At 60.7% G+C, this 56,887-nt stretch carries 53 protein-coding genes and 1 pseudogene (2 of these 54 only partly in view); 29 read left to right on the top strand and 25 right to left on the bottom strand.

Going from position 1 to position 56,887, the window contains the following annotated elements; all coding sequences use genetic code 11:
* The 6 genes from FHT79_RS25095 to FHT79_RS25070 all read left to right on the top strand — a co-directional run.
* Positions 1-478 carry the final stretch of an aspartate transaminase gene (locus tag FHT79_RS25095; RefSeq protein WP_183904379.1) on the top strand. Its footprint begins 731 nt before the window's first position, so only the last 478 of its 1,209 coding nucleotides appear in the window; its start codon lies beyond the left edge, outside the window; its stop codon occupies positions 476-478.
* An 89-nt stretch (positions 479-567) separates the two neighbouring features.
* A complete protein-coding gene (gene nac / locus FHT79_RS25090) occupies positions 568-1,506 on the top strand; it encodes a nitrogen assimilation transcriptional regulator NAC (protein ID WP_047616805.1) in 939 nt (312 codons plus the stop codon).
* 191 nt (positions 1,507-1,697) lie between these two features.
* The gene (locus FHT79_RS25085; protein ID WP_183904378.1) at positions 1,698-3,761 is read left to right on the top strand and encodes a hydantoinase/oxoprolinase family protein; all 2,064 of its coding nucleotides are present in this window, start codon (positions 1,698-1,700) and stop codon (positions 3,759-3,761) included.
* An 11-nt stretch (positions 3,762-3,772) separates the two neighbouring features.
* A complete protein-coding gene (locus FHT79_RS25080) occupies positions 3,773-5,449 on the top strand; it encodes a hydantoinase B/oxoprolinase family protein (protein ID WP_183904377.1) in 1,677 nt (558 codons plus the stop codon).
* Positions 5,450-5,458: 9 nt separating this feature from the next.
* A complete protein-coding gene (locus FHT79_RS25075; protein ID WP_183904376.1) occupies positions 5,459-6,262 on the top strand; it encodes an SDR family oxidoreductase in 804 nt (267 codons plus the stop codon).
* A gap of 15 nt (positions 6,263-6,277) precedes the next feature.
* Complete coding sequence (locus FHT79_RS25070; protein ID WP_063474093.1) at positions 6,278-6,979, top strand: aldolase/citrate lyase family protein; 702 nt, start codon at positions 6,278-6,280, stop codon at positions 6,977-6,979.
* 68 nt (positions 6,980-7,047) lie between these two features.
* Here the strand turns inward: FHT79_RS25070 and FHT79_RS25065 are convergent, their stop codons facing one another.
* The 10 genes from FHT79_RS25065 to FHT79_RS25020 all read right to left on the bottom strand — a co-directional run bounded on the left by FHT79_RS25065 (position 7,048) and on the right by FHT79_RS25020 (position 18,442).
* Positions 7,048-7,728, bottom strand: coding sequence for a redoxin domain-containing protein (locus FHT79_RS25065; protein ID WP_183904375.1), 681 nt, complete (start codon positions 7,726-7,728; stop codon positions 7,048-7,050).
* Positions 7,729-7,889: 161 nt separating this feature from the next.
* A complete protein-coding gene (locus FHT79_RS25060) occupies positions 7,890-9,545 on the bottom strand; it encodes a thiamine pyrophosphate-dependent enzyme (RefSeq protein ID WP_183904374.1) in 1,656 nt (551 codons plus the stop codon).
* Positions 9,546-9,657: 112 nt separating this feature from the next.
* Positions 9,658-10,482, bottom strand: coding sequence for an MBL fold metallo-hydrolase (locus FHT79_RS25055; RefSeq protein WP_028757363.1), 825 nt, complete (start codon positions 10,480-10,482; stop codon positions 9,658-9,660).
* Between the two features lie 88 nt (positions 10,483-10,570).
* Positions 10,571-11,587, bottom strand: a complete 1,017-nt coding sequence (locus tag FHT79_RS25050; protein WP_183904373.1) for a TIM barrel protein — start codon at positions 11,585-11,587, stop codon at positions 10,571-10,573.
* Between the two features lie 128 nt (positions 11,588-11,715).
* Entirely contained in the window at positions 11,716-12,654 is a 939-nt protein-coding gene (iolE, locus tag FHT79_RS25045) for a myo-inosose-2 dehydratase (RefSeq protein WP_063474096.1), read from the bottom strand.
* Between the two features lie 38 nt (positions 12,655-12,692).
* Complete coding sequence (locus FHT79_RS25040) at positions 12,693-13,181, bottom strand: hypothetical protein (RefSeq protein WP_097543363.1); 489 nt, start codon at positions 13,179-13,181, stop codon at positions 12,693-12,695.
* Positions 13,178-14,296, bottom strand: coding sequence for a ferritin-like protein (locus FHT79_RS25035; protein WP_097543364.1), 1,119 nt, complete (start codon positions 14,294-14,296; stop codon positions 13,178-13,180). The genes FHT79_RS25040 and FHT79_RS25035 overlap by 4 nt, the downstream gene beginning before the upstream one ends.
* A 96-nt stretch (positions 14,297-14,392) precedes the next feature.
* Positions 14,393-16,264, bottom strand: coding sequence for a GMC family oxidoreductase (locus tag FHT79_RS25030; RefSeq protein WP_183904372.1), 1,872 nt, complete (start codon positions 16,262-16,264; stop codon positions 14,393-14,395).
* A 96-nt stretch (positions 16,265-16,360) separates the two neighbouring features.
* On the bottom strand, positions 16,361-17,791 hold the full coding sequence (locus tag FHT79_RS25025) for a glycoside hydrolase family 15 protein (RefSeq protein ID WP_183904371.1): 1,431 nt from the start codon (positions 17,789-17,791) through the stop codon (positions 16,361-16,363).
* A gap of 306 nt (positions 17,792-18,097) precedes the next feature.
* Complete coding sequence (locus FHT79_RS25020) at positions 18,098-18,442, bottom strand: helix-turn-helix domain-containing protein (protein WP_018245423.1); 345 nt, start codon at positions 18,440-18,442, stop codon at positions 18,098-18,100.
* 181 nt (positions 18,443-18,623) lie between these two features.
* On the opposite strand from FHT79_RS25020, the gene FHT79_RS25015 reads away from it, so the two are divergent.
* Both FHT79_RS25015 and FHT79_RS25010 read left to right on the top strand, forming a co-directional pair.
* The gene (locus FHT79_RS25015) at positions 18,624-19,262 is read left to right on the top strand and encodes an acyl-homoserine-lactone synthase (RefSeq protein ID WP_183904370.1); all 639 of its coding nucleotides are present in this window, start codon (positions 18,624-18,626) and stop codon (positions 19,260-19,262) included.
* A gap of 148 nt (positions 19,263-19,410) precedes the next feature.
* Positions 19,411-20,136 carry a LuxR family transcriptional regulator gene (locus FHT79_RS25010; RefSeq protein WP_047616826.1) on the top strand — a complete coding sequence of 242 codons (726 nt, stop codon included), beginning with the start codon at positions 19,411-19,413 and terminating at the stop codon, positions 20,134-20,136.
* A 73-nt stretch (positions 20,137-20,209) separates the two neighbouring features.
* Here the strand turns inward: FHT79_RS25010 and FHT79_RS25005 are convergent, their stop codons facing one another.
* Complete coding sequence (locus tag FHT79_RS25005; RefSeq protein WP_047616828.1) at positions 20,210-20,674, bottom strand: Lrp/AsnC family transcriptional regulator; 465 nt, start codon at positions 20,672-20,674, stop codon at positions 20,210-20,212.
* Between the two features lie 126 nt (positions 20,675-20,800).
* Between FHT79_RS25005 and alr the strand changes: the two genes are divergently transcribed.
* From alr to FHT79_RS24990, 3 genes are all read left to right on the top strand, one after another.
* Positions 20,801-21,934, top strand: a complete 1,134-nt coding sequence (gene alr / locus FHT79_RS25000; protein WP_183904369.1) for an alanine racemase — start codon at positions 20,801-20,803, stop codon at positions 21,932-21,934.
* A 29-nt stretch (positions 21,935-21,963) separates the two neighbouring features.
* A complete protein-coding gene (locus tag FHT79_RS24995; protein WP_097543368.1) occupies positions 21,964-23,214 on the top strand; it encodes a D-amino acid dehydrogenase in 1,251 nt (416 codons plus the stop codon).
* Between the two features lie 87 nt (positions 23,215-23,301).
* Positions 23,302-24,324 carry an AraC family transcriptional regulator gene (locus FHT79_RS24990; RefSeq protein ID WP_047616834.1) on the top strand — a complete coding sequence of 341 codons (1,023 nt, stop codon included), beginning with the start codon at positions 23,302-23,304 and terminating at the stop codon, positions 24,322-24,324.
* A gap of 21 nt (positions 24,325-24,345) precedes the next feature.
* On the opposite strand, the gene FHT79_RS24985 is transcribed toward FHT79_RS24990, so the two are convergent.
* The 3 genes from FHT79_RS24985 to FHT79_RS24975 are packed head-to-tail and all read right to left on the bottom strand — an operon-like array spanning position 24,346 to position 27,958.
* Positions 24,346-25,506, bottom strand: coding sequence for a M20 aminoacylase family protein (locus FHT79_RS24985; RefSeq protein WP_183904368.1), 1,161 nt, complete (start codon positions 25,504-25,506; stop codon positions 24,346-24,348).
* Positions 25,503-26,750 carry a Zn-dependent hydrolase gene (locus tag FHT79_RS24980; protein ID WP_047616835.1) on the bottom strand — a complete coding sequence of 416 codons (1,248 nt, stop codon included), beginning with the start codon at positions 26,748-26,750 and terminating at the stop codon, positions 25,503-25,505. The genes FHT79_RS24985 and FHT79_RS24980 overlap by 4 nt, the downstream gene beginning before the upstream one ends.
* Positions 26,747-27,958: a diaminopropionate ammonia-lyase gene (locus FHT79_RS24975; protein WP_047616837.1), complete on the bottom strand. Its 1,212-nt coding sequence runs from the start codon at positions 27,956-27,958 to the stop codon at positions 26,747-26,749. Before FHT79_RS24975 ends, FHT79_RS24980 begins: the two co-directional genes overlap by 4 nt.
* 104 nt (positions 27,959-28,062) lie before the next feature.
* Here FHT79_RS24975 and FHT79_RS24970 point away from each other — a divergent pair, with 104 nt between their 5' ends.
* Positions 28,063-28,545: an Lrp/AsnC family transcriptional regulator gene (locus tag FHT79_RS24970; protein ID WP_047616969.1), complete on the top strand. Its 483-nt coding sequence runs from the start codon at positions 28,063-28,065 to the stop codon at positions 28,543-28,545.
* A 40-nt stretch (positions 28,546-28,585) separates the two neighbouring features.
* Here the strand turns inward: FHT79_RS24970 and FHT79_RS24965 are convergent, their stop codons facing one another.
* Positions 28,586-29,920: an aspartate aminotransferase family protein gene (locus FHT79_RS24965; protein ID WP_183904367.1), complete on the bottom strand. Its 1,335-nt coding sequence runs from the start codon at positions 29,918-29,920 to the stop codon at positions 28,586-28,588.
* Positions 29,921-30,059: 139 nt separating this feature from the next.
* Here FHT79_RS24965 and FHT79_RS24960 point away from each other — a divergent pair, with 139 nt between their 5' ends.
* Entirely contained in the window at positions 30,060-30,608 is a 549-nt protein-coding gene (locus FHT79_RS24960) for a cupin domain-containing protein (RefSeq protein ID WP_047616967.1), read from the top strand.
* Here FHT79_RS24960 and FHT79_RS24955 read toward each other — a convergent pair.
* Together FHT79_RS24955 and FHT79_RS24950 are read right to left on the bottom strand one after the other, a co-directional pair.
* Positions 30,605-31,387 (bottom strand): pyrroline-5-carboxylate reductase, encoded by a 783-nt coding sequence (locus FHT79_RS24955; protein WP_183904366.1) that lies wholly within the window; start codon positions 31,385-31,387, stop codon positions 30,605-30,607. The two genes, FHT79_RS24960 and FHT79_RS24955, sit on opposite strands and share 4 nt — an antisense overlap.
* Before the next feature lie 4 nt (positions 31,388-31,391).
* Positions 31,392-32,111, bottom strand: coding sequence for a GntR family transcriptional regulator (locus tag FHT79_RS24950; protein ID WP_047616841.1), 720 nt, complete (start codon positions 32,109-32,111; stop codon positions 31,392-31,394).
* A gap of 199 nt (positions 32,112-32,310) precedes the next feature.
* On the opposite strand from FHT79_RS24950, the gene FHT79_RS24945 reads away from it, so the two are divergent.
* From FHT79_RS24945 to FHT79_RS24900, 10 genes and pseudogenes are all read left to right on the top strand, one after another.
* Complete coding sequence (locus FHT79_RS24945) at positions 32,311-33,144, top strand: transporter substrate-binding domain-containing protein (protein ID WP_183904365.1); 834 nt, start codon at positions 32,311-32,313, stop codon at positions 33,142-33,144.
* A gap of 62 nt (positions 33,145-33,206) precedes the next feature.
* Positions 33,207-33,984: pseudogene (locus FHT79_RS24940) on the top strand (amino acid ABC transporter ATP-binding protein).
* 12 nt (positions 33,985-33,996) lie between these two features.
* Positions 33,997-34,659, top strand: coding sequence for an amino acid ABC transporter permease (locus FHT79_RS24935; protein ID WP_047616844.1), 663 nt, complete (start codon positions 33,997-33,999; stop codon positions 34,657-34,659).
* 9 nt (positions 34,660-34,668) lie between these two features.
* Complete coding sequence (locus FHT79_RS24930) at positions 34,669-35,334, top strand: amino acid ABC transporter permease (RefSeq protein WP_047616847.1); 666 nt, start codon at positions 34,669-34,671, stop codon at positions 35,332-35,334.
* A 29-nt stretch (positions 35,335-35,363) separates the two neighbouring features.
* Positions 35,364-36,242 carry a dihydrodipicolinate synthase family protein gene (locus tag FHT79_RS24925; RefSeq protein WP_183904364.1) on the top strand — a complete coding sequence of 293 codons (879 nt, stop codon included), beginning with the start codon at positions 35,364-35,366 and terminating at the stop codon, positions 36,240-36,242.
* 54 nt (positions 36,243-36,296) lie between these two features.
* Positions 36,297-37,535, top strand: coding sequence for an FAD-dependent oxidoreductase (locus tag FHT79_RS24920; protein ID WP_047616851.1), 1,239 nt, complete (start codon positions 36,297-36,299; stop codon positions 37,533-37,535).
* Between the two features lie 34 nt (positions 37,536-37,569).
* Positions 37,570-39,060 (top strand): aldehyde dehydrogenase family protein, encoded by a 1,491-nt coding sequence (locus tag FHT79_RS24915; protein ID WP_183904447.1) that lies wholly within the window; start codon positions 37,570-37,572, stop codon positions 39,058-39,060.
* Positions 39,057-40,091: a proline racemase family protein gene (locus FHT79_RS24910; RefSeq protein WP_183904363.1), complete on the top strand. Its 1,035-nt coding sequence runs from the start codon at positions 39,057-39,059 to the stop codon at positions 40,089-40,091. The genes FHT79_RS24915 and FHT79_RS24910 overlap by 4 nt, the downstream gene beginning before the upstream one ends.
* A 9-nt stretch (positions 40,092-40,100) precedes the next feature.
* Complete coding sequence (locus tag FHT79_RS24905; RefSeq protein WP_183904362.1) at positions 40,101-40,865, top strand: SDR family oxidoreductase; 765 nt, start codon at positions 40,101-40,103, stop codon at positions 40,863-40,865.
* Positions 40,866-40,876: 11 nt separating this feature from the next.
* A complete protein-coding gene (locus tag FHT79_RS24900) occupies positions 40,877-41,632 on the top strand; it encodes an SDR family NAD(P)-dependent oxidoreductase (RefSeq protein WP_183904361.1) in 756 nt (251 codons plus the stop codon).
* A gap of 23 nt (positions 41,633-41,655) precedes the next feature.
* Here the strand turns inward: FHT79_RS24900 and FHT79_RS24895 are convergent, their stop codons facing one another.
* The 4 genes from FHT79_RS24895 to FHT79_RS24880 all read right to left on the bottom strand — a co-directional run bounded on the left by FHT79_RS24895 (position 41,656) and on the right by FHT79_RS24880 (position 44,946).
* On the bottom strand, positions 41,656-42,234 hold the full coding sequence (locus tag FHT79_RS24895) for a TadE/TadG family type IV pilus assembly protein (protein WP_183904360.1): 579 nt from the start codon (positions 42,232-42,234) through the stop codon (positions 41,656-41,658).
* A 2-nt stretch (positions 42,235-42,236) separates the two neighbouring features.
* Positions 42,237-42,767 carry a TadE/TadG family type IV pilus assembly protein gene (locus tag FHT79_RS24890; protein ID WP_183904359.1) on the bottom strand — a complete coding sequence of 177 codons (531 nt, stop codon included), beginning with the start codon at positions 42,765-42,767 and terminating at the stop codon, positions 42,237-42,239.
* Positions 42,764-44,125, bottom strand: a complete 1,362-nt coding sequence (locus FHT79_RS24885) for a TadE/TadG family type IV pilus assembly protein (RefSeq protein WP_183904358.1) — start codon at positions 44,123-44,125, stop codon at positions 42,764-42,766. The genes FHT79_RS24890 and FHT79_RS24885 overlap by 4 nt, the downstream gene beginning before the upstream one ends.
* A 209-nt stretch (positions 44,126-44,334) precedes the next feature.
* Positions 44,335-44,946 (bottom strand): TetR/AcrR family transcriptional regulator, encoded by a 612-nt coding sequence (locus FHT79_RS24880; protein ID WP_210304837.1) that lies wholly within the window; start codon positions 44,944-44,946, stop codon positions 44,335-44,337.
* 131 nt (positions 44,947-45,077) lie between these two features.
* Here FHT79_RS24880 and FHT79_RS24875 point away from each other — a divergent pair, with 131 nt between their 5' ends.
* Positions 45,078-45,980 carry an NADP-dependent oxidoreductase gene (locus FHT79_RS24875; protein WP_183904356.1) on the top strand — a complete coding sequence of 301 codons (903 nt, stop codon included), beginning with the start codon at positions 45,078-45,080 and terminating at the stop codon, positions 45,978-45,980.
* Positions 45,981-46,081: 101 nt separating this feature from the next.
* On the opposite strand, the gene FHT79_RS24870 is transcribed toward FHT79_RS24875, so the two are convergent.
* The gene (locus tag FHT79_RS24870; RefSeq protein ID WP_183904355.1) at positions 46,082-47,332 is read right to left on the bottom strand and encodes an ABC transporter substrate-binding protein; all 1,251 of its coding nucleotides are present in this window, start codon (positions 47,330-47,332) and stop codon (positions 46,082-46,084) included.
* 56 nt (positions 47,333-47,388) lie between these two features.
* On the bottom strand, positions 47,389-49,500 hold the full coding sequence (locus FHT79_RS24865; protein WP_047616876.1) for an EAL domain-containing protein: 2,112 nt from the start codon (positions 49,498-49,500) through the stop codon (positions 47,389-47,391).
* A gap of 454 nt (positions 49,501-49,954) precedes the next feature.
* Between FHT79_RS24865 and FHT79_RS24860 the strand changes: the two genes are divergently transcribed.
* Both FHT79_RS24860 and FHT79_RS24855 read left to right on the top strand, forming a co-directional pair.
* Complete coding sequence (locus FHT79_RS24860; protein ID WP_155295736.1) at positions 49,955-50,431, top strand: hypothetical protein; 477 nt, start codon at positions 49,955-49,957, stop codon at positions 50,429-50,431.
* A 9-nt stretch (positions 50,432-50,440) separates the two neighbouring features.
* The gene (locus FHT79_RS24855; protein WP_183904354.1) at positions 50,441-52,996 is read left to right on the top strand and encodes an EAL domain-containing protein; all 2,556 of its coding nucleotides are present in this window, start codon (positions 50,441-50,443) and stop codon (positions 52,994-52,996) included.
* Between the two features lie 99 nt (positions 52,997-53,095).
* Here the strand turns inward: FHT79_RS24855 and FHT79_RS24850 are convergent, their stop codons facing one another.
* On the bottom strand, positions 53,096-54,055 hold the full coding sequence (locus tag FHT79_RS24850) for a LysR family transcriptional regulator (protein ID WP_183904353.1): 960 nt from the start codon (positions 54,053-54,055) through the stop codon (positions 53,096-53,098).
* 110 nt (positions 54,056-54,165) lie between these two features.
* On the opposite strand from FHT79_RS24850, the gene FHT79_RS24845 reads away from it, so the two are divergent.
* From FHT79_RS24845 to FHT79_RS24835, 3 genes are all read left to right on the top strand, one after another.
* Positions 54,166-54,594: a DoxX family protein gene (locus tag FHT79_RS24845; RefSeq protein ID WP_183904352.1), complete on the top strand. Its 429-nt coding sequence runs from the start codon at positions 54,166-54,168 to the stop codon at positions 54,592-54,594.
* 76 nt (positions 54,595-54,670) lie between these two features.
* Entirely contained in the window at positions 54,671-55,714 is a 1,044-nt protein-coding gene (locus FHT79_RS24840; protein WP_183904351.1) for an AraC family transcriptional regulator, read from the top strand.
* 373 nt (positions 55,715-56,087) lie between these two features.
* Complete coding sequence (locus tag FHT79_RS24835; RefSeq protein ID WP_246714052.1) at positions 56,088-56,294, top strand: hypothetical protein; 207 nt, start codon at positions 56,088-56,090, stop codon at positions 56,292-56,294.
* A 284-nt stretch (positions 56,295-56,578) separates the two neighbouring features.
* Here FHT79_RS24835 and FHT79_RS24830 read toward each other — a convergent pair whose 3' ends face one another.
* Positions 56,579-56,887 carry the 3' end of an RNA polymerase sigma factor gene (locus tag FHT79_RS24830; protein ID WP_183904349.1) on the bottom strand. 402 nt of this gene lie beyond the right edge of the window, so the window shows 309 of its 711 coding nt (coding positions 403-711); its start codon lies off the right edge, out of view; its stop codon occupies positions 56,579-56,581.

Raw genomic sequence — 56,887 nt, 5'->3', positions numbered from 1 at the left:
CATGACCGGATGGCGTATCGGCTACGGGGCGGGTCCGGCCGCATTGATCGCCGCCATCAACAAGCTGCAGTCGCAGATGTCGTCCTGCCCGTCGTCGGTCAGTCAGGCGGCCGCCGCCTATGCGCTGTCTTCGGACCAGGCATTCGTCGCCGAAAGCGTCAAGGTCTATAAGGAACGCCGGGATTATGCGTGCGCACGGCTGAATGCCGTGCCGGGCCTCTCCTGCCTCGTGCCGGATGGGGCCTTTTATTTGTTTCCGAACTGCGCCGGCGTCATCGGCAAGAAGACTCCTGAAGGCAAGACGATCGAGACGGATCTCGATTTTGTGCTCTATCTGCTCGACGGCGTCGGGGTCGCGGCGCTGCAGGGGGCTGCCTACGGCGTATCGCCGCATTTCCGCCTGTCGATTGCGACGTCGATCGAGACGATCACCCAAGCATGCGACCGCATCGAACGGGCTGTTGCCGAGCTGCGTTAACCGCGAATGGCCAGTGGGACTTGCGACTGGGACTTGCGTCCCTCCGGCTGCAGGCTTTACGTTTTGCATGAAACAACAAGCCGGTGACCATGAGCGTCGATTTCCGCAAACTGAAGAGCTTCGTAAAGATCGTCGATACGGGCAGCGTATCGCGCGCGGCAAGCCTTCTGAGGACGGCCCAGCCGGCGTTGTCGCAGCAGATCGCCGCTCTGGAGGCGCACTTCAAGCACAAGCTTCTCATCCGCAGCAATGTCGGCATTGCGCCGACGGAGGCAGGGCTCATCCTCTATCGGCATGCGCAACTGATGTTGAAGCAGATCGAGCAGGCTCAGGTCGACATCGATCAGTCCGCCAAATCGGTGGCGGGCCGCGTCTCGATCGGCCTTGCGACCTATTCCTCGTCAAGCGCCTTGTCGCTGCCGATCCTCAAGGAGATGAAGGCGAGGCATCCCCATATCGTCGTCCACATCAATGACAGTTTCGGCCAGATCCTCAGCGAACTGATCATGACGGGCAAGATGGATATGGCGCTGATCTATGCTGCTGCGCCGATCAAAGGCGTTACCCTGCAGCCATTGTTCCGCGAGGAAATGTTCCTCGTCTCGCCGCCGGGCATCGAACTCCCCGGGGATAGCAGCGCGCCGCTTCCGCTTGCCGCCCTTCAGGAGATCCCGCTGCTTCTTCCCAGCAAGGCCCATCTGCTCCGCCGGCTGATCGACGACGCGCTGGCGAGAGCCAGAGCGACACCTGAGGTCGTCTCGGAAATCGAGTCCGTTCCGGCCCTCAGCGCGGCTGTGCTCGAAGGGCTTGGATCGACCATTCTCCCGGCTTCGGTGGTGACGGAGACGGCGATCTTCTCAGGCGCGCAGGTGCGGGCACTGACCAAGCCGGTGATCGACGCGACCGTGTCGCTCTGCGTCGCAGATCATCTTCCCCTGTCGGAACCTGCCATCGCCGCACGGTCGGTTCTGCTTGATGTCGTCGGCAAACTGATGAGCAGTCATCACCAGGGAATCAAGCCCGCCTAGCCCGAGCTGCTCCTCGCAGCGGCAGTCCGACGGCTGACCGCCGCCCGCCATAAGCAAACCCTATAGCGGCAGACTGTAGTTGTGTTAGCCAACGCGCCGGGCATTCCCCTAACCTTCAAGCAGACATCGGGTCCGGGCATCGGATCCGCATAGCGGCGCCTGCCGCGCCGAACAGTCGCTTCGAGGACAACATGGCAAAACTGGCTTTCGACACGGGTGGTACCTTTACCGACTTCGCGCTCCTGGATGACAGGGGCGACCTCCACCTTCACAAGGTCCTGAGCACGCCGAAGAACCCGGCCGAAGCCGTCGTGCAGGGTGTGTCCGAATTGCTGGAAAAATTCGCCGGCACCATCGCCATCGACCAACTGCAGGTGCTGGGCGCCACCACCGTCGTCACCAACGCCGTGCTCGAGCGCAAGGGCGTCGAGACCGGCTTCGTCACCACCGACGGTTTCCAGGACATGCTGCGAATCCGTAACGAAGGGCGCTACGACCTCTACGACCTGAACATCAAATATCCCGACCCGCTGGTCACCCGCGCAAACAGCTTCGGCGCCAAGGAGCGGATCGCCGCCGACGGTTCCGTCATGACCGAACTCAAGGAAGAGACGGTGCGCGAGATTGCCGGTCGCCTGAAGGAGAAGGGCATTCGCTCCGTCGCCGTCTGCCTTCTCCATGCCTATAAATATCCGCAGCACGAGCAGCGCGTCGCAGCGCTGCTGCGCGAAGAAGACCCCGATATCTTCGTCTCGCTCTCCTCCGAAGTCTGCCCTGAAATGCGCGAGTTCGACCGCGCGTCGACGACTGTCGTCAATGCCTATACCAGGCCGCAAATGGCCGGCCACGTCGCCCATCTGCAGCGTGAATTCGCAGCGAAGGGCATCGACCGCCAGGTCCTGTGGATGACATCCTCGGGCGGACTGGTGCCGAGCCGGCGTGCCGCGGAACTGCCGGTGCGCCTGATCGAGTCGGGCCCGGCGGCGGGTGCGGTGGCTGCCGCAGAGTTCGGCCGCACGGCAGGCGAGGCGAGCGTCCTGTCCTTCGACATGGGCGGCACGACCGCAAAGCTCTGCCTGATCCCGGACGGTGAGCCAAATGTCGGGACCGATCTCGAGGTCGCCCATTATCAGCGTTTCCGCAAGGGATCCGGTTTCCCGCTGAAGATCCAGTCAATCCAGATGATAGAGATCGGCGCGGGTGGCGGCTCGATCGCGGCCAAGAACCCTCTCGGCCTGCTCGATGTCGGCCCGCACTCCGCAGGCGCCATGCCCGGACCGGCCGCCTACCAGCGCGGCGGCACCCAGCCGACCGTCACGGATGCCGACATCCTGCTTGGATATATGGGCACCGAATCCTTCGTCGGCGGGTCGTTCAAGGTTTCCAGAGAAGCAGCTCACGAGGCGATGGCCAAACTTGCCGCCTCGCTCGAGGTCTCGGTCGAGCGCTGCGCATGGGGCATCCATGACCTCGTCAACGAATCCATGAGCAAGGCGGCCGCCATGCATGCGACCGATCTCGGCGTCGATCCCCGTTCGCTGCCGATGGTCGCCTTCGGTGGCGCCGGCCCGGTGCACGCCTATGGCATCGCCCGCAAGCTTGGCATTTCCCGCATCATCTGCCCGACCGGTGCTGGCGTCAGTTCGGCGATCGGCCTGTTGATCGCGCCCGTGGCCGTCGATCTTTCCGCAAGCCATCCGATGGTGCTCGACGCCTGGGATGTCGGCGCCATGAACCGCCTGCTGGACGAGCTATCGGCCCAGGGCGCCGAAGTCGTGTCGGCAGCGGGCGTCCCGAAGGATACGATCAGCAACCGCTACACCGTCGACATGCGCCATGTCGGCCAGGGCCATGAAATCACCGTGGCTCTGCCCGACCGGACCCTGCCGAAGGAGGAATTCCTTAGCGAGCTTCGCGGCAACTTCTTCAAGCTCTACCGCGAACTGTTCGGCCGTACCGTTGCCGCTCCGCTGGAGGTCATCACCTGGCGGCTGCGCGCCGGCGGCGAAAAGGATCAGGTCACGCGCCCGCACGAGACCGTCGTTGCCGACGCGAAGAAGGGCAGCCGAAAGGTCTATTTTCAGGAGATCGGCGGCTTTGCCGAGACTGCGGTCTACGACCATTACAAGCTTCCCGTCGGCGAAGAGGTCAAGGGTCCGGCAATCGTCGAGCAGCGTGAATCGACCGCGGTCGTCGGCCCGAGCGGCGTCTTCCATGTGGATGCCCATGGCAACCTCGTGATCAACATTCACTAAGGGGTACTCTGATGTCGAAACCCGCCACCGATTTCAACGACCCGATCAATCTTCAGGTCATGTGGAACCGCCTGATCTTCATCGCGGACCAGGCCGACAACGTTCTCGGCAAGACGGCATTCTCGCCGATCGTCCGCGAGAACCACGATTACGTGACTGTACTCCTCGACAGCAAGGGACGGGCGCTGGCGCAATGCACCTGGTCGATCCCGGTCTTCATCACCTCGCTCCCGGCTGCCGCCCAGAACTATTTCCTGCCGAAGTTTCCGGCCGACAGGCTCGAAGAGGGCGACGTGCTGGCGACCAACGATCCGGAGATCGGCACCGGCCATCTTCCCGATGTCACGATGATCACGCCGATCTTCAAGAACGGCAAGGTCGTCGCCTATGCCGGCTCCATCGCCCATCTTCCCGATATCGGCGGGGCGCCTCTGCATTCCGAAGCAAGCGACATCTACGAGGAAGGCATCCGCTTCCCGATCGTCAAGCTGCTGAAATCAGGCGTTCCGAACCAGGACGTCTTCGATATCATCGAAGCCTCGGTGCGCCTTCCGACAGAGGTGCGGGGCGATCTCGAATCGATGATCGCCGCCAACAACGTCATGGGCCGCGAACTCGTCAAATTCCTGGACGAGTACGGTCTCGACGATGTCGAAGGCCTGGCCGCTGCCATTCATTCCCGCTCCGAAGCGCAGACCCGCAAGGCGATCCGGGAATGGCCGAACGGCAGCTACGCGGCCGAGGTTCTGCTCGACGGTTACGATGTCGACGTGACGCTGAAGGCTTCGGTCATCATCAAGGACGACTCTGTTCATGTCGACTACACCGGCACGTCAGACCAGGTTCTGCACTCGATCAACTGCCGGACGAACTATCGCTACGCCCATTCGGTCTATGCTCTGAAGTGCCTGCTCGATCCCGAGACGCCGAACAACGAGGGCTGCATCGTCCCGATCACTGACGAGGCGCCGCTCGGCTGCATTCTCAATCCGCAGCAATGGACGGCGGGCAATTCGCGAAACCTGATCGGGCACGTCATTCCCTCGCTGATCTTCAAGGCGCTCGAAGGCGTCGTGCCCGATAAGGTGATGGGCGACAGCGGCGGCGCTCCGATCTGGGCCGCTAATTGCGTCGGTCAGCGCAATGACGGTACACAATATGGGTCCGTTCAGAATTTCCACGGCGGGCAGGGCGCGCGCGCTGAGCTCGACGGCCTGGACACGCTGAGTTTCCCCTCGAACTGCAAGGTAACGGCCATCGAGATGTTCGAGGTTGCCGTGCCCGTGCTGACCGAGCGGAAGGAACTGATCGCCGACTCCGGCGGCGCAGGCAAACATCGCGGCGGCCTCGGCCAGCGTGTCGTGCTCCGCAACCTCGGCAGGAGCCCGATGAACATCTATCTCGCCTCCGAGCGTGTCCGACATCCCTGCTTCGGCGTCGTCGAAGGGCAGAGCGGATCGGCCGGAAAGGTCACGAAGGACGGCAAGCCTCAGTTCCCAAAGGGCAAGGTGGTCCTGAAGACCGGCCAGCGCCTCGAGGTAGAGACGCCTGGCGGCGGCGGTTGGGGATTGGCGAGTGATCGTTCGCGGGCGCTCATCGAGCAGGATCTTGCCGAGAACCTGATCACAGCGAAGGCCGCGCGGGAAATTTACGGCTATTCTGGCCCGATCGCTGCTGCGGCCGAATAGGGGAAAGATATGGGACGTCTTCAAGGAAAAATCGCTCTGGTGACGGGAGCCGGCTCCGGGATCGGTCGCGAGACCGCCCTGCTGCTGGCCAAGGACGGCGCCACCGTCGTGCTGACCGGGCGGCGGATCGAACCGCTGCGCGAGGTGGCGGCCTTGATCGAAGAGGCGGGTGGCAAGGCCGTCACGCGAGCACTCGATATCGAGACGCGTGAAGAGGTCTTTGCGGCCGTGAAGTGGATCAAGGGTAGCGTCGGCCCCGTCGACATACTGGTGAACAATGCCGGCAGCGCAAGCAAGGTGCTGAACGCGCGGTTCTTGAGCGAGGCCGAGTGGACCTCCACCATCAACGTCAATCTGACGGCCGTCTTCAACCTGACCCAGGCGGTCCTTCCGGACATGATCGCCAACGGCGAGGGGACGATCATCACGGTCTCGTCGCTTGCCGTGATCAACCCCAACCTGCTCGGCGGCGCGGCCTATGGTGCGGCCAAGGCCGGCGTGAAGAACTTCATGACCTTCCTGCACAACACCTATCGCAATCAGGGGATCCGGGCGACGACGATCCTGCCCGGCGAGACGAATACGCCGATCATGGACAATCGCGCGCGCCCACCTCTGCAGGAGGAACGTGCCGTCATGATGGATCCTCATGACGTCGCCCGTGCGATCGTCCTCTGCGCCAGCCTGAACAAGAGCGCTGTGATCCCCGAGCTTCACATCTGCCCGACATTCATGCGGGACACGTCAGCGGATATCGAAATTGCGCGTTGGGTCGGAGCGCCGGCCGACACGCCGGATATGCCGAAAAAGTAGAATTGGGAGACATCGATGAACGGAGCGAAGTTGCGCGCGCGACTGTTGGCAGGCGAGGCAGTCACCATGTATACGCCGCATCACGTATCGTCGGGCCTGGCAGCCCGGCTGGTGGAGCTCGGCGCCGATTCCGTCTTCGTCGACTGCGAGCACGGAAGCTGGAGTTTCGAGGATGTGCGCATGACCGCGCAGATCGTCCGCTCCGTCGGCGGGGCGGCGATCATTCGGCCGCATTCGCACGAGCGCCCGATCATTATCCGCTACCTGAATGCGGGCGCCGATGGGATCATGGTCCCGATGGTGGACACGGCCGAACAGGCGCGCGCCATCGTCGATACCGTTCGTTACGCTCTTCCGTCCGACTTCGACAAGCGCCTGGTGGTGGCGATGATCGAGACGGTGGATGCCATCGACAATCTCGACGAAATGCTGAAGGTCGATGGCATTGACGTCTTCTTCATCGGCCCCGGCGATCTCTCGCAGAATATGGGTTATCCGCCGGCTCCGCCCTTCGGCGAGCCGCGTCCCGAAGCAGTGATGGATAAGGTCGCGGTCGCCGTCGACAAGATTCGTGCAGCAGGCAAGATTGCAGGCACGCTCGCCACCGCTGACGAATTGCCTCATTGGCTGCAGAAGGGGGTCCAGTTGTTCTACGTCCACACCGATCCCTTCCTGCGCCGCGGGATTGCCGGCATCAGGCAGACACTCACGCGATAGCGGGCGGAATTGGGCTTCCACCATTCGATCTTTTGCTACTGAGATGCTATCGGACGGTTCACCGCAGGTCAGCGTCCAAGGCTGCCAGCGGCCGCGATGATCTCTGCCGCGGTCGGGAAGATGGAGAGGCTGTTCGGTCCGTCGAGCGCCTCGATTTGTGCCCAGCCGATGGTGCCGTTCGCATTGACCAGGAAGTGCCCGACGAGTTGGGTCGCGTGGTTCGCGAAGATCTCATTGTCGGCTTCGTCAAGCTCAAACCGATCCTTGGCGTTGAGTATCGTGTTGGCCTCCATCGGGTGCAGCGGTTCCGGCAATTCGTCCGTGGGGTTGATGCGTGCCGCCAGGAACTGTTCCATCGTTGTACGATAGGGCCATTCGGGCTGCTCGCAACTCCCATCGGGCAGGAACTCGGCATGCGGCACACCGTAGGCCCGATGCGTGCGGCAGTCGGGGTCGCATAGAAGTGTTATTGGCGTCGGCCGGTGGCGGAAATACAGGCGGGCACGTTCCACCGGCGTGTTGATAACGGCGACGGTCTCCACCCCGGCTGCGTGCAGGGTCGGCTGTACGCCGGCAAGCTGTTCCAACTGACGCCGGCAGAAGGGGCAGTGCAGCCCGCGAAAGAACCCGATCACGAACGGGCGACCGCTCAAGTCGGCGAAAGAGACCGTTCCGTCGAAGTTGGCCGTGGCGAGCGCGAATGCGGGGGCGGTTTCTCCAGGTTGCAGCGGGCGTTTCTGGTCTCCCATGGAACAGTTCCTTTGTCGTATCGTCTAGGTCGGACGACCGAAATTGAACTATACCACTTGTGGCCAGAAGGCCCAGCGCTCGATGTTGAGGTCACCGAAGGTGGTTAGGCATGCCATCTGCCGTTCCGCCCACTAAAGCGCTGAACTCTCCTATGCCCATTCTAATTTGCTTTCCAGTTCGCATTGTCGGGGATCGATCGCTGCGGCACGACGACCTGGATGATGGACGGACTGTTCAGGTTTTCTTTGGCGCCGTTTATGGCCTCCCTCAGTTCGCCATAGGTGCCCACTTTCCAGCCTTGGCAGCCAAAGACCTCTGCCAGCTTGCTGTAATTCCACTGGTGCAGGATGCAGGAATTGTAGAACGGTTTGTCGCCATGGAAAACCGATGCGTCGGCAAGCCATTGCTCCACGCCATAAATGCCGTTGTCCATCACAAAGATGATCGGGTTGAGATTGAAACGGGTTTGTGTCGAGAGGCATTGAGCGGTCATCTGAAACCCGCCATCCCCCGCAAAGACCAATAGCCTTTGTTGATTTTGCTTCGCCAGCGAAACCCCGGTTGCGGCCGGACCGATATAACCGATCGCCGAATAGGATGATTGCACGATGAAACCGCGGCGAGCACCCACTTCAAGAAGCAGGCTCCCGAAATAATTCAAACTCGCGTCGGCACCAACGATGGTATTTCCGTCGATCTGCGGCTGAATGAAATCGTAGAAGCCCTGATAGGTAATTTCGCCTGCCGGATTGACGACCGGCAGTTGCCGGGCCGGTTTCACCGGAAGACTTTGGCCTTTGCACGTCAGCCTTTTGTCAATCAAGCCGTTGACGAGATCCGCCAGCGAAACCTGTGCGTTGAAGATCGTGCCATATTTCACGGTCTCCCAGGAGGCGAATGCGGTTTTATCGAGATCGATAGGCCAGCCCAAATCATTGATATCAGTCAACCAGACGCCCAGTGCCAATACGAAGTCGGAGTCTTTGACCAAAGTCTGGACATAGGGTGATGACGATTTGCCATCGAACACCCCGGCAAATTGTACATTGTCTTCCGATAGAATGGCCTTGCTCAAAAGCTCGGTCACGTAGGGAATTTTGAGGTCCCGGATGAGCCGCTCCGCCTGGTCGTGAAGGCCAAACCGGTCGATCTCGACACCGACCCAGATCAGCGGTCGGATGGCGTTTTGCAATCTTTCGCTGATTTGCGCGATCGACTGATTGAGACTGTCCTCGTCGGATATAACAGGCGCCGCTTTTAATGCATTCGACGGGCGCGTGCATTCCAGGTCCACCATATCCTCCAGCAACTCGATATAGACCGGACGTCTTTCCGTGATGCACTGCGTCAGCGCATAATCTATGAGCATTGACGCAAGATGAGGGCTGTCGATGCGGACGGCAGCGGCGGTGATGTATTCGAACACCTGAAGATCCGTTTCCCGGCCACTGATGAAGTGATGCGAACTGTAGCCGGTTTGTTCGAATGTCAGCGTTTTCTTGATGCTGGGCGCGCCGTTGATCAGAACGACCGGTACTTTCTCGACGTAGGATCCGGCGATCGCGTTTGTTGCGCAAAGCGAGCCTGCGGAATAGGTGACGCACAGCGCACCAATTCCTTTCAGTCTGGCATAGCCGTCAGCCGCATAACCGGCATTCAGTTCATTCACCTCTTCGATGACCTTTATATCGCTTTTCTCGACATAACTGTTCACCCATTCGATCGAATAATCGCCCGCTACGGAAAACAGGTGCCCCAGGCCCAGTTCGCGAAGTCTGTCGACCAGATATTGTCCAACCGTGTATGTGTCGCCCATGTTCCAACGGCTCCCCTGTTGACGACGCTTGACGGATATTAGAGCGCCGTGGGTCCTTTCGGACGCACAAAGGACGCTCTAACACTTTGAATCTACACATCGTGCGGATGCGCTAGAACTCGCTCGCATTATCGAATAAGCGCGGTACGTATATGTCGAATATGCCGGGGCATTTCCGCTCGGGAAATCTTTCCAGCAGGAAGCGCTTGAAAGCGTCATTGGTGAGTCCGTTGCCGGCGGCCTCCAGGGCGACGGACAAATACTCTATATTTTTGGCAACCTCGTTTTTGTCAGCCGGAAAGCCGTGACCGGGAAGGAACAGGTCATAGTCGGACAGCAGCATACCCTGCAAAATCCCAATCCAATGCTCCATGTATTTCGTCAGATAAAGGTGCGTTCCGCTGTAGATCAGGTCTTGCGCAATAAAAACGCCCACGTCCGGAAGACCTATGGTGAGAAGAAAATCGATTTCCGTATCGACGACTTCATCAAATAGGTATTTGACTCCGTCGATGATTTCCTCGCCGGCGCGGACAGCTCTTTCGGGAATGATCAGGCTCTTCGGAGCGAGATTGCCCAATTTCCAGTGGTCATTCAGGGAATCCTCCCCATGCTGCTGCAGGAACTCTATCGTTTTCGGCAATGCATAAATCGGAATATCGCTGAATGCGGCTCCCAGGCCGAACCAATGGTCGGGGTGTCTGTGCGACAGATAGATCCGGTCGATCTTCTTGCCGATACTGTTGGCATATTCCCTGAATTGGAGCGCATAGGGAACGAGGAATTGCCCATCGACGAGAACAAGCTTGTTCCTGCTTTCGATGATGTGCGTTGCATTGGCGATATTGTCAGCCGTGAAAGCTGAAATGAAAGTATGAATACGGACATCGCCTGCTCGCCTGACGATTTTAATGGGATCCGGCAATTGCGTGACCATCGGTATCTCCCTGATTGAAAGGTCGTTTGCTGAGATTTGAAGTTCACTCGGGCACAACATCTGCGCCCGAGCGCCATCACGGATGAGATCAACGGCCGCGGGACGCGAGTTTCTCCTCCAATGTCTTCAGGGCCGCGCGCGCAACGTCGTAGGCGCTGTCGACGTCTGCCTCCGGCGCGTCCTCACCGGGCCGCCAGAAGCGTCTGCGCGTCATTCGCATCGAACTCTCGAAGGGTGGAATCGCGTTGAAGACTTCAACGAGATAGGGGCCGGAATAGACCGGCTCGATTTCGTCCAGCATGATCTCCCAGGGAATCCAGCTATCTCTGACAACGCCCCGGTCCGGCGCCGAGATATGAACGTAATTCAGCCGACTCTGCTGTACGGCACGGGCGACATTTTTCCTGAAGATGGCCGGTCCCTGGCTTTCCATCACGACCTGGGCTGTGTCGATCGTGACGCCCCCGACTGGAATGTCGGCGCTTTCGAGAAAATCCAGCGCTTCCGAGACCATGGTCGGCCCGGGCGTTTCCCAATTCTTGACGGGTTCGATGGCGAGCTTCACTCTTTTTTGGGCAGAATATTGCGCCAACTCCCGGAAGATCGAGGCCGCCGCGGCGTATCGTGGCTTCATCCAGTCCTGAAGCGCGTCGCTCCAGATCCCGTCACCGTCATCCGTCAGCGGAAAGATACCATAAGGGTACAGGAACGGCCCCGACATGATCGTATTCTCCCCGCCCAGCACCGAGGTGATGTCGACGCGGGATTTGAGATAGGACAGAGCCTGCTTGCGCTGTTCCTCGTAGGGCGAGGTCGGATCGAAGGTTCGCGTGGTCCCCACATTGGTTGTGAACTTCACATCCTGGAAGCCGGCCCGATCGAACGCCCTCTTGAGGCCGATATAGCTTTCGACCTCAGCGTGATGATCGACATCAGCCGGTCCCGGGGCGATATGCACATCGAAGCCGGTGTAACCGATCTCGGTAAGAGCTTTCAGATGCCTGACGAGAACCTGGGTGTAGCCCGCGTCATTCGGCCTCAAGTCGGCTGTAAACATAAAGAAGCTGAAATATATCTCTCTCCTGCGTGCCTCTTCCATCTTCATCGCTCCAGCTGTCGCTATCCTATGATGCGTGGTTCAGATGATTTTTCGCCCGACATTGTCACGAGGCGAGGTCCGTCTCCGCCTCCGTCACACCGCCATCGGGCTGAAACAAACAGTCCGCGCCGGGGCTACCATCCAAGCAGCTTGCGCAGATATTCGCGGCCCATTTTCGCGTATTGCAGCGGATTGGCCTTGGCCGGGTCCTGCTCTGCCTCGACGCAGATCCAACCGGCGAAATCCGCCTCGGCCAACGCATCGAGGATTTCCGGAAAGGTCCCTATGGAGCCGTCACCCGGGACGGTGAAGATCCCCGCCTCGATCCCTTGCTGGAAGGACAATCCTTCTTTGTGAATCTTCGTAACCACCTCGGCGCGAATGTCCTTCAGATGAACATGCTTGATGCGGTGGGCATATTTTCTGGCCAGCGCCAGCGGATCGACACCGGCAGCCGCCTGGTGCGCAGTATCGAGAAGCATGTTGACCAGGCGAGGATCCGTCTCGTCCATGAGCCGGTGGATTGCTTCCGTATTCATCACCCCGGTCCCTAGATGCGGGTGATAGCAGAGCCGGCGGTTACGCGCCCTGGCTTTCTCTCCGGCCTCATGCAGGCCTTCGATCAGCCGTTTCCACTGGTCATCGGAGAAATCGGGGCAATTCGGAAACAGGGCGACAGGAAGCGGATTGACCGCTCCGCCAAACTCGGAAACGACCAGGTCGGCCCTGCGCGGATCGTCGCTGCCTCCTTCCATGGCTTCGAGGAAGTCGAGCTGAGCATCGACATTATCAAGCGTATGACGCTTCATCGCATTGATGGTGAAGTAGGTGCTCACCCAGGGCTCGGAAATCCGCAATCCCCTGAGTTCGAGGACAGGCCGCAATATTTTCGGGTCCGTCGGATATTTGTGGCCGACGCCGCATCCGACATAGCCGGCGAGCGCCATTTCACTCAGAGCCTGCTCGTAGGGGATGCCGATGTCGATATTGATGAAATCGTCATTCCACCAGAGCGTGGGGATGACACCGAGCCAGACTTTAGCAGGCGTCAGTCGATGCAGATGTGTCGTCATGGCAATGATCCAGTTCTTGAAGACAAACGGAAGTGGCGTCAGGTCAGGTTTTGGAATCGAGAGCCGGAAAAAGCCGGAATTTTCGGCGGAAAGGCCCAGGAGCCGAAACCCGGCCCCTTGGCGCCTGCAGGGTGGGCTCCGATCGCCTTCCAGAGCAGACCCTCGACATAGGCATCGGGAGAAACGACGAAGGTGATATTCGCAGGCCTGGGGCCAAAGCGCTCGGTCCAGGCGGAGGACAGCTCGAACCAGGTGCCGGAATACCAGAGCTTGATCAGCGCACGGGCCACGTCTCCGAGCAATTCATTGCCCAGAATGGTCGTGCGCACCGCCTGGATGCGGACCTCACCTTCCGGGGATGGCAGGGCGGCGAAGGCGGCCAGCAGCGCGTCGACGATCTCGCCGCCGACCACCTTGTCGAGCGTGGCGAGATAGCGGTCCGCCAGGCCCGTTCCCAGGAGATCAAAGTGGGAGAAGGCCGTCAATTCGCCGGAAAGACCCAGAAATGCCTCGAAACGGTTGCTCATGCGTTTACCTCCGCCTGCCGGGTGGCGGCTGGCTGTTTGATGGCGCCGGGGATCTCATAGGTGGGGCTGCCGTTCTTACCGGGATGTTGCGGCAGGGGATTGCGGATGAGTTCGAGGATCATGTTGCGGAATTCGAACATCATCGGAACGGCTTCCAGCAGCAGGGTCGGCTGGCCGTTATAGGCACGCGTCAAAAGCTGGAGAAATTCGCCGTAGCGCGTGTTGAAGGCGATCGCCGCCCCACGCAGTTCCGAGCCTTCGAGTATGTCCTCCACTTTCAGGTTCTTTTTTATGGGATACGCGCCTTCCCAATCGACCTGCAACTCAGGACCTGTGGGGTGGCCGGGCTGGTCGCCCTTCTGGTAGTAGCGGCCTTTGACCAGTTCCTCGAAACGATAGTAATGGGCCAGTTCGTGGTCGTCATCGTCGTAGATACCGCCTCCGTCGCCCTCGCCCTGTTCGATGATGAGATCGATGGCTTCCAACGCGCTTTTCAGATCGGTCACCGGAAACAGCTCGCCGCCGCCGGAGTAATAATATTCCGAGGTGATCTGGCGCGATCTGTCGCCTGTAAAGATGGTTGTGCCCGCCCCATGCGCTTCGGCCTCCAGGTATTTGATGCCTTCCGCGATGGCTGAGTAGAACTCGCCGATACTGAAGAAGTGGAGGTCCTCATGGCTCGGATGGCTGGCAAGCGCGGTGATATCAGGGGGAGTTTTGCGATATATCAGGCCCTTGCCGACGAGATGTTCAGGACGCTGGGCCGGCCGCTCGATTTTCAGGAAAGTCGCCAGCGCCTCACGGCCGAAAGCCTGGATGCCGACCTTGAAATCCGTCTCGCCGTCCGGCAGGGCGGCGGGATAGCGGGCTACGAAGTCCGGCCTGACAAGATCCGGCGTGCCGCCGATGGCGTTGAGAATATTGGCCGCGATGGTCAGATGCAGCATTTCTTCCACGACGATCACGCGCAGAACCTGGGTCGCATCCTGATTGACGCCGGGCTTGATCGAGTAAAGCGCCGTCAGATAAGGCGGAATCGTCGCATGTTCGAGCTGCATCGCCCGGTAGAGAAACTCTTTCAGCTCATCGAGCGTCTTAATACTGGAGGAATACATCTCAAGCTCCATGAAAGATAAGTTGGGTTCACAGGCCGGCTTCGTGTCGCTTGCGAGGCCATCTGTTCGTTCCGCACAGCGGATGCCGGTCTTCGTTCAATGCAGAGACTTCAGAATGTCGCGGCCGCTTCGGAAGCACATGGCGGCCAGCGTCAAGGTGACATTGGCCGTGCCGATCGTCGGCATGCTGCCGCCGCCCACGAGATAGAGGTTTTCGTGGTCCCAGCTGCGCTGGTTCTTGTCCACGACGGAATTGGTCTTCGTCGTTCCCATGATATGGGTCCCGGCCAGATGATTGCCGCCGCGGATCGCATAGCCTTGCCCCTCATAGGCCACATAGCCGAAATCGCTGGGGTCGTATTGGGTATGATCCTGCGCGCCCAGACGCGTGAAGACGGTGCGCGCAAACTGGCGGCCATAGGCGGCACCCTTCATGGTATATTCCGGAACCGTGAAGGACAGGATGGGCCGCATATTGCCCAGAGCATCGGTATATTGCGGATCCACCGCGATGCGGTTGCTTTCGACGGGCATGACCTCGATCATGAATGCCAGCAGCAACTGCCGCGAAACCTGGTCGATCATGCCGCGCCGAAGATCCGCCCCGTAGAGGTTGCGATCATCCACCAGTTTGAGAAGGTCGGAAGTCGGCGCACCCGTGGCCCAGCCCCAGCCGTCATTATGGATATCGATGGCGAAGGCGGCTTGCCTTTCCCGGAAAGGGCCGTCGCGCAGGTCCACGATACCGCCCGTCGAACTGGTTCCGCGCATCGTGCCGCAGATTTCCGGCATCAGCGCCCAGTTCAGCAGATAGGCGTGGTCCATCAGATTGCGTCCGACAAGACCGCTGGTGCTGCGCAGGCCGGAGGCAAGCATGAGACGCGCCGTTTCGATGGCGCCTGCCGCAAGCACGAAAACCTTGCCCTTCACGGTGATGGTCTCGTGAGCAGGTGAGGCCGGATCCTTGTAAATCTTGACCTCGAGAGAGTGGACTTTCCCGCTATCCGGATCGATGTTGACCTTCGATGCGACCGCCTGCGGCAATAGTTCGACAAGCCGCTCGCCGCTTTTCCCGTTTACTGCGAACGCCTTGGCAAGCGTTTTGCCGGAGTGGTAACGCGCTTGCACGGGACAGAGCGGTACGCAGTTGGTGTTGCCCTGGCAGCGACCGCCCTCTTCGACCTGATGCGTATCGACGGCGCCGATGGGACGGTAGCCTTTCCCGCCGTCATAGGCCGGGTTTGGTATGCTGTTACGCCCCTGCGGATAGGGCCTGACCTTCAGGGGATAGGTCTTGTCGTAAAGTTCGACACTGGTGCCTTCGATGCCCTTGTTGACCTGTTGATCCAGATAGGAAAGCGGCAGGCCGCGCATGGGAAAGACATAGTCGTCCGGGAAGGTCTGCCCCAGATATTGCTGATCTTCGACATCTGCCGATACACCGATTTCCCGCTCGGCCAGGCGGTAATCATCTTCGACTTCCTCAAAGCTCAGCGGCCAGTCCAACCCTTGGCCGAAAATGGTGCGCGTCTTGAAGTCCGAGCGAAGCAGGCGAGGCGTTTTCGCCTCCCAGTGCATGGTCGTTCCGCCGAAAATACGGGTATATGTCGTATCGCTGACATAAGGGCCGGATTGAACGATATAGGTCGAGCTATCGGTTTCCCCCGCCCGCAGCTTGCGAAGCTGCGGGCTGCGGGGCATGGCCGCGTTCGCATTCAGCGGAAAGGGCGACTGGTTGTCCTTGGAGGCTGCCGAATAGAAAGTCGTCAGCAGATTGTCATAGCCTGACAGTGTGCTGTTGGCACCGGTTCCGGCTTCAAGGATAAGGACACGCTTGCCCGCTTCGGCAGCCTGCTTGGCAATGATTGCTCCGGAAATGCCACTGCCGACAATCACGATATCGTAGTCGCCAGACGCTGCGACGATCTTGGCATCGGCTTTTATCGCGGATTCAAGGGGAAAAAGCACTTTGGTCCTCCATTATTCCCGGAAAGCCGCATCAGGCTTTGCGGATCATGCGGTTCTGCACTCAATCGAGATTTCAGACCGGACGGCCTGACGTCGTCATGATCTCGGGCCGCGGGAGTTTCGGGGTTTGGACTTGGCGGCGGGGGCGGCGGCGGAGCGGGCTCTGACCGCCGAGAGAAAGGAGGCGTAGCTCCAGGTCAGGTTCCGGACGCTTTTCTCGTAGCCAACGGTTCCATCGAACTGTTCGCTCAGTTCATAGTGATCGCTGTGGTAGACGATGGCGCGCAGCATGACGTCAGACGAAGCCCGCAAGGCAGCTGAGGCGTCGGCGGCGCTGCTGGATGCGCCAAGTCCCAGTTCCGCGAAGAAGGGTTCGGAGAACTGATCGAGGGGGATGGCGCCGCTGGCCTCGATGGCATTGGCAAGCCGATATTGAAACTCGGCGAAGTTGGCGGTGCACAGAGCCCAGGGATGCCCGCCGACCACCGGGGCCGCCACATCGCCATCGTAATGATCGCCTGGATAGCGCCCGAAGAGTGGTCCGAGCCCTTTGGCCGCGTCGGCGCCATTGATCGGGTAATAGTTCGAACACGAAGGATCGGCCCACTGGCGCCGCAGGATGGCCGCCGTTGCCAGAAGCTTGGTATCGGTCGGCTCGATCCCGCCATAGCAGACCGCAGAGACGATATCGATGTTCGCGTCGTAACCGGCTTGCTCCGCGGCATCCAGAATGCTCACATAGAGCTGCCCGTTCCAGTGGGTGGCCAGCTGGCTTTCCAGCCAGGAGATGGCATCGGCCACCCCGGCAGGCACGGCAATAGAGATCGTGTTTGCGGAAATTTCCCGGAAAAAGCGCAGCTGTACGGCCCTTGCGAAAAAGGAATAGCCCTCATATTCCTCCCAGAGATTGGTGGTCTTGTTCTGGTAAACTTCGAGAAGATAAGAGAGGTTGGTCTCGACCAATTGTTTGGCGATCGTCTGCGTGGCGCCATCCAGCTGATTGAACAAGGTCAGGATCGCAATCGACTGAATGGCCGGTCCGTCATTCTGCTCCGACCACGGACGAACCTCGCCGGTAATGGTGAAGCAGGCGTGACCAAGTGTGACGGTCGCGGAATTCTGCGCATTCGCCTGGCAGAGCGCGGCGAAATTCACGTAGTCGACCAGGCTCGGCAAAACCCCGCCCGGAACGGGCAGCAAGCCAGCAAGCGCGATTTCGATGGCCGTAATGGCCCCGTCGCGGACCCAATTGAAAACATAGTCCTGGTCGACACCCGGCGTGTTCGCGGGATAGGAGGGTGCGGCGATGACGCAGCCCGGGGCCGAAAAGACGCCCGGCGATGCCGGATCCTCGATGACATAGCCATCGCTTGTGATGTTGCGCATCATCAGCAGAGAAAAATAGCGCGACAATGCGACCAGATCGGTCTGCGCGAAGGCAGGCCGCGGTTTGACCGTAGGCGCATTGGCCCCGATATGGGCCGGGTTGGCACCTGTCATTGACTGACTCCAAAGCGCAACTGTCATTGACTGACTCCAAAATCGGGTGAGACTGCCGGGACCAGATCCAAAAATGTTCCGGACCGGTGGCGATGCGGTTTTTCGATAATTTTCGGGCTGCGTATTTACGGTTTCACGTCAAAAGCCGACGCCAACGACCCTTCTGCATTGAGAGTTAAAACAAGGTCTCTGCGGCGGCGAGGGCAGGGCGGGCTGGGCGCCCTGTTGTGTCGCCGTTGAAGCTTTAACTAGAAAGATCGTCGACGATCTGCTTTTTATCAACCTAAACGTGTTGATCTCAGGTCAAAAATTCGCGCAGAATTGCGCTTGGCGTTACGGGTGCTCCGGAGGGATGGATTCGACCAGCCCAGCGAGATTGGACCGTGTTGCCGCAGACCGGTTGCGCAACGCCAGAACCATTTGCAATTCGGTGGCGGAGATCGCGCTGTTCCTATGCCAGTCCATGGTGCCTCGCCCGAGCAGCAGCCAGTCGAGGGAGACATCCAGCAGGTCGGCGAGCGCGCAGGCGCTTTCCAGCGAGGTATGGCCGCCATTCTGCCAGCGTGAGACGGCGGCGACAGACACGTCCAGTTCGGCGGCCAGGGCGTGAACTTTCCGGAACTTGCCCCGGGATATCGCCTCTCGAATACGTTTGCCGCGGGCCATGTCGTGGGTCATCAGAATCCTCCCGTTGGTTGCGTTACAATTGGCAATTACCAAGAGCTTTCGATCGACGAACATCAGAAACTTCTTATGAAAGGGGAAGGCAAAGCGAAGCACCGGTCAACCTGGTGAAATATCCAGATTGCTCCCGGTCGGCCTCCTGTTGTGAAACGTCAGAACATCAGGAGGGACGGATATGTTGCGGATACTCACCAAAGACATGCTCGATACCGATCGACGTGCTTTCGATGAAATGTTTCGGGCTCGCGCCGCCGTTTTTCGCGATCGGCTGGGATGGCAGGTCGATGTCCGGGACCAATGGGAGAGGGACCGATACGACGAGGCCGAAGATCCCGTATATCTTGTCACGCAACGACCTTCCGGCACACTGACGGGTTCGCTGCGCCTGCTACCGACGACGGGAGCGACGATGCTCAAAAGCGAGTTCCGGCATTTCTTCGATCAGCCTATCGACGTCGATAGCCCGACGACCTGGGAATGTACCCGCTTTTGCGTTCACCCGGTTGCCGGGCACATGGAGCAATCGCGCACGGTCGCCACGGAGCTGCTCTCAGGGCTTTGCGACCTTGCGCTCGACACCGGTATCGAAAGCATCGTCGGCGTCTATGATGGCGCCATGGTCGGAGTGTATCGCAGGATCGGCTGGAGACCGACGCCGCTTGCCCGATCCCTGCCCGAGATCGGCAAGCTGTATGTCGGCCTATGGGATGTGACGGCGGACAATTGCCGGGCACTTCGGGCCAACCTGTCCCGACTGCTGGAGCGAGCTTCGCCCAATCGTCCCAGAACCTTTGCCGATGGCGACATGCGGTAAGGCTCGCCCAGCAGCGGGATATGCCCTCGCTAAGCCTTAACCCATTTTTCACCGCACCCATGGTTGTATTAGAATAAGCTGTTCCCTGATCCCGTGAAATGTTACCGATACGGGTAGTCAATGAAACGCACAACCACGAGTCCATCTCATGCTGAGCAGTTCTCGTTTTTTCTATTGTCTAGATCGGATCTCCGCAGCGCCGACATTGCGGGATCTGGAAACGACGCTGGACGAAGTCCGCCACATCTATGCGATATCGCACATGGTTTTGCATGTGATCCGCTCCTCGGGGGCAGCGGCCAGCAATCCGTTACTGATGTTGACCTACCCGCCCGAGTGGGTGAAACAATATCTTGACCGGGACTACTTCAGCATCGATCCCGTCGTCCGTCTCGGCCGGCGCGGCTTCCTGCCCGTGGAATGGTCGGCGTCAAAATGGGATTCGGGCCGGGCTTATGGCTTCTTCAAGGAGGCCATGGCCTTCGGTATCGGCCGGCAGGGCGTGACTCTGCCGGTGCGGGGACCTCAAGGGGAGCGGTCGCTGTTTACGGTCACGTCCAATCACCCCGACGCCTACTGGCGGCATTTCCGCATGGACAGCATGCGCGACCTCCAGTTTCTCGCCCACCATCTCCACGACAGGGCCATGGTTCTGTCGGGCCTGAGAAAAACGGCGGATTTTCCGCAATTGTCGCGCCGCGAACTGCAATGTCTTGAAATGACGGCCAGCGGCCTGATGGCAAAGCAGATCTGCGCCCGTCTGTCCATTTCGGTGAGCGCGGTGCAACTCTATCTCGCCTCGGCACGCCGGAAGCTGACCGTCGCCACGACGAGTGAAGCGGTCGCCAAGGCTACGGCGCTCGAATTGATCTAGAGCCTGACGAAAACCTGCTCCGGCAGAATGCTTCAATCTAACCCGGAAAGGCTCTAAGCGTGGGGATCGCGGTTCAGCGCCTGCCCCTCGTGCGTGTCGCCAGAACATTGCGAATCGAGAAGCTGGAATGAATCCTGAGGACACCCGGCAAGGTCGACAGTATCTCCTTGTGAATCCGCTCGAACTCGCCGGCATTCGCGACCTCCACGCGCAACAGATAGTCCGAACCGCCCGTCATCAGAAAACATTCCCGGATCTCGGGATGCCGGCGAACCGCCGCTTCGAGGCGGTCGAGATAATCCTCCGTTTGTCGTTCCAGGGTGATGTTGATGATCACGGCGATCATCTCATCCGCATTGCCAGTGTCGATCAGCGCCGTATAGCCGCGGATCACGCCTGATTTTTCCATGATTTTGATGCGCCTGAGACAGGCCGATGGAGAGAGACCGATCTCCGCGGCGAGCTTGGCATTGCTCATGCGGGCATCGAGGCGCAGCAATCTCAGGATATTGCGATCGATCGCGTCAAGAGCGGGCATGAGATATCGTTCCAAATATTCATTGATTATGCGGCTAATTAGCAAATCACACAATAATCAACTACTGAATGATAGGCAATTTCGCTCATTATTTCATAAACTCCTTGAAATCGACAAGGGGTGGACATGGATAGCGATATTTTGGTTTCCCGCACACGCACCGTTACTCCAGCGCAGGGAGCCACGGGCTATCTGACGATCGATCTTGGCGCCCTCGGCCGCAACTATCGCAAGCTCGTGTCGATGCTGTCACCGGTCCGCGCGGGCGCGGTCGTCAAGGCAGACGCCTATGGCCTCGGCGCCGAGCGGGTCTCAAGAACGCTCTACGGGGAAGGTTGCAGGCATTTCTTCGTCGCCCAGTTCGTCGAGGCCCTGAGGCTCCGGCCGGCCCTTGCGCACGATGCCCAGATTTTCGTGCTGAACGGCTTGCAGCCCGGAAACGAGATCGCCTGCGCCGAGATGGGCATCGTTCCGGTTCTCAATTCGCTGGCGCAGTGGCGGCAATGGTCGGCGGCTGCACGTATCCTGAATCGCTGCCTGCCCGCCGTCCTGCAATTCGACACCGGCATGTCGCGGCTCGGCTTTCCCCAGGAAGAGCGAGCGGAGCTGGCGGCAGCCCTCCGGGACGGCGCCAATGTCGAAATCCTGTTCATCATGAGCCATCTGGCTTCGGCCGATGACATGGACAGCGAGCAGAACGGCGATCAATTTGCCGAGATGTCCCGCATCGCCGACGAATTTCCCGGCTTCGACATCTCCTTCGCCAATTCCGGCGGGGTTTTCCTGGGGGACGCCTATCACGGCGTGCTTGCCCGCCCCGGCATCGCGCTTTATGGCGGGGCTCCGAACGCCGGCGAGAAGAACCCGATGGAACCGGTCGTCAGCCTCGATGTTGCCGTCGTGCAGACGCGCACCGTGCCGGCGGGTGCCAAGGTCGGCTATGGCGGCGCGCATGTCACGCAGCGGGAAACGCGTCTCGCCACCATTGCCGCCGGCTATGCCGATGGTCTGCCGCGGTGCCTGGGCGACCGCGGCGCCGTCTATTTCAACGGCACACGCCTGCCGATCGTCGGCCGTGTGTCGATGGACAGCGCGACCGTCGACATCACGGCACTGCCCGAAGGCGCGCTGACCTTCGGCAGCCTTGTCGAAGTGCTCGGCCGCCATCAGACGCTCGAGGACATCGCCCGCGACGCCGGCACCATTTCTTACGAAATCCTAACCGGCCTGGGCGATCGTTATCACAGGCAATATCGCTGAGAGCCGGCGGCTCCATCATTGGGAACATCATGAAGGTCATCGTTCTAGGAGCCGGCATCGTCGGCGTCACATCCGCTTATCAACTGGCCAAATCAGGCCATGACGTCACGGTCGTCGACCGGCAGTCGGGTCCGGCGCTGGAGACGAGCTTTGCCAATGCCGGCGAAGTCTCCTTCGGCTATTGCTCGCCATGGGCGGCGCCCGGCATTCCTATGAAGGCCATGAAGTGGCTGTTCATGAAGCACGCGCCGCTCATCCTGCGCCCGAAATTGGACATGGCCATGCTTGCCTGGATGGCGAGGATGCTGTCGAACTGTACCTCCGAGCGCTATGCGATCAACAAAAGCCGCATGCTGCGCCTTGCCGATTACAGCCGCATAGCGCTGGCCGACCTTCGCGCCGAGACCGGCATCGCCTATGACGAACGCATGCAGGGAACCCTGCAGCTGTTCCGCACGCAGCAACAGCTCGAGGCTTCGGCAAAGGATGTCAAGGCACTGGCTGCCGACGGCATTCCCTATGAGGTGCTGGACCGGGACGGCTGTGTCCGCTTCGAACCGGCGCTGAAGCACGTGCGCGACAAGATCGTCGGCGGTCTGCTGACGCCGAAGGACGAGACCGGCGACTGCTTCAAGTTCACCAATGCGCTGGCGGCCAAAGCCGCCGCGCTCGGTGTCCGTTTTGCTTACGGCACGACGATCAAGGCGCTGGATGTCGAGGCCGGCCGGGTGCGCGGGGTCATCACCGATCGTGAGCGGATGAGCGCGGAGGCGGTGGTGGTCGCGCTCGGCAGCTATTCGCCGCTGCTGCTCAAGCCGCTCGGCATCCGGCTGCCGGTCTATCCCGTCAAGGGCTATTCGCTCACCATCCCCATCACCGATGCGTCGCGCGCGCCGGAATCGACCGTCATGGACGAGACCTACAAGATCGCGATCACCCGGCTCGGCGACCGCATTCGCGTCGGCGGCATGGCTGAAATCTCAGGCTATACCAACGACCTCGGCCTGGCCCGTCGCAGCACGCTGGAACACTCGGTCACCGATCTCTTCCCCGGCGGCGATATTTCCAAGGCTTCCTTCTGGTCCGGCCTGCGCCCGATGACGCCTGATGGCACGCCGGTCATCGGCGCGACAAAGGTCGCCGGCCTCTTCCTCAATACCGGCCACGGCACGCTCGGCTGGACCATGAGCACCGGTTCGGCGCGGCTCATCGGCGATCTCGTCGGCGGCCGCCAGCCGGAAATCGATGCGAGGGATCTCGCAATCAGCCGCTACGGCTGAAAGCGCCCAGGGGGCAACACAAAAGAGGGATGAACATGATTGCACAAATCCAGTGTCGCTTGTGCGCCTCGTCTTTCGAGGTCCAGAATGTCCATTAGTTCTCAAATATATAACAATGCCGGCCTCACCCGGCAGCTGGCAATGCAGAGCATGTCGTTTCGGGAGACGGCGCATAGCGGAACAGACCCGGACGCGCTTTCGGAAGTATTGTCGACGCCAAACTCCCCGATCAAAGTTGTGGCGGAAGGCAATATGCCCATAGCGTACCGCTGCAATTTCGTCTCCGTGGGAGACGAGGTGACCGTAGCCGACTGCACCTACGAAGGCACGATCCTGATCAGGCGGGAGGCGACCAGCGACAGGATGATCGTTTTTCTGCCGATGGAGGGAAACGCGTTCTTCGACGGCATGCGGGAGCAAATATACTCGGTCCCCGCGCGTGGTACGATCCTTGAGGCAGGTCGTGCCGCAGGCGCCCGCCTGTTTGGGCCTCGCCGTCATTTCGGCCTGTTCGTCGATCAGGCGAAGATCATCAGCCACCTCACGCAGATGTTCGAACGAACGATCAGCGGCGACATCGATTTTCATCCTCACATCGATCTGACGACCGGTCCGGGGCTTGTATTGCAGCAACTTGTCTCGAACCTCCATCGCGGGCTCAGCGGCAACGGACCGCTGCAACGGTCGCCGCTGGCCGCCGGCTCGCTCTGCGACGCCGCGATCTATCTGCTTCTGGAGGCCTGTCCCAATCGCTATTCGAACGAGCTTGCGCTCCCTGCACCGACACCGGCCCCACGCCATGTGAAGTGGGCGATCGACTTCATGCACGAACACATCGCCGAGCCGATTTCGCTCAACGACATCGCGATTGCAGCCAAGGTCAGCGTTCGGACTTTGCAACAGGGTTTCCGGCAGTTCAGGGATACGACCCCGATGGCCTACCTGCAGGAACTTCGGATGGTTGCCGCCCATCGCGATTTGCTCGAATCCGACGCCAGGCAGGGCATTGCGGACATCGCGCTGAGATGGGGCTTCACGCATCTGGGGCGATTTGCAGCCGAATACAGGAAGCGCTTCGGCCAGTTGCCGTCTCAGACCTTGAAGCGCTGAGCGCTCACCCGGTCTCACAGATCAGCCTGTGTGGAGCCGTCGACGAACAATCCCTGCGTGAAAGTTTGCTCCATGCGAGAGGCCGGCGTCGTTGAAGTCATAGGTCGGGTTGTGGAGCGGCGGCGAGTGCACGCCATTGCCCAGGAATACGAAACAGCCCGGCACGCGCGAGAGGAACTGCGCGAAGTCTTCGGATCCGGTCATCGGCTTACTCGCGATGGCGACGTTCGAAACACCGTAGAGATCACGTGCCACGGTCAAGGCTTCCTCCGCCAAGACAGGGTCGTTCATGAGAGGCACGAATTCCCTGGTGTAGATCACATCGGCCTTGACGTTGTAGGTCATGGCCGTGCCCTCGGCGATCTGGCGCATCTGCTTCTCGATCGTCTCGCTGATCTCCGAACTGAAGCTGCGGGCATCGCCCAGAATGCGAGCGAGGCCGGGGAGCGCATTCCTCGTGCCGTCGGTGATCAGTTCCGTGACGGACACGACGCCGATATCGGCCGGATCCAGCCGCCTGGAGACGATGGTCTGCAGATTGGTCACGAGCGCACATGCCGCGACGAGCACCTCGTTGCCCCAGTGCGGCCTTGCGGCATGGCCGCCGACGCCCGTCAGTGTAATCTCGAAATTGTCCTCGGCCGACATGATCGCGTCAGGGCGCGTTTGGAAGCTGCCGACGCCGATCCCCGGCATGTTGTGGATGCCGTAGATCTCGTCGAAGGGAAATCTTTCGAAGAGCCCGTCGGCGATCATCGCCAGCGCCCCCTTGCCCCATTCTTCGGCCGGTTGGAAGATGAAGCGCACGGTGCCGTCGAAGCCGCCTTCACCAGCCAGGATCTTTGCGGCGCCGAGCAGCATCGTGGTGTGGCCGTCGTGACCGCAGGCATGCATGACGCCCGGGTTTTGAGATCGGTGCGGGACGGTCGTCTGTTCGCTGATCCTGAGTGCATCCATGTCGGCGCGCAGCGCGATGGCGCGGTTGCCGCTGCCGCGCTTCAGCGTTGCGACGACTCCTGTGCCGCCGACGCCCTCGACGATCTCGTCGAATCCGAATTCCCGCAGCTTTGCGGCGACGAAGGCGGAGGTCCGCTGCTCCTCGAAGCCGAATTCGGGGTACGTGTGAAGATTGTGTCTCCACGCCGTCATCTCTGCATGTAATGCGTCCTTGTCGGTGGTCATGCCGGCAATCCTTCCGTGGCAAGCCGGCGAACGACATCGAGCAGGATGCTTGCGCCTGCGACGAGATCCTCGTCGTCGGTATATTCCTTCGGATTATGGCTGATACCGCCGATGCTTGGCACGAAGATCATCGCCGACGGGGCGATCCTGGCGATCATCTGCGCATCGTGGCCGGCACCGGAGGTCATCCGCCGGCAGGCGAGGCCCCGTTCCCGCGCCGCCTCTTCGATCAGCCTCACGATGTTCTGATCGAACTTGACTGGTTCGAACCGGGCAAGCCTCTCCACCGATACGCCGACCTGCTCCTCGGCCGATAGCCTGTCCAGGAACGTCGCGAGCGCGGCTTCCTCTTCTCTCAACCGTTCTTCGTCCGGGTCACGGAGATCGACCGTGAACGTCGCCCGCGACGGGATCACGTTGATGACATCCGGTTCGAACCGCATGCAGCCGACCGTGGCGACCGTCGGCGTGTTCGATGCCTGCGCCCGGTCACGCAGGAAGGTCACGACCCGTGCGGCCGCATGACCCGCGTCGCGGCGCATGGAGATCGGTGTCGTTCCCGCGTGATTGGCGTCTCCCGTGATAACAACTTTCTGCCAGGAGATGCCTTGCAGATGTTCCACGGCACCGAGGCGAATGCCCTCGCGCTCAAGCACCGGCCCTTGCTCGATGTGGAGTTCGATATAGGCATGCGGCCTAGAAAATCCTGGTTGACGCTCGCCGGCATAGCCGATCCGCTCGAGTTCGTCGCCGAGGATCGTTCCATCGGTGCCGATGGTGGCAAGCGCCGTATCGACATCCAGGCCGCCGGCATAGACCAGCGACCCCATCATATCGGGCGCGTAGCGCACGCCTTCCTCGTTGGTGAAGGCCGCGACGACAATCGGACGAGACGGCGTCAAGCCTTCTGCCCTCAGCGTTTCGATCACTTCAAGCCCGGAAAGCGTGCCGTAGCAGCCGTCGTAAATGCCGGCACCGATGACCGTGTCGATATGCGAGCCTAGCATGAGGGGTGCGTTGTCGGTCACGCTATCGGGCTTCCAGATGCCGAAGATATTGCCGATGCGATCGACGGCGACTTGAAGTCCCGCGCCCTCGATCCAGGCGACGAACCGGTCGCGGCCGAGTTTCTCCGTATCGGAGGCCGCCAGCCGGATCAGTCGGCCGTCGGCATCCCGGCCGATCTCGCCGAGCGTCCGGATCCGGCCGAGGAGACGCGCGGCATCGATCGATTGTCCGGTCATGTCAGGGCTCCTTCACGGTTCCTGGCGGCGACTGCTGCGGGCGACAGTCCGACGATCTCTTGATATTTGCCGGGATCGGTTGCGCCTTCCGTATTCACCACGAAGATACGGGAGCGGCCGTCGATCGAGAGCGCTGCCCTGAGCGCCGGGTCGGCGACGGCCTTGATGGCGCCTGCGAGGCCGACACCGCCGCTTTCGCCGGCAACGACGGCGGGGTCGCCGGAGACCGGGTTGGCAAGACGCTTCATGATGTCGGTCGCATCCGCCTCATCCACCGTCATGAAGGCGTCGGCGGCGCGGGCAAGAATCCGCCAGGCGACAAGGGAGGGTTCGTAGCATTCGAGCATCGCCATGACGGTCGGTTCGCCATGGGCGACCGTCACCGGACGCCCGGCCCGCGCCGTCTCGAACAGGCATGCCGCGCGGGCGGGATCGACGACCGTAAAGACGGGACGATTTTTGCCGAACTCGATGGCCAGATGGCCGGCGACCGCTGCGGCAATTCCCCCGACGCCGGACTGGATAAACACATGAGTCGGCGGTTCCTGCATCTGTCGGAGCGCTTCCCTGACGAGGGCGGTATAGCCTTGCATCACCAGACCGGGGATCCGCTCATAGCCCGGCCAGGACGTATCCGAAACGATGATCCAGCCGTTCGCCTCGGCCACGCGGGCCGCTTCGCGGACGGCGTCGTCATAGGTTCCCTCGACGCGGATCATCTCCGCGCCGAAGCGGGCGATGGCGGCGATGCGTTCGCCGCTGACGCCTGCGTGGACGAAGATTGCGGCGCGCGCACCGACCAACTGCGCACCCTGGGCAACCGAACGGCCATGATTGCCATCGGTCGCACAGGCGACCGTCATCGTCTGCGCAATGGCGCGAACCTCGGACGAATGCAGCTCCGCCATATCGACGACGCGGCCAAGCTGCTGCTCGGCCTGTTTGAGGACGAGGCGGATCACCGCATAGGCTCCCCCGAGCGCCTTGAAACTTCCAAGCCCGAGGCGGTGGCCTTCGTCCTTGACGTGGATTGCGGCGACGCCGATTTCGCTCGCCAATCCGGGCAAAGCCACGAGCGGCGTTACCGCATGGTCCTTCCGGAAAGCCAGGTGGCGTTCCACCTCCACGGCGGCGGAGGCGTCGAGCGTTTTCTCATCTCTCGGGTCAAGTGCCAGACGATAGTCTGCCGTGCTGTTCAAAAGAAACATCGCGCACCTTTATGTGGGTTTCGTTGAACTCTATTGCAGCGAACACGAAAAAGGCGCTGATATTTGGCCGTTCATTTGCAATTTTGTTTCATTGGAGCATCGGTTTGCGCAACCCCGTTCATCCGCCGCATCTCGACGATTTCGACCGGAAAATCCTCGCCATTCTTCAGCGGGACAATATGACCCCGCAGCGAACGATCGGCGATGCGGTGAACCTTTCCGCACCGGCCGTTCAGCGTCGGATCAAGCGAATGCGGGAGGAGGGCGTCATCCGGGCGGATGTCTCGGTCGTCGAGCCGGACGCGGTCGGACAATCCATCACGATCTTCGTCGAAGTGGAGGTCATCAGCGAAACCGCCGAGCAGATCGAGCAGGCAAAGCGTGAATTCACGGCCGCGGCCGAGATCCAGCAATGCTACTACGTCACCGGCGAAGCGGATTTCATCCTGGTCATCATCGTGCCGTCGATGGCCGACTACGAGGCTCTGACGCGCAGGCTCTTCTTCGGCAACAACAACGTCAAGCGCTTCCGGACCTTCGTCGCAATGGATCGAGTCAAGGTCGGGCTTGGGGTGCCCGTGGGATAGGAGGATGCGGCGGCCTGTTTGCCGCCGCATCGGGAGAAGGTCATGCGGCGCGCTTCAACGCATCGCTGAGCGTCGAGACGATCGTGTCGATCTGAGCCTTCTCGATGATCAGCGGCGGCGAGAGGGCGATGATGTCGCCGGTCACGCGGATCAGCAGGCCCTTGTTGAAGCAGTCGACGAAGACGTCGTAGGCGCGGGTTCCTGGCGCCGCGGCTCTCGGCGCCAATTCCACCGCGCCGACGAGGCCGAGATTGCGGATGTCCACCACGTTGGGCGAGCCTCTCAGCGAATGGAGAGCTTCCTGCCAGTATTCGGCGAGTTCGGACGCGCGGGTCAGCAGGCCCTCTTCCTCGTAGATCTCGAGCGTCGCGAGCCCGGCGGCGCAGGCGACCGGATGGCCGGAATAGGTGTAGCCGTGGAAGAGTTCGATCGCATTATCAGGTCCGACCATCAGGCCGTCATAGACCTTGCGGCTGGCAAAGACCGCGCCCATCGGGATCGTGCCGTTGGTGATGCCCTTTGCCGTGGTGATCAGGTCGGGCACGACGCCGAAATAGTCGGTCGCGAAAGGAGCGCCGAGACGCCCGAAGCCGGTGATGACCTCGTCGAAGATTAGTAGGATTCCGTGCTTGTCGGCAGTCGCGCGCAGCTTTTCCAGATAACCCTTCGCAGGCAGGACCACGCCCGCCGATCCCGACATCGGCTCGACGATGACGGCGGCGATGGTTTCGGCGCCGTGCAGTTGCACCAGCCGCTCGAGATCATCCGCCAGTTCGACGCCATGAGCGGGAAGGCCCTTCGAAAACGCGTTGCGCTCGATGTCGAGCGTATGGCGCATATGGTCGGCCGGTATTTGCGGGAAAACCCGGCGATTGTTGACCAGGCCGCCGACGGAAATGCCGCCGAAGCCGACGCCGTGATAGCCCTTCTCGCGCCCGATGATCCGCGTGCGGGTGCCCTGGCCGATGGCGCGCTGGTAGGCGATGGCGATCTTCAGCGCCGTATCGACCGATTCCGAACCCGAGCCGGTGAAGAACACCCTGTCGAGTTTGGCTTCCGGACCACCCGGCGCATTCGCGGCCAGTTTCGCGGCGAAGTCGAAGGCGATCGGATGCCCCATCTGAAAGGTCGGCGCATAGTCGAGCGTGGCAAGCTGCCGCTCGACCGCTTGCGCGATCTTCTTGCGGCCGTGGCCGGCATTGCAGCACCAGAGGCCGGCCGTGCCGTCAAGCACCTGATGTCCATCGACGTCGGTGTAGTACATGCCCTCTGCGGCCGCGAGAAGCCGCGGGGTCGCCTTGAACTGCCGGTTCGCGGTGAACGGCATCCAGAAATTGTCGAGTACGGGCGCGTTCGTCTTGTTGAGCTGGTCCATCCTGGCCTCCTTGGAATGCGCCGAGAATGGCGATTTCTCCTTTTCAAACAAGTCCTTTTCTTTGTCGTTGTAACCCATTGAAATATAACAAATGAAAGGATATGTTTTCGATATTCTGAACAAGACAAACGAACTCATCATGTCCGTCGATATCGGCAGCCGCCTTCGCCATCTCCGCATCGCCCATAAGCTTTCCCAGCGCGAGCTCGCCAAACGCACCGGCGTTCCCAATTCGACGATCTCGCTGATCGAATCGAACGCCTCCAATCCGTCGGTCGGGGCCTTGAAGCGGATTCTCGACGGCATTCCCATCGGTCTGGCGGAATTCTTCGCCTTCGAGCCCGAACGTCCAAAGAAGGCTTTTTATGCGGCCGAGGAACTGGTGGAGATCGGCAAGGGTGCCATCTCCTACAGGCAGGTTGGGGAAAACCTGTTCGGACGCAGCCTGCAAATCCTCAAGGAATGCTACCAGCCGGGCGCCGACACCGGAAAGGTTCCCCTTGTTCACGAGGGGGAGGAGGGCGGGATCGTGCTCTCGGGAAGGCTCGAGGTCACGGTCGACGACGAGCGGCGCATCCTTGGACCGGGTGACGCCTACTATTTCGAAAGCAGGCGCCCGCACCGTTTCCGCTGCGTCGGGCCCGTGCCGTGCGAGGTTATCAGCGCCTGCACGCCGCCGACTTTTTAGTTCCTGCCCTCGATGCGGGCAAGCACGCCGTCGAGTGCGGCGGTCAGAGCGGCAAGGCCGCCCTTCTTCTCGAAGTCGGAGAAAACCTGCTCGTTCAGTCCGCCCTTGGTCGCGAATTCGCGGCTCAGCGCGCTGAACGGTTCGTTGCCGGGGCTGTTCGCTTTCTGCGCGAGGCTTGCAAAGAGCGGGGCGATATAGGCCTGTCCCTTCGCCTTTTCGAGGCCGCATCTTTCCAGCCAGACGGCAACCTGCTCCATGATGCCGAAATAGGTCGACATCATTGCGCTCGCTGCCGCGAGAAGATCGTATTCCTTCCTCGACTGGCATTGGACAGCCGTTCCGAGCATATCGAAAAGCGCTGCGACGGCGGTATCAGGCGGATAGATGGCGGTGACGCCTTGCCGGCCGGCGACGAAGGGCAGGGGGATCGCCTGCACGAGGTGCACGTCGGCGCCGATCCATTCGGAGAGGGCCTGGCGCTCCGTCGCCGCAACGAGGCTGACGACCATCTGGCCATCCCTGAACGACAGCGCGCGCACGACCTCCTCGGCGACCTGCGGCCGTATCGCCAGGAACACCATGTCGCTGCGACCGACGACGTCCTGGTTGTCCTTGGCAATTCTGACGGCGGAGAATTCGTCGGCGAGCGTCGCGGCGATGTGAGCGCTTCGTGGAGAGACGTGAATCTCGGAGGCATAGGCCGGTTCTGCGAGAAGCCCGCGAACCATCGCTTCGGTAATCGCGCCGGTGCCGACGAATCCAATAGGCTTGACTGTCACGTGATTACTCCGCGGCCCGCAGCGGGCCCAACGCGACATCCGTCGTGTAGTTCTCGCGCATGAAATTGATGAAATTGTCCTGGAACTGGCGTGTATGGGCATGGGCGAGTTCGTCGGCGAGCTCCACGTCCTTGTCCCTGATGGCATTCAGCATGAGTGAGTGCTCGTCGGTCAGGAGGTAGCCCTCGTGGGTCCGCTCCAGATATTCGAAATGCAGGTGGAGCATGCGCTGCCCCTGCGACAGCAGTTTCTCGTAGAACGAGGCCAGATACTGGTTTTTTCCGGCATGGGCGATCGCCATGTGGAATTCCTTGTTAGCTTCCGACATGGCCAGATGATTGCCGGTTTTAACAGCCGCTTCGAACGACTTCAGCCGCTTGGTGATGATCTTCAGGTCGGCCTCGGTCCTCAATGCTGCGGCAAGCCGCGTATTCATGCGCTGCGCGATGTCGAGCGCTTCCACATATTTCGGAAACGTCGCCACTTCGATCGGCGCCACGATCGTGCTTCGGTTCGAAAGCGTCACCACCAGTTCGTCGGCGCCGAGCCGGATCAGGGCCTCGCGGACCGGCGAGCGCGACATGTCGAAACGCTCGGCAAGCGTCATCTCATCGAGAAGCTGACCGGGCGGCAAAGTGAGTGCCAGGATCTCGTTGCGAAGCGTTTCGTAGACGTTCTTCCAGCCGGTCCCGCGGATTCGTTTCACTTCCGATTCATCAGACACTTAGGTCCCTTTCTCTCGACGCGGATGCCATTGGGCCAGAAAAACAGCGTGTCGGCAATGTAATTTTTCCACTTGACTTTGTCGACACGCTGTTGACTTTATGTTGCTAGTCGACACGGAGCCGACAAGAAAATAACAGAAACGGCTACAGCCGACGAGTGGAACCGCGCGCTTCGCGCACAGCAAAAGAGAAATGCCGATGCTTTCGAAGTTGATGACGTCCGCCTTGCGGGCGCTGCCCGCGCTCGCCCTGATGGGAGGCCTTTCCGCAACCGCCGCACGGGCTGAGACCGCCGAGGGATATTGGCAGGGCGTGCAGAAGGCGGGTGTGCTGCGCTGCGGTGCGGCTGTCGCGCCGCCCTATGTCATGCGTGATCCGGCGACCGGCGAATATTCCGGCTTCTTCGCCGATCTGTGCAAGGAATTTGCCGATGTCCTGAAGGTGAAGCCCGAATTCGTCGATACGACCTGGGACAATATCGTCGCCGGCCTGCAGGCGGGCAAATGGGATCTGTCGCTGGCGCTGAACCGGACGCCGGCGCGCGCCATGGCGGTGCAGTTCTCGATTCCGGCGATGGAGTACCAGATCTCGCTCGCCTATAACAAAAACAATCCGAAGATTACGGCTGGTGCTGCTTCGGTCACCGATATCGACAAAGCAGGCGTGACGCTCGCCGTCATGTCGGGCACGGCGCAGGACAAGGCCATTTCCGCAGCGGTGAAGAACGCCACGATCATGCGTCTTCCCGGCAATGACGAGACCCGCCTGGCGGTAACCTCGAAGCGTGCCGACATCCTGGTCGACGCCTCCGACACCAACCAGCTCTTCACCCAGTCGAACCCGGATTGGGCGGTGGCGCTCAATCCGACGCCGGCGCTCGCCAAGCAGGGCGTCGCCTTCGGCCTGCCGCACAATCTCTCGGCTGCCGACGTCGAGGTGGTCGATATCTTCCTCGAAGAGAAGGTCGCGACCGGTCACGTCGACGAACTGATCAAGAAGGCGGTCGACGAAGTCCTCAAGGGCGCAAAGTAACCTCGCCGGGCCGGTGCGAAGATCGCGCCGGCCCTCTCCAGCTTCGATCATCGGAGATTGGCATGACCACTTCCTTCAGCCTTCCCCTCGTGAAAATGCAGGCGCTCCACAAAAGCTATGGCAATGGAGCCATTCAGGTGCTGAAAGGCATCGACATTGAAGCCCGGCGAACGCGTCGTCGTCATCGGTCCCAGCGGCGGCGGCAAGAGCACGCTGCTGAGAGTGATGATGGGGCTCGAGCAGATCGACAGCGGGTCGGTCAATTTCGATGGAAAGCCTTATATTTCTTCCGACGGGGCAGGCAGGAAGACCCAGATCGACACCAATGTCCGCCGTTCGATCGGCATGGTCTTTCAGCATTACACGCTGTTTCCGCATCTCAACGTCCTTCAGAACCTGATCCTCGCTCCCTGCAAAGTGCGTGGAGAAGCCAAGGCGAAGGCCGCGGCCCGCGCTCAGGCGCTGCTCGAGCGGTTCGGGCTCGGCGCCAAGTCCAAGGCCTATCCGGCCCAGCTTTCTGGCGGCCAGAAGCAGCGTGTCGCCATCGCCCGCGCACTCATGCTCGACCCGAAGCTGATGCTTTTCGACGAAGTCACGTCGGCCCTCGACCCCGAGCTCGTCAGCGAGGTGGAGCAGGTGATCCTGCAACTAGCCGCCCAGGACATGCCGATGATGATCGTCACCCATGACATGTGGTTCGCCAAGAACATCGCCTCCCGCGTGATCTTCTGCGCCGGTGGCGTGGTCGTCGAGGACGGCCCTCCCGAGCAGGTGCTCGGCGCCCCGCGCGAGGAGCGCACCAAGGAATTCATCGACCGCGTCTTCCATATCAAGCAGTAGGGAGGGGCATCCATGAACTACACGTTCGACTTCAACGCGGTTTCGCTGGCGCCGCTTCTGCAGGGGTTGTGGGTTTCGCTGGAACTGACGGCTGCGGCAAATGTCATCGGTATCGTCTTCGGCTTCGCGCTCGCTTTGCTGATCATGAGCCCTTACCGGATCGTCCGGCTGCCGTTCATGCTGTTCGTCGAATTCTTCCGCTGCACGCCGGCCATCGTCCAGATCGTCTGGATATTCTATTGCGTACCGATGCTGTTCGACGTCTTCCTCGACCCGGTGACGATGGGCATCATGGCGCTCGGCCTCAATCTGATGGCGTTCAACGCCGAGGCGTACCGGGCGTCCATCCAGGCGGTGCCGCGCGAACAGCTCGACGCCGGCATCGCGCTCGGCCTCAATCCGCTGCAGCGCGTGCTCCACATCGTCTTCCCGACGGCCTTCCGCGCCTCGATCCCGGTGCTTCTGACCAACGGCATCGTCATCTTCCAGCAGAGCGCGCTGGTTGCGATCGTGGCGATCCAGGACCTGATGTACCAGGGCAAGACGCTGGCCACCGAGACCTATCGCCCGATCGAGACCTTCACCGTCGTCGCTCTCATTTATTTCGCCGTGTCCTTCCCGATAACCCAGATCGTCGGCCTGCTTGAACGCCGCCGCCAGATCCTCGTCAGCTAGGAGGCCCGGATGACTCTCGACTTCTCGATCCTGCTGCGTTTCGAAAACGCCCTTCTGCTCGGCCTGTGGATGACGATCAAGCTGACGGTCATCTGCATCGTGCTCGGATGCACCCTCGGCTTTCTCGTCGGCCTGATGAGGACGTCGCGCAACCTCGCGCTTCGCGCGGTCTCGGGCGCCTATGTCGAATTCTTCCGCGGCACGCCGGTGCTTATCCAGCTCTTCTGGATCTTCTTCTGCCTGCCGCTGCTCCTCGGCGTCGAGCTCTCGAACCTGGCGTCCGGCGTCATCGCGCTGACGCTCTATATGGGGGCGATCACCAGCGAGACCTTTCGGGCGAGCCTCAAGTCGATCGGCCGGGAGCAGCTGGACGCCTGCGTCGCCCTCGGTCTTCCGAAAAGGGCCCAGGTCGTCAACGTCGTGCTGCCGCAGGCGGTGCTGCGCGCAATCCCAACGCTGTTGTCGAACTGCGTCAGCCTCTTCAAGGAGAGCGCCCTGGTCTCGGCCGTCGGCATGGCGGACCTGATGTTCGTCGGCCAGAACATCTCCAACAACACCGCCCGTCCCGTCGAAGTGCTGACGGTCGTCGCCCTCATCTACTTCGTCATCGCCTTCCCACTCACGCGGGCCGTCTCCCTCATCGAGGGGCGCATTCTCAAGAAGCTCGCAATCTAATCAGTCTTTCCCAGGACAGGAGAAATCCCATGAAACTTTCCGGCGTCATGCCCGCGCTCATCACTCCCTTCGACGCGAACAACAGGATCGACTTCAAGGCGTTCGAAAGGCTTCTGACGCATCTGCGCGAGGCAGGCGTCACCGGCTGGGTTCCAAACGGCTCGACCGGAGAGTATTTCAGCCAATCCAGGGAAGAGCGCCGCGACGTGCTGCAGTTCGTCAAGGATTTCGCCAGGCCGGGCGAAATTCTGATCGCCGGCACCAACGCGCCCGCCACTCGCGAGGTGATCGAGCAGACGGCTATGGCGAGGGATATCGGTTATGACACGGTCCTGCTGGCGCCGCCATTTTATACCCGTCCGACACAAACGGAGCTCATCAAGCACTATGAAGCCGTCCTCGGCGCCGTCGATGTGAGCCTCGTCCTCTATTCCTATCCGGCCAAGGATGGTTCGGACATCAGTTTCGAGCTGATGGATCATTTTGCCGATAATCCGCGCGTGATCGGGATCAAGGAAAGCTCGGGCGTGCTGCAGCGCGCGGTCGACATCGCCAGCCGCTATGACGGCAAGATCCAGCTTGTCAGCGGCTCAGACGATATCGCGCTCGACTTCATGTTCTGGGGCGCCGAAAGCTGGATCTGCGGACCGTCGAACTGCATGGCCAAGGCCTGCTGTGACCTCGACCGCACGTTCCGATCCGGCGATCTGGATAAGGCGCGCGAGCAGATGAAAACGCTCTACCGGGCGATGAACATCCTCGAAAGCGGCAAGTTCGTGCAGAAGATCAAGTATGGCTGCGAGCTTCAGGGCTTGCCCGTGGGTATATGCCGCGCGCCGCTCGGCGAACTGACACCGGAGGAAAAGGCCGAATTCAAGGCCGCGATGCAGCCGATCCTGAATTGGTAACAGATCTGGAGCGGCCAAGCCGCGCCAGGGACCACTGAAATCGTGAGGTTCGCCGTGTCATCAATCGTGGTCGTCGGCGCCGGCATTATCGGCGTCACCATCGCCTATGAACTCCAGCGCCGCGGCCTTTCCGTGACGCTTGTCGATCGCGACGCGCCGGGCCGCGGTGCTTCCTACGGCAACATGGCAAGTATCGCCGTCACCGAGTTCATGCCGGCCTCGCGGCCCGGCATCTGGGCGCAGATGCCGAAATGGCTGCTCGATCCGGAGGGGCCGGTACGCATCCGGCCTGGCTACCTGCCGAAGCTGGTGCCCTGGTTCCTCAGGTTCCTGGCCGCCAGCCGTCCCTCCAAGCTGAGGGCGCTGGAGGCGGCCGGCGCCGCGCTCTGCGGCCGCGTCTACGACGATCTGGACGCGCTGCTGAAGGAAACCGGCCTGACGCACATGCTGACGGCCGAGGGCTGCCTCAGCCTCTATACCGACGAGGCCGAATTCAAGGCCGATCGCGAGCATATCGAAATCCTGGAACGGTTCGGTTTCAGGCACGAAATTCTCGGCGGCAACGCCATCCGGGATCTCGAGCCTTTTTTGACGACGAAGATCGGCAAGGCGGTGCTCTTTCCCGACAACCGGTCGATCACCGACCCATACAGGCTTGTCACCGCCCTTGCCGAAAGGTTCGAGGCGCTCGGCGGCAGGACCGTCCGTGGTGAGATCGCCGGCTTAGAGCAGGGCGAGGCCGGTGTTTCCGCTCTCCGGCTGGCGGACGGGCGCAGTCTTACGACCGAGAAGGTCGTGCTGGCTGCCGGCGCCTTCACCGCCCGGCTTTCCGCTCTGCTGCGCGAACATATCCCGCTCGAAACCGAGCGCGGCTACCACACGCAGATCATGGAGCCCGGTATCTCGATGCGCCATTCCATCATCTGGCCGGCGCGCGCCTTCATGGTCACGCCGACGGCGGGCGGCATCCGCGTCGGCGGCACGGTCGAGATGGCCGGCCTCGACGCGTCCCCGGATTATCGGCGCGCGAAGATTCTGGTGAAGCGGGCTCAGGAGGCGTTGCCGGATCTGCAGGTCCGGCAGGCGACGGAGTGGATGGGGCATCGCCCGGCGCTGCCTGACACCGTTCCGGTCATGGGTCCATCAGCCAAGCGCCGCAACGTCTGGTACGCAACCGGCCACGGACATCTCGGCCTTACCTATGCGGCCACGACCGGCCGTCTGATGGCCGACCTCATCACCGGCGTTCAGCCGCCCGTGGATATGCAACCCTATCGCGTCGATCGCTTCTGAAAGCGGTGCCGTCGCAAGGAGAAAGGGAGTGAACATGCGAAGCGAACTCTATATCGATGGAAAATGGGTGAAGCCGGTCAAGGGCGGCGCCTGCGAGGTGACCAACCCCGCGACGGAGGAGGTGATCCAGACGATCGGAGCCGCAACAGCCGAAGATGTCGATCTCGCCGTCAAAGCGGCTCGCCGGGCCTTCGACAAGGGCGGCTGGCCGAAGCTGACGGGCGCCCAGCGCGCCGGATATCTTCGCGCGATTGCCAACGGAATCCGCGCCCGTCAGGCCGAGATCGCCCGCCTCGAAGTTCTTGACAACGGCAAGCCGTTTCCGGAGGCCGACTGGGACATCGCCGACGCGGCCGGCTGCTTCGATTTCTATGCGGGTCTGGCCGAACAGCTCGACAACAATCCCGAGGAGGCGATCGCGCTTCCCGACCAGCGCTTCACCTCCAAGGCGGTGCGCGAACCGATCGGCGTGGCCGGCGCCATCATTCCCTGGAACTACCCGCTGCTGATGGCGGCATGGAAGGTTGCCCCCGCACTCGCCGCCGGCTGCACCGTGGTGCTGAAGCCCGCCGAACTGACATCGCTGACGGCGCTCGAACTGGCTGATGTCGCCGATCAAGCCGGGTTGCCTCCAGGTGTCCTCAACATCGTAACCGGCGCCGGATCGGTCGCCGGCCAGGCGATCATCGATCACAAGCAAGTGGATAAACTCGCCTTTACCGGCTCCGGCCCGGTCGGCTCGAAAATCATGGCGGCCGCCGCCCGCGATATCAAGCGCGTCAGCCTGGAGCTCGGCGGCAAGTCGCCCTTCGTCGTCTTCGAGGACGCCGATATCGACAAGGCCGTCGAATGGATCATGTTCGGCATCTTCTGGAACCAGGGTCAGGTCTGCTCGGCGACGTCAAGAGTCCTCGTGCAGGACACCATCTACGAAGGTTTGCTCGCGCGTCTGGTCGAGGAAACCAACAAGATCAAGATCGGCAATGGCCTGGACGAGGGCGTGCTCCTCGGGCCGCTGGTTTCCAAGCGCCAGCACGAGCAGGTCGTCGCGGCGATCGAAGAGGCCCGGCAGGTGGGTGCGACCGTTGCCTGCGGCGGCGCCCGTCCTGAAGGGTTCGACAAGGGTTACTACCTGCAGCCGACCATTCTGACCGACGTTCCGCTCGACAGCGCCGCCTGGGTGGAGGAGATCTTCGGGCCTGTTGTCTGCATCCGGCCGTTCAAGTCAGAAGAGGAGGCGGTCGAACTCGCCAATGATTCCCGCTTCGGCCTGGCGGCCGCCGTCATGTCGAAGGACGACATCCGGGCCGAGCGTGTCGCGGCCGCCTTCCGCGCCGGCATCGTCTGGATCAACTGCTCGCAGCCGACATTCACCGAGGCGCCCTGGGGCGGTTACAAGGAATCCGGCATTGGCCGCGAACTCGGACGTTGGGGTCTCGACAACTATCTCGAGACCAAGCAGATCACCCGCTTCGCCAGCGAGGATCCTTGGGGCTGGTACATCAAGCCGGAGGCGGCCGAATGAACTGGAACCGGAGCCTCGATCTGCTGCAGGTCCACTGCCAGGGCGAGATCGGCAAGGTCATCATGTCGGGAGCGCCCGACATACCCGGCGCGACGATGCTCGACAGGATGAACCACATCAACACGGTTGACGACAGCCTGCGCCGTTTCGTCACCTTCGAGCCGCGCGCCAATGTCGCCATGTCGGTAAACCTGCTGGTTGAGCCGACGCGCAGCGATGCGGATGCCGGCTTCATCGTCCTCCAGGCCGACCGCGCTCATCCGATGTCCGGCAGCAACTGCATCTGCGTGGTGACCGCCCTTCTCGAGAGCGGGCGGGTGCCGATGTCGGAACCGGAGACGGTGGTGCGCCTGGATACGCCCGCCGGCCTCATCGTTGCGCGCGCCGCCTGCCGCGATGGCCGCTGCCTGTCGGTCAGCCTCGACAATGTGCCGAGCTTTGCCGAAGCGCTGGACCGGGAGGTGGAGACGCCGAAATGGGGCCGCATCAAGATCGACGTCGCCTTCGGCGGCGTCTACTATGCGCTGGTGGATGTCGAGCAGCTTGGTCTCGATATTGCGCCTGCCAACGCCCGGTTGCTGGCGGAAGCCGGCATCGAACTGAAGTCGCTGATCGCAGGTCAAGTTTCGATTGTCCATCCGGTGCTGAACGGCGTCAATGAGATCGCTTACGTGATGTTCCGCGGCCGCGAAGCCGACGGCGCGGTGCGGACCTGCACGACGCTGCAGCCCGGCCGTGTCGATCGTTCGCCCTGTGGAACCGGCAGTTCGGCAAACCTTGCTGTGCTCTATGCCCGCGGTGAGATTGCTGTCGGCGACCGCAGGACGTCGCGGTCGATCATCGGCGGCGAGTTTCTCGCAGAGGCGATCGGCGAAGCCGAGGTCGGCGGCCGCCGCGCCGTGCTGCCGAGAATAACCGGCCGGGCCTTCGTCTATGGCCGGGAGCAGTTGCGCATCTCGGACGACGATCCCTTCACCGCAGGATTTGCATTGTCCGACACCTGGGGTCCCCAGGTCGGCCTTCTCGGTTAGGAGCCGAAGATGTCTCACCTTCCACCACTGGCCGGCCAGAGTGTCCTCGTCACCGGGGCGTCGGGCGGCATCGGCGCCGCCATCATCGAGCGCCTGTCTGCGGAAGGCGCGCGGCCGGTCATCCACTACAGACGCGACAGGGAAGGGGCGGAAGCCCTGCTTCGCAAGATCGGTGGCGACGGCCTGATCGTCCAGGCCGACCTCTCCCGCCCGGACGGCGCCTTCGAACTGTGGCGCGACGCACTCATGGCGGCCGGGCGGATCCATGCCGTCGTCAACAATGCCGGCATCCGCAACGAGATTTCGATCGATGCCGATCCCGCCGACTGGCGGGCCGCCTGGCAGAAGGAGTTTCAGGTGAACTTCTTCGCGGCGGCCGACCTGTGCAAGGAGGCTCTGGTGCATTTCAAGCAGAATGGCGGAGGGCGGATAGTCAACATGGCAAGCCGGGCGGGCCAGCGCGGCTACCCGGCCGACGCCATGCCTTACGGGGCGACCAAGGCGGCGCTGATCAATCTCACAAAGTCGATTGCGCGCAGCTTTGGGCGCGACGGCGTCGTTGCCGTCTCCATCGCGCCGGGATGGGTGCGCACCGACATGGCCGAGGACTTCGTGGCGAAGCACGGCAAGGAGGCTGCCGTCAGCGATATCCCGATCGGCGAGATGGCCGAGACGGCGGAGATCGCCGAGCTGGTGGCCTTCCTGCTTCGCCCTTCGCAGGCGTCGGTCAATGGGGCGACGTTCGACGTCAACGGCGGCAGCTACATCAGATAGGGAGTTTCGATATGAAAAGGTTTGTGGGTCAGGTCGCGGTGGTCACGGGCGGCGGCGGCGGTATAGGGTCGGCCATATCGAAGAGGTTGGCCGACGAAGGCGCCCTGGTGGTGGTGACGGATGCCAATGCACAGGCCGCAGGCGACGTCGCCTCGCTCATCGAGGCGGCGGGCGGATCGGCGACTGCCATCGCGGCCGACATCTCCCGCAAGCCGGAATGCGTCGAACTCATCGAGAAAGCCTTTGCGATCAAGGGGCGGCTGGACGTGCTGGTCAACAATGCCGGCATCAACCGGCGTGGAAACCTGCTTTCCCTTTCGGATGAAGACTGGCAGCTGAGTTTCGCAGTCAACCTGGATTCGATGTTCCACCTCTGCCGCGCGGCCCTGCCGCACATGATCGCTGCCGGCGGCGGCGCGATCGTCAACACGGCTTCGCAATGGGGTCTCTATCCGGCGCCGAACCACATCGCCTATAACACGACAAAGGCGGCGGTCGCCGCCTTCACCCAGAATCTCGCCCGCGACTATGCGCCCGACAAGATCCGGGTCAATGCCGTCTGCCCCGGCGAAATCCATACGCCGATGCTCGAAGCCGGCGTGACCCGTTCCGGCCGGACGATCGCCGATCTTGACAAGCTCGTTCCCTACGGCCGCATCGGCAAGCCGGAGGAGGTGGCGGCACTCGTTGCCTTTCTGGCCTCGGATGAAGCGGCCTTCATGTGCGGCTCGCTCGTTGAAATCACTGGCGCGCAAGCCGTGGCTTGAAAGGCGGCGGCAGATCCTGCAGCTCAATTGTAAGTGATCTTGTCGGTGACCCTCGGGCGATTGAAGAAATGCTGATCGAAGCTGTAGCCATTCTGTCCGGTAAAGTTCGAAAAGAACGCCGAGACCGGTGTCGTCAACGTGTATTGCACCCGGGTCAGCACGACCTGCACGTCCGTTTCCTGTATCTCTGAAGGTATCGTGATCGCGCTCGCCGTGCCTGAGTTGAGCGCGGTGGTGTTGAGTGCGGCGGACCAGTTGACGGTGGCGCTGCCGCTGCTGCTGACATCGTTGACCGTAAGCGTGATCGTCAGCCCCGTCGTGTCATAGGGCTGCAGGATGAAGCTCGCGCCGGTGAGAAGCTTGGCAACGTCGGACTTTGTCCAGGAGCTTTGCTGTGAAATCATATCGCCTGTGGAGGAGGCGATCTCATCGATCTTTCGGCTGACCGTGAGCGCGTGGCCGAGATCGACGGTGCCGAACAGCAGCATCACCAGGATCGGCAGAACGAGCGCGAATTCTACGCCCGAGGCAGCCGACCGGTCGTGCGTGAGGCGGCGGATCGCGGATAGGGTACACCGGAAAAAGGACAGGCTCGGTATCATGGTCAGAAAGGCTCGTTGCGGAACAGAACGGCAGAACCGAGCAGGTAGCGGCCATCGGAAAGCTTGGCGCTCGACAGGCTGAAGAAATTGACGACGGCCGTCCAGGGCAGGAACGTCTGAACCAGGATGTAGTCGCTGCCCTTGCCGACATCAAAGCTCTCGGTGACGGTGAGATTGCCGCTGTCGTCGATGGGATCGGCGCTGGCGGCGGACGAGATGTCGGAGAGCACGTTCACCTTGACCAGGAGATCGCTGGAACAATTGAACGAGAGAAGCATGTCGCTGCAAATTTTGGCCTTGAAATCGGCCAAAGTCATATTGGAGGACGCGACCTCGCCGGTGCGGATCATCCGGGAAATCTTGTGCACCGAAGCATCCAGGGAAGAGTTGACGAAAAACATCAGGGATATTTCGATAATGCCGAATATCATGATGAAGAGCGGCAGAGCCAGGATCGCAAATTCGATCGCAGCCACCCCGTCTCGATCGGCGAGCAAGAGGCGCGGCGATGCAAAGAATTTCCTGCGACTCATTGGGTCAGCCGAACGGATGCAAGATACTGGGTAAAGAGCGCCGACAGGCCGGCCGTGATCTCGGCCGATGATGACGCTGATATAAACAGGCTCGTGGACGATGCGCAGTCCGAAAGCGCATAGGGGATGTAGTCGCGCCTCGTGATGCTGGTCGACACGCCGCTATCCATGGTGCCGCCCCAGGTGCTCTTCCAGTTGGCGCTTGCCATTGTCGAGCCGACGGTGGCGTTGTAACCCCAGTCCGTGGTGATCGGCAGATATTCCGTGTAAAGCACGGCCATGGTGTCGGATTGATCTTTCAGATAACCGCACCAGTCCGGATTGAGCGGCGCGACTTTGTTCCAATATGCCCCGGAGATCGCCTGTTTATTGCTCCATGTGACCTTGTCAGTCACCCATTCGCGCTTCGACTGGACGCCGTCCGTCAACAGGAGAACCAGCTTGAGCGGTGAACCCGAGGAGGTTCCGTCCCCTCCGGCGCCGACCTTTTGCTTGAGCGTCGCCAAGGAGACGTCGAAATAGGTGGCTGCCTTCGAAGTCGCGCTGGTGAGGCCGTAACTTGCGTCCGCGAGGCGGGTGCGCGCCGTGTCCGTGCTGAGCGTCGGGCTTAGAACTTCTGTCAGGGTGTCGCCCAGGCTATACAATCCGACCTTGATCCGTTCATGACTGCTGTCGGACGTGTCGATCATGTCGAGCACTTCTTCGACGGCGTCGCCGGCGACATCGGCGCGCAGCTTTATGTTCTTGGCCGTGCTGTATTCATAGTTGTTGCTGTATGTCTTGTTGCCGATTTTGTGTGAATCGCCCGTGTGGCAAGCGAACTGGCATCCGATGCCGGCATACATGGTCGCCTGACCTGACGTTGTTGCCGCCAGCAGCATCGATGGGGATGTGTCGATAACGATATAGACATTGAGATAGGATGTAGTCGGCCCCTTGACGGCGCTTGCCACGCTGACGTCGACTGTGTCGATATTGGCGATCTTCATCAAGGTCGTCGGAACCGTGCCGGTGGCCGTCGCGGTGATCTTGTGGTTTGACGTATCGATGTCGATGTCGCCAAGCGTATAGCTGTTTTCGACTTGTGCGTGGAACCAGTCGGAAACCTTTTCCTCGAGGGCGTCCTTGTCCGAGGTGTCGATCTGCTTGACGGCGGCGATCAGGGCCGCGTCAAGGTCGCTCTGCATCCTCTGCCTGACATTGTAAGCGCGAATATAGTCAAAGCTCGCGCCGACCGCGACGATCATCGGCACCAGGGTGAGGGCAACGACAATCGCGACATTGCCGCTCCTATCTCTGCCGAGACCGCGGAGGGCTTTGAAGAGCCGAGCAAATGAACAGGAAAGACCCGAGCGCAAAAACCACCATCACATAAGTCATGAAAATTACTCATGTGCGAGATGTATCCAAGGTGCTTAAGTCTTTGTTAATTCCTGCATTTTTCGACATGAAGCAGGCTGCCGACGCGCTATTTGCTGCGCAGATTGTACATGTTTGCGAATTATGGATATCCGCGGGATGGCATATCGTCGTCTTTCGCGTCGAGAGGACCCACATCCGTGGGGTGTCAGCGTTCGGCTGACAGGGGCTGACCAAGCGCGGCGATCAGCGCGTCGGCAGCAATTTCTGCTCTTTCCTGCTGCTGTTGTGTCGAAGGACCGGGAAGTCCCATCAGCACGCCGAGCATATGGGTGCCAAGCAGCCGGTCGATGAATTGCACGGCGAGTTCGCTTCGGCGCTCGGCGCTGATGCCGAGAGTCTCCTGTTTGAGTCCGAGCATGAAGGCGACCATGCCTTCGAGATTGCCGACGAGGCTGGTATGCGCCATCTCCGCCAGGCCGGGAAACCGGCTGGTCCCGGCGATCACGGTGCGCATGAGGGCGATCGTGTCGGGATCCATCAGCCGGCTTTGCGCTGTCATCCCGGCCCAGAGCAGGACGTCTCTCAGAGGTTTTTCAAGGAGCGCCTCCATCTGCGCCCGCTCGGCCTCGTCATCCGGGTCGCAGGCATTGCAGATCACGGCTGAAAACAGGTCATCCTTGCTCTCAGCATGCCGGTAGAGCGTCATGATCGAGACGTTTGCCGCCTTGGCGATGCTTTCCATGCTCGTTCCCTCGTAACCGGTATCGAGGAACGATGCTTTGGCCGCCGCGAGGATATCGGCCCGCTTGCTCGCCATCAACTTCGCTTTCGGATGGTCTGATGACCATGATTTCATGCGCTTGACTCCATGCGATAGTCAATCATATCGTATTAACGATAGTGAACGTTATCGTATCTCCGCATCAGATTATACAAAGGTGCCGACACATGAAAGCTGCCCGTCTCAAATCCTATGGCGACATTGACCAGTTAACAATCGATGACGTCGGCAGGCCCACGCCTCGGGCCGGTGAAGTCCTGATCAAGATCGAGGCTTCCGCCGTCAACCACTTCGATCTCATGATCCGCCAGGGCTACGTGGCTCAATTCATTCCCCTGGAACTTCCCGCGGTGCTGGGCGGTGACGCTGCCGGAAGCATCGTCGAGATCGGCTCCGGCGTGACCGGATTTGCGATCGGCGATCGCGTTATCGCCGATTTCGCACCGAACGGTAAAGGCGCGCATGCGGAGTACGGCGTCGTTCCGGTCTCGGCGATTGCCAAACTCCCCGCAAATCTCAGCTTCGAGCAGGGCGCTGCTCTGCCCAAGGCGGGTCTTACCGGCCGGCAATCGGTCGATGCTCTTGGCGTCAAGGCGGGTGACCGCGTGCTGGTGTCAGGCGGTCTCGGGGCTGTCGGCCGTGCCGCCATCCAATATCTTCAGGAGATCGGCGCCAAGCCGGTGGCCGGCGTCCGGGCGGATCGGTTTGACGAGGCGGCCCGGCTTGCGGGAGAAGCGCTCGACATTGCCGAGCCTCCGGCTGCCACGACCTTCGATTACGCGATCAGTGCTGCTGCCCCTGTCGCGGCCAATCTCATCGGGCATGTCAGGGACGGCGGCCAAGTCGCCAGCATCGTTCCCGTACCGGAGGGTGCCAATTCCGGCAATCGGGTAATCATCCACGAACTCTATCACCGCGCCGATGCGGCCACGCTCGAAGCCGTGGCCGACGCTGCCTCGCGTGGCGTTTTGATCGTTCCGATCGCCAAGACTTTCCCGCTGAGTGAGATCGGTGCGGCCCACAGCGCCGTCGCTGCCGGTATCCAGGGCAAGGTCGTCTTGAAACATTGAACGAGCGGAGCAGGCGATTGTGGAGGGGCCAGTTTCGCCGTCCCGCAATCGCCTGCCGGCAGGAGCCCTCCCGCCACAGGGAACCTGACTTAATCCCGCCTTCAGCGCTGCATCAGGAGATCATGCAGACGTTTTTGAGCGTATTGCGCGGTCATGTTCCGATTGTTGAAGAAGTCGCCGACCACGGCAATCCAGCCCTCCGACATCTGGGTCGGCATGGCCTGGGATTGGGCGCTGACTTCGCCCTTCCTCGCCTTGATCATCTCCAATCCAAGCTTGCCGCAACGATCAAGCCCGGACGGATCGACATCGGTGCGGACGGGCAATGATCCCTTGATCCGGCTGAACGCAACCTGATTGTCGCGATCGAGCACCATGCGCGCGAAGGCCTGCTGCGCCTCTGCCGTGCCGTCCCGATTGGTCAGCGGAAAGGCAAAGGCATCGATCACCATGAAGTATCCGATGGACGTGCCCGGAACGAGGCTGCAATCGAAATCCTTGTCGACGCTGTAGCCACGCGCCGCAAGCTCGCCCTTGGCCCAGTCGCCCATGAACTGCATGCCGGCCTTGCCCTGGCCCACGGCCGCCGTGGCATCAGCCCATGTCTTGTCCTTTCGCTGTTCGATCGGTTCCACATAATTGGACAGGCGCGACAGCATATCCAGGGCTTCGATCATGCGCGGGTCCTGCACCAAGTCGGCATCGCCGCTCATGAGACGGGCATAACCTTCCGGGCCGAACTTGTGATAGATGATGTCGTTGAAAATGAGAGACACTTCCCATCGCGCTCCGCCGAGTGCAATCGCCAGACGTCCCGTCGCCTTGATTTTTTCGGCCGCGTCGAAGAGTTCGTCCCAGCTCTGCGGCGTCTTCACACCCGCTTCGGCCAAGGCCGCAGCGCTCGTCCACAGCCAGTTTTCGGCATGGATATTGGTCGGCGCAAAGTAGACTTTTCCCTTGTAGGAGATCCGGTTGAAAACCGTTGCGGGGATGACGTCCTGCCAATGATCCGCCTGGGCGACATCATCTATATCTTGCACGATGCCCATTTCCGGCAGTTCGCGCGATCCCTCGTTTGCATTCCATTGCATCACCGCCGGCGCGTATCCATTGGCAATACGATCACTCACGACGCGCTGGACGGCAACCTTGTTCTCTGCCGGCATGTCGACCCACTGGTTGCCGGCGGCTGCCCAGGCCCGGCGGAAAACATCGAGTGCGGCAGACTCGCTTTTCGACACCCAGAAATGCACGACGTCGACCGCCATGTCCTGCCCCGCCAAAACCTGTGTCGCAGGACCTGCGGCCACCAGAGCCGCGGCTAGCCATGCTCGTATGAATCCCCATTTCATTCGTTCCTCTCTTTCTTCGATGAACCCTGCCGCAGCGTCCCTGCGCGGCGCCTCCCTCAGGAGACAGTTTCAGCCCGCAATTTGCGCGACCGGCCTGATATCCCGCGCAGAACCGCCCGGCGGGCCAATCGTTCGACCGCTACAGCCGCCGGTTCCGGCTTGGCATAGAAATAACCTTGGCCGATCTCGCAGCCGGCGTTCAAAAGGAAATCACGCTGGTTCTCGTCCTCGATGCCTTCCGCGACGCACCGTTTGCCGAGGTTGCGGGCCAGATCGATGATTGCCCTGATGATCTGTTCCGAGCGGATATCCTTGCCGATCTCGGCAACGAAGCTGCGGTCGATCTTCAGCTCATCGAAGGGGAAGTCGCGCAGATGCACGAGCGACGCAAAACCGGTGCCGAAATCATCGAGCGAGACCGACACGCCATGTTTGCGAAAACGGGAAATGGTTTCGATAATCTGATTGGCGCCGCGATTGAGGAAGACGTCTTCCGTGACCTCGATGGAAAAATCGAGCCAGTCGAGGTGGTTTGCTTCGACCGCCGCAGCGATGAGGGCGTAACCGTCGTCGCCGACCAACAGGGCCTCCGGCAGATTGATGGCAATCGACCCCACCCTGAGCCCCGCTGCTTTCCAGGTCCTCAGATCACGCGCGACGATGTTGACGATACAGCGCGTCATGCCTTGTATGATATGGCCTTCCATGAGCGGCAGGAAGCGGCCGGGCGGAAGGATGCCGAGCTGAGGATGGCGCCAGCGCACCAGTGCCTCGAAGCCGAGATGCTTGCCGGTCTGCAGATTGACCTTCTGCTGGTAGTAGACGACAAACTCGTCGCGATCGGCCGCGACGGCGAGGGCCGCAGCAAGCCGGTTCTGTTCCAGACGTTGGGCAAAGGATGCTTCATCGAAGATGACGGCTGTGTTGCGCTTGGCCTTGGCGGCATAAAGTGCCAGATCGGCGATGCGCATGAGCGTCGCCTCATCCGACGCGTGGCCGGGCACGACCGCGCCGCCGATGCTCGCCGAAACCGGCAGCAACCGGCCCTCGAAATGACATTCCGCTGCAATGGCTGCCACCGCGCGCCCGGCAATTCCTTCCAGCGTTGCCGCATCTGAAATTCCAGGAAGGAGAGCGGCAAACTCGTCGCCACCAAGCCTTGCGACGACGTCGCCGGTGCGGAAAGTCTTCTGCAGCGCACTCGCGACATGGCTCAAAACCGCATCGCCGGCGGGATGGCCAAAGCTGTCGTTGGTGGCCTTGAAGTGGTCGAGATCGACCAGCAGCATGGAAAAACCTGAGCCTGTCCGATCGAGCGAACCGAACAGCCCGTTTAGTGCCTCATTGAACGAAGATCGGTTGCCAAGGCCTGTCAGCGTGTCGGTATGCGCCAGATGCGTCAGTTTGATCTCGAAATCGAGAGTCCGGCGGTGCTCGGTGCGCAGTTTTATCAGCAGCGGTATGAAAAGGATGAGGGTCGCCAGGATCAGCGTGGCTGCGGTGAGGCTGAGGAGCACGGCGCTGATCAGGCGGGTATGATCGATGCTGACGTCGCTGCGGTCATGCGCGCTCTCGATCAAGGCGCTGAACTGACGCATGAGCATGCTGTCGGAGGAAACAGCGAAGTCGATCGGCCCCCAGAAACTGTAACGCTCCCGTCGATCCTGCAATTTCGCGGACACGACGCGTTCAGCTCTTTGAAGGAAGTCCTCCAGCCGCCCGTCAAGTTCCAGCCGCAGCTTTTCAGACGCGGCATCCCGCCCGTTCAGCTTTTCGAGAAGATTTGCTTCGACCTCGATATTCAACGCGTTCAAATCTGCGCTCATGGCGCGGATGTCGTTAATCGCGTTTTGGACGTCTTCCACCATCGGCCTGACGATATACTCCGGCATATTCGGGTCGGTGGAAGCGCGCATGATCGCTCGCGTCTGATTGGCAAGCTGCTGGAAGCGAATGAACTGGCGCCCGATCAGATAGCTGATGTTCTGCTGCAGGGAATGGCGATCAAGCGCCACCTTGACCGTCAGGAAGGTTGCCCCGATCAGCACCGTCATCACGACGACGGCGACGATGTAGTGTCGCCCGATGGAGCGGATATATTTCGCCACGGAGGAATGGGACTCGCCGGGCGGCATCACCGTGTTTTTCAAATCCGATCCCACCACCATTCGCGCTCCATCAGAAAGATACAAGCCGGCTGAGCAGCCGCCGGCATGCGGACGGTTGCATCACGATCATTTATTTAGAGATCGGCCATCATGGCCCTGTCCGCGCCTCGAGCACTGGCGCCGGAAATAGAAGGGTCACGTCGTGCGTTCCCCGGACCGCTGTCGCGATCGGCATTTGCTGTCAACACTGCCAAGGGAGACTTTCAGCGAACCAACGCCGGTGCGGCTTTGCGCATCAACAACCGCTGCCCGGAATGCTCCGGAGTTTCACCATCTGCGCTGCACTTGGAATAGGGGCCGTCATATGCATACCGATTATTGAACATTCCCACCTCTGATAGACGCGATCGATTGACGACAGCGCGGATTTTTGGCTCGTCCCTGAACCCGTCATCATGGCGGAGAAGTACAAGCAGCACCTCATTCGAATGACTCGAAATTGTGGACCAGCTGGTTGAAGAAGCGTAAACGCTTTTGTGAAAAGGCAATAAAACCAGTTCCTTGCGAAGAATTCGGTACAAAATCGTCGCGATTTGGCCACGGGATTCGGATTTCGGACAAGGCGCCCACCCTTGCTTTTCCGATCGATTGGCTTTGGCTTGTCAGTGTGTCTGGTTTGGACATCGGCAACGTCGGCTGGGCGATGAAAGCCAAAGGACGCGCAGGTTGGGATCTGCGCTCGAAGCGAGGATATCCAAATTGCGCGGCCCGATCCGTTTCGCGCGTTGAAAGTTGCCGCGGCGCAAGAGAGGGCAGCGATCTCTTAATTTTCCGACCGCAATATTCAGGCCAAGCCGACATGCTCGGTCGCAGCGGCCGGTGCCTTTGCGATCGGAAACTTCGGGCCTTCGTTTTCGCCTCAAATGACTTGGGCGGCCTTCTTGGAAGAATTCTCGACTGGATGGATGATGCATTCGGTTGTCCATGGTGAGGAAGATCCATGATGACGTTGTCTCAATCGCTTCGGCAGCCGGCCCTTTTCACGGAAGGGGACGAGCAGAGGCGAGACGGATCGCAGCATCAGGACGCCGCCGTCGACCGGGAAGCCCTTCTCGAAGCGTTGCTCGGCGCATTTCCCCTGCCGGTCTTCTATAAGAACTCGGAGGGGCGCTACGCCGGCTGCAACAAGGCTTTCGAAGACTTGCTTGGCCACAGGCGCGAGGAGATCATCGGGAAAACCGAGTTCGATCTCAATCCGGAGCACCCGGCTGAACTCCAGTTCACGTGGGATGAGAGATTTCTCGAAGGGCGCGGAGGCCGAGGCTTCGAGAAGAAGATGACTGCCGCGAGCCAGACGGTGCGGGATGTTGTCGTCAACAAGGCGGTGTTCACCGGGCACAACGGCGATCCGGCCGGGGTGATCGGCGCCATCGTGGACATTACCGAGCACAAGCAGGCGGAGCGGGAGCTCAAGAAAGCGCTTGAATTCGCAGAGGGGATCATCACCGCCATTCCCGATGTTCTCTTCGAGGTGGACGAGGACGGCCGCTACCTTCAGGTCTGGACAAGAAACCCAGAACTTCTGGCTCAGCAGAAGGAGATGCTGCTCGGCAAGACGGTCAACGAGGTTCTCGCGCCTGACCAGGCGGCCATCGCGATGGAGGCTCTCGCGGCTGCCGGCAAAGAGGGCGTTGCCTATGGCCGATGCATTCGGATCTCCTTGCCGAACGGCGAGACCCGATGGTTCGAACTCTCCGTCGCCAAACGGCCGAGCGCCGATCCGACGATCACCACGCTCCTCGCACTTTCGCGTGACATTACCGAGCGAAAGCAGGCGGAGGAAGCCGTCAATTCCATGCGGACGCAGCTGCTCAGCGTGCTTCGGACCATTCCTGATATGGTCTGGGTGAAGGATATGGGCGGCGTCTATCTGTTGTGCAACCACGCGTTCGAACGACTGACAGGTAAGGCGGAGTCCGAGGTTGTCGGCAAATCGGATCTCGAACTGTTTGGTGCTGAAAGGGCTCAGGTCTTTCTGGAGTCGGATAAAGCGGCGATCCAGGCAGGAGGTACTCTGGCCTCCGAGGAATGGGTCATCTCCCAGGAAAACGGTCAATCCGTTCTTTTTGAGACACGCAAGGTTCCGGTGCTGGGCGCGGGAGGAGACGTCGTCGGGGTTCTCGGTGTGTCGCGGGATGTGACTGAGTTGAATGTCTCGCGCCAAAAAATCCACCAGATGGCCTTCTACGATACTCTGACCTCGCTGCCGAACCGATCGCTGTTCAGCGATCGACTGCGGCAGATGATCACCGCTGCCGTATCGCGTGGCCAACGCGCCGGCGTGATGCTGATCGACATCGATCATTTCAAGGCGGTCAATGATACGATGGGACATCCCGTCGGCGATCAGTTGCTCTGCCAGGCCGCCGCGCGGCTGAACGAAAGCGTTCGCGACTATGACACCGTTGCGCGCCTCGGCGGCGATGAATTCGCGATCCTGTTGCCGGATATCCGGCAAGGTGACGATCTCGGCCGGATGGCCAACGCGATCCTTGAAAAGTTCAAGGAACGTTTCCTGCTGGACGGCCAGGAGTTGTTTATTTCTTGCAGCGTCGGCATCGCGCTCTATCCCGATGACAGCGCTGACGCCAACGACCTCGTGAAATACGCCGACTCGGCGATGTATCTCGCCAAACGCTCGGGGCGAAACAGTTTTCGCTTCTACTCGAAGGACCTGACGGCGAGCGCCGAAGAGCGCATGCGGCTGGAATCGGAATTGCGCCGCGCGATCGAGCGCGGAGAGTTGGAATTGCACTACCAGCCCAAGGTGCTTTTGGACAGCGGCGCCATAGTCGGCTGCGAGGCCTTGTTAAGATGGCGTCACCCCGAAATGGGCATGATCCCTCCCTCGAGCTTCATTCCGGTTGCCGAAGAGACAGGGCTGATCGTGGAGCTCGGACGATGGGTGCTGCGCGAGGCTTGCCAGACAGCGGTCGAATTCAACGCCGATAGCCGGTCACCGCATAAGGTGGCGATCAACCTGTCGGTCAAACAGTTCCAGTCCGCCGGACTGGTAAGATCGATCGCCGAGATTCTCGACGAGACCGGCTGCCGCGCGGAATGGGTTGAAATCGAAATAACGGAAAGCCTGCTGCTGGATCAGAAAGACGAAACGCTGCAGATGCTTTCTGAACTTCGAAACATGGGCTTTTCGATCGCCATCGATGATTTCGGCACCGGCTATTCGGCGCTGAACTATCTCGCGCGCTTTCCGATCGACACGCTAAAGATCGACCGGTCTTTCATCAACAGCGCGGATAAACGCAACGAGGAACTTGTGAAGGCAATCCTGTCCATCGCCCGTTGTCTCGGACAGAATGTGGTGGCGGAAGGCGTCGAGACCGCCGAGCAGGCAGCCTTCCTGGTGGCAAATGGATGCGGTTCGGCGCAAGGCTTCCTTTTCAGCAAAGCTCTGCCCAAGACGGAAATCATCGCTCTGTGGCTGCGCTCCCTGGCCAACGGCTGCTCCCCACGCGAGGAGCGGCCTTGCATTTGAATTCCATCACGCAGGGAACATCGTCGAACTGAGCGCAACGTGGCGATCACCCCGTCTCCAGGCGACGCCGCCCTGGCGCGGGTAACATCCCTGTTGCCGTCAGCTATCGGCTTCCATGAGGCCGCGTTCGACATCCTCCTCCGACGGCTCTCGGCTTCCAGCCGCGCCTGAAAGCCTCGCCTGGAACGCCGCCGTCAACCATCTCGCAGCGGGCCCCGGCGGGTTTGCAACATTGCGGACCGCATGGATGGGCAGCTCGCCCTGGTCGAAGGCAGGAAACCGGAGACGGACGAGGCGGCCTGCAGCGAGATCGTCCTTGACCACGGATGCGGGAAGGCCGCCCCAGCCCAATCCGCCGAGGATGAACAGATGTTTCGTCGCGTTGTCGCTGACCCGCCAGGTCTTGAGAGAGAATACATTGAAATCCCGGCCCTTCGCCGTTCCCGAAGCATCGAAGACCACCAGCTGGGTTTCGTCTCGCACGTCGGCAAGGGTCAGCGGCCGGCGCAGCGTGGCAAGAAGATGATCCGGGGCTGCGACGGGGACCATCGCCGTCTGGCCGATCCGCTCGAAAACGATCTGATCGCTTTTGACTGCCATAGTGCCGCCAAAGCCGACGACGGCCCTGCCATGAATTACCTCGTCCATGACGATCACAGGTGTCCCCGCCGTTACTTTCAAGGAGACGGTGGGATAGTGGTTGCGGAAGGCACGCAGCACCTCGACGACGACGTCCGAGGGGACAATGGAGCTCATCGCAACGTTGAGCTCTGCCTCCAGACCGTCGCTCAAGGCCTGCACGCGAGCCCGCATCAGATCGAGATCGCCAAGCAAGCGGCGAGCATCCTCGACGACGGATCTGCCGGCCTCCGTCAGCTCCGGTCGTCTGGTGCCGGAACGGCTGAAAAGCGCCACCCGCAGCTGCGCCTCCAGGTTGGCGATCGTATAGCTGACGACCGATTGCGTTCGGTTAAGGGCGCGGGATGCAGCGGAGAAGCTGCCTTTCTCCACCACGGTCAGGAAGACCTGGAGCTGATCCAAAGTCGGGTGAGGCTGCATATCTCATCGATCCTGTCGATAACTTTTCTCGAAAGTTTAGCGGTTTTCGCGATGAGCTTCCAGCTTTATCTATCCCGCGCGACGCACCACATTTTGCTCCAGAGGTTCGCATGCCCAACACCGCGACTGTCTTGCCTGCACCTGCGGGCAAATGGCTCCAGATTGGGCTGTGGGCCGCGCAGGTGCTGATCTTTGCCGCCTTCACCCTGTTCGGCGGCATGAAATTTTTCATGCCGGTCGATCAATTGGCGGCGATGTGGGTATGGCCCGGCGAAGTCCCTGCATGGTTTCTACGCCTGATGGGTGTCATCGATTTTGCGGGCGGAGTGGGCGTGCTGCTGCCTGCCTTGACCCGCATCCAGCCTCGCCTGACGGTGCTGGCGGCGCTCGGCTGCGTGCTGCTGCAAATCGCCGCGATGATCTTTCATCTCTCCCGCGGCGAAGCCCCCGCCGTGCCGCTCAACGTCATCCTGCTTGCTCTTTCGGCGTTCATCCTGTGGGGCCGCGGCAGGCGGGCGCCGATCGCGCCACGCCGATGAGGATGGCGGCCGAGCGAGAAGTCCCCTCGGCTCTCAGCAAACGCAGACATTCATCATTGGCCAGAGGTAACCGGGAGTGCCGGACGTAAGTTGGAACACCTTCGACCATCTGTCGTTTGCCGGGGCGGATCTGCAGGAATTCTCAACGTCGCTTTCCCGTTTGCACAGCGGAATCCAAGTGAGATCGGAAAGTCAGCGGAATACGAAATATCAGGTCAATATGGTTCGCACGCGGGGGATCTCGGTCATCGCGAGCCGCTATGACGGCGATTTCTCGATCCACTTTCCCGCATCGATCGACACAGCCATGGTTCTCATTCCGCTGACCGGGAGCGCGATGGTCGCGGTCGCCGACCGTAATTTGCCGTCCATCCAAAACAAGGGCGTCTTCGTCGATCGGCTGTCGGACAATCGGCTGCGCATTGCCGGCCCCAGAACGCATCTTTGCCTTAGGCTGCCCCACTTCGAACTGACCCGGCGTATCGAAGCCCGGTTGAATGCCTCGTTGAGGGAGCGTCTCCAATTCGCAACCGAGATCGATCTGTCGCAAGGGCCTGGATTGGACCTGGCGCGGCTCGCTATGGCCATGCATCACGGCTTGGCGGGTGAAACCCTCCATAAATCGCCTGCGGCGCTTGGTCATGTCCTGGGAGCAATGCTCGAGCTTCTCCTCGACGCCCTACCGCACAACTATTCCCAGGAATTTTCCCGCGACAGGGAAGCTCCCGTTCCATGGCACGTCAAGCGCGCGATCCACTACATGCATGGCAATATTTCCCGGGCGATGACTCTCAAGGAAATTGCTGAAGCATGCGGCGTCAGTGCCCGGACCCTGCAGGATGGCTTTCGAAAATTTCGCATGACGACGCCGATGGCCTATTTGGAGCATCTGCGTCTTGATGTCGTTCGCCAGGAACTTTCATCGACCGATCCCGAGCAATCAGTGAGAGTCATTGCGCAAAAATGGGGCTTTGCCCATGTTGGCCGGTTCTCAGGTCAATATCGAAAGCGCTTCGGCGAACTGCCATCGCAAACCCTTCGCAGGATTGTCGAAAATCCAGCCGATGTCGGGACGGCGGATTCAGGCCGCTCCCGACCAAGGGCGCTTGCCAAAGGATAAAGGAGCCGACCTTCTCCTTTTGATCTGGCTTGCCGCTGTCCTCGATATGCACTGGTAGAATTTGCAATCTATAAAGGTGAAAAAATCACAACCTATGATATTTATAAAATCTTTGGTTGCGGTATCCAATTGTCGCATCTCTGTCCGTTAGACGCAGCAAAGCCGGCAAGTGCGCCGCTGTGCACGCTAAAGTAAGAGTTTGTTAAGGCTGATACGGCGTTTACTAGCCATACGAACAGGCGCAACCCACTGAAATAAATAGCGAAGATGTTCCGGTTGATCGGCGAATGAAGCATGCCGGATCCTCGAGCCGTCGGACTTGGAGACATGAGAGTTTCCGATCCTCCCAGATTGTCAAGAATAGCGAATGCTCATGGCTGAAATCATCCCATTTCCAAACCAGGCCCCCAACACCTCGATCGACGTTCACGACCTCAACGTCGCAGGCGTACTGTCCGGAGATCCGGATATGGAACAAATGCTCCAGGCGCGTGCCCGGATCCAAAAGGTTCTGGACGAACTCGACAGATTAAGCGGAACGCTGCAAACCGGTTCTGCATCGACAGGCGCCGCAGGGTAACCGCCCCCTTTCACTCGGATGATTTCTCGGCAAGGCGGAGCGGAATGCAAAGCGGCCGGCCGTGAACGGGATCGGTGATGACCCTCGCCTGTACGCCGAAGTCGTCAGCGATCATCGCCTCGGTGACCAGTCGGCACTGTCAGCGATGCCGTCTGGAATACGGCCGGCGGCATTCTCGCAGCAAATCTGATGCTCGATGATGTCGAGAAGATATGGGGACCGACTCCTTCACGCTAAGCGCCGGACCACCTCGGCCAAGATGCAGTTCTACAGGCTGCCCGACATCATGGCGTCTTGTGACGAAGGGCGGCGATCACACGATCGGCCATGAAAGCGCAGCGCGCGCCATCGAACGGAAACAGCGCCGAGAATGCACCGGAAAGCTGTTTTTCGATCGACTGCCGCATCAGCTTTCGCGCCCGGTGCAGCCGGGTCTTGGCCGTTTCCGGCCTTATGCCGAGGTAAGATGCGGCCTCGTCCGTGCCCATGCCTTCGACATCCCGCAGCACGAATATAGCGCGAAAATCATCCGGCAGTTCGTCGACAGCATTTTCGAGGAGATGTCGCGCCTGGCTCCTGGCGAGTTCGGTTTC

It is taken from the genome of Rhizobium sp. BK212, from assembly GCF_014197475.1.
Classification (GTDB): Bacteria; Pseudomonadota; Alphaproteobacteria; order Rhizobiales; family Rhizobiaceae; genus Rhizobium; species Rhizobium anhuiense.
Note: the sequence above shows the minus strand (reverse complement) of the source record. Positions and strands in the feature narration are given on the sequence as shown.

Bases quoted from the DNA above. Each gene is read 5' to 3' on its own strand.
- nac (WP_047616805.1), top strand. From the start codon at position 568: ATGAGCGTCGATTTCCGCAAACTGAAGAGCTTCGTAAAGATCGTCGAT.
- FHT79_RS25085 (WP_183904378.1), top strand. From the start codon at position 1,698: ATGGCAAAACTGGCTTTCGACACGGGTGGTACCTTTACCGACTTCGCG.
- FHT79_RS25080 (WP_183904377.1), top strand. From the start codon at position 3,773: ATGTCGAAACCCGCCACCGATTTCAACGACCCGATCAATCTTCAGGTC.
- FHT79_RS25075 (WP_183904376.1), top strand. From the start codon at position 5,459: ATGGGACGTCTTCAAGGAAAAATCGCTCTGGTGACGGGAGCCGGCTCC.
- FHT79_RS25070 (WP_063474093.1), top strand. From the start codon at position 6,278: ATGAACGGAGCGAAGTTGCGCGCGCGACTGTTGGCAGGCGAGGCAGTC.
- FHT79_RS25065 (WP_183904375.1), bottom strand. From the start codon at position 7,728: ATGGGAGACCAGAAACGCCCGCTGCAACCTGGAGAAACCGCCCCCGCA.
- FHT79_RS25060 (WP_183904374.1), bottom strand. From the start codon at position 9,545: ATGGGCGACACATACACGGTTGGACAATATCTGGTCGACAGACTTCGC.
- FHT79_RS25055 (WP_028757363.1), bottom strand. From the start codon at position 10,482: ATGGTCACGCAATTGCCGGATCCCATTAAAATCGTCAGGCGAGCAGGC.
- FHT79_RS25050 (WP_183904373.1), bottom strand. From the start codon at position 11,587: ATGAAGATGGAAGAGGCACGCAGGAGAGAGATATATTTCAGCTTCTTT.
- iolE (WP_063474096.1), bottom strand. From the start codon at position 12,654: ATGACGACACATCTGCATCGACTGACGCCTGCTAAAGTCTGGCTCGGT.
- FHT79_RS25040 (WP_097543363.1), bottom strand. From the start codon at position 13,181: ATGAGCAACCGTTTCGAGGCATTTCTGGGTCTTTCCGGCGAATTGACG.
- FHT79_RS25035 (WP_097543364.1), bottom strand. From the start codon at position 14,296: ATGTATTCCTCCAGTATTAAGACGCTCGATGAGCTGAAAGAGTTTCTC.
- FHT79_RS25025 (WP_183904371.1), bottom strand. From the start codon at position 17,791: ATGACAGTTGCGCTTTGGAGTCAGTCAATGACAGGTGCCAACCCGGCC.
- FHT79_RS25020 (WP_018245423.1), bottom strand. From the start codon at position 18,442: ATGACCCACGACATGGCCCGCGGCAAACGTATTCGAGAGGCGATATCC.
- FHT79_RS25015 (WP_183904370.1), top strand. From the start codon at position 18,624: ATGTTGCGGATACTCACCAAAGACATGCTCGATACCGATCGACGTGCT.
- FHT79_RS25010 (WP_047616826.1), top strand. From the start codon at position 19,411: ATGCTGAGCAGTTCTCGTTTTTTCTATTGTCTAGATCGGATCTCCGCA.
- FHT79_RS25005 (WP_047616828.1), bottom strand. From the start codon at position 20,674: ATGCCCGCTCTTGACGCGATCGATCGCAATATCCTGAGATTGCTGCGC.
- alr (WP_183904369.1), top strand. From the start codon at position 20,801: ATGGATAGCGATATTTTGGTTTCCCGCACACGCACCGTTACTCCAGCG.
- FHT79_RS24995 (WP_097543368.1), top strand. From the start codon at position 21,964: ATGAAGGTCATCGTTCTAGGAGCCGGCATCGTCGGCGTCACATCCGCT.
- FHT79_RS24990 (WP_047616834.1), top strand. From the start codon at position 23,302: ATGTCCATTAGTTCTCAAATATATAACAATGCCGGCCTCACCCGGCAG.
- FHT79_RS24985 (WP_183904368.1), bottom strand. From the start codon at position 25,506: ATGACCACCGACAAGGACGCATTACATGCAGAGATGACGGCGTGGAGA.
- FHT79_RS24980 (WP_047616835.1), bottom strand. From the start codon at position 26,750: ATGACCGGACAATCGATCGATGCCGCGCGTCTCCTCGGCCGGATCCGG.
- FHT79_RS24975 (WP_047616837.1), bottom strand. From the start codon at position 27,958: ATGTTTCTTTTGAACAGCACGGCAGACTATCGTCTGGCACTTGACCCG.
- FHT79_RS24965 (WP_183904367.1), bottom strand. From the start codon at position 29,920: ATGGACCAGCTCAACAAGACGAACGCGCCCGTACTCGACAATTTCTGG.
- FHT79_RS24960 (WP_047616967.1), top strand. From the start codon at position 30,060: ATGTCCGTCGATATCGGCAGCCGCCTTCGCCATCTCCGCATCGCCCAT.
- FHT79_RS24945 (WP_183904365.1), top strand. From the start codon at position 32,311: ATGCTTTCGAAGTTGATGACGTCCGCCTTGCGGGCGCTGCCCGCGCTC.
- FHT79_RS24935 (WP_047616844.1), top strand. From the start codon at position 33,997: ATGAACTACACGTTCGACTTCAACGCGGTTTCGCTGGCGCCGCTTCTG.
- FHT79_RS24930 (WP_047616847.1), top strand. From the start codon at position 34,669: ATGACTCTCGACTTCTCGATCCTGCTGCGTTTCGAAAACGCCCTTCTG.
- FHT79_RS24925 (WP_183904364.1), top strand. From the start codon at position 35,364: ATGAAACTTTCCGGCGTCATGCCCGCGCTCATCACTCCCTTCGACGCG.
- FHT79_RS24915 (WP_183904447.1), top strand. From the start codon at position 37,570: ATGCGAAGCGAACTCTATATCGATGGAAAATGGGTGAAGCCGGTCAAG.
- FHT79_RS24910 (WP_183904363.1), top strand. From the start codon at position 39,057: ATGAACTGGAACCGGAGCCTCGATCTGCTGCAGGTCCACTGCCAGGGC.
- FHT79_RS24905 (WP_183904362.1), top strand. From the start codon at position 40,101: ATGTCTCACCTTCCACCACTGGCCGGCCAGAGTGTCCTCGTCACCGGG.
- FHT79_RS24900 (WP_183904361.1), top strand. From the start codon at position 40,877: ATGAAAAGGTTTGTGGGTCAGGTCGCGGTGGTCACGGGCGGCGGCGGC.
- FHT79_RS24895 (WP_183904360.1), bottom strand. From the start codon at position 42,234: ATGATACCGAGCCTGTCCTTTTTCCGGTGTACCCTATCCGCGATCCGC.
- FHT79_RS24890 (WP_183904359.1), bottom strand. From the start codon at position 42,767: ATGAGTCGCAGGAAATTCTTTGCATCGCCGCGCCTCTTGCTCGCCGAT.
- FHT79_RS24880 (WP_210304837.1), bottom strand. From the start codon at position 44,946: ATGGCGAGCAAGCGGGCCGATATCCTCGCGGCGGCCAAAGCATCGTTC.
- FHT79_RS24875 (WP_183904356.1), top strand. From the start codon at position 45,078: ATGAAAGCTGCCCGTCTCAAATCCTATGGCGACATTGACCAGTTAACA.
- FHT79_RS24870 (WP_183904355.1), bottom strand. From the start codon at position 47,332: ATGAAATGGGGATTCATACGAGCATGGCTAGCCGCGGCTCTGGTGGCC.
- FHT79_RS24865 (WP_047616876.1), bottom strand. From the start codon at position 49,500: ATGGTGGTGGGATCGGATTTGAAAAACACGGTGATGCCGCCCGGCGAG.
- FHT79_RS24855 (WP_183904354.1), top strand. From the start codon at position 50,441: ATGATGACGTTGTCTCAATCGCTTCGGCAGCCGGCCCTTTTCACGGAA.
- FHT79_RS24850 (WP_183904353.1), bottom strand. From the start codon at position 54,055: ATGCAGCCTCACCCGACTTTGGATCAGCTCCAGGTCTTCCTGACCGTG.
- FHT79_RS24845 (WP_183904352.1), top strand. From the start codon at position 54,166: ATGCCCAACACCGCGACTGTCTTGCCTGCACCTGCGGGCAAATGGCTC.
- FHT79_RS24835 (WP_246714052.1), top strand. From the start codon at position 56,088: ATGGCTGAAATCATCCCATTTCCAAACCAGGCCCCCAACACCTCGATC.